Below are 57,671 nucleotides of genomic sequence, written 5' to 3'. Positions count from 1 at the left end.
TGCACACCGGTCAGCAGTCCAGAATCGTGCATCCCGTAGAGCCCGGCTGCCCCGAAGTCCCTCCTGAAAAAGCCGAAGAGGAAAACGTCGGCAGCATCGGAAGGCAGACCGATCCAGGTGGTCGGGTATTCCATAACTTTCAGGGCAAGGGCAAAGATCCCTGTAAGCCTTCCTATCCAGATCAGCACGCTTGCCAGGACAAAGAGGGGCAGGACTTCCAGGAAGTACCAGTGCATCCTTGAGTAGGTCTTCACGGCTATGTTTGAAAGCCGCGGAATCCTCAGGGGAGGCATCTCCAGTATGAAAGTCGGGGCTTCTCCCGGCAGAAGTTTGGCAGCCAGGTATCCTATGAAGACAAACTCAAGCCCTACGACGCCTGCCCAGATAAGCAGCCCGTCCGGGTTTCCGGACAGGATGGAAAGGATGATGCCAAGCTGGGCCGAGCAGGGGATGGCAAGGGCAAGCAGGATGGTCGAAATAAGCCTCTCCCTTTTTGTCTCAAGAGTCCGCGTGACCATAGTAGCCATGGTCGAGCAGCCAAAGCCGAGCACCATCGGAATTACTGCCCTCCCGCTGAGCCCTATTTTTTTGAACATCCCGTCCAGGAGCAGGCCCAGCCTCGGGAGGTATCCCGTATCTTCGATAATCGAGAATACCAGGAAGAAAGCTCCCACTATCGGCAGGATAAGGGCAATTGCGTAGGTTACCGCCTGCGTAAATATCCCGTACTCTCCTACAAAGAGGTCCTGCAGGGCAGGGTAGGGCACAAAGGATGTGAACCACGTGGTTACCAGCGGGTTTATGTGCTCTCCGAATACCGTATTTTCCAGGAAATCAACAAGAGTTCCGGCTGCAAAAACCCCTACGAAACGGTAAAGCCCGAAGTACAGGACAAGGAGGAGCACCGGGATGCCGAGCAATGGATGGGTCAGCACGCTATCGATTTTTTCTGCGAACAGGACCTTTTTCGTTTCCCTTTTTTTCTTTTCTGTTTTTGCTTCCTGCGATGCTTCTTTTTCCTTTCCCTGCACTCCCATTACCTGTTCAACGATTTCGTTTACAAGATCCTGCCTCCTGAGGGTGAACAGGTAGGACAGAGGGATCCCAGCCTTTACTGAAGCTGTTTCTGCAAGTTTCTGAAACTGCTCGTTCTGGAATTGTTCGTTCTGTAACTTCTCATACTCATTTTTACCGCCCTCGCTTTTCTCATTTTTATGCCTGTACGCCTCACCGGAGCTGTATACAAAGTCAAGTGCTGTCCGGTCTCCCTGGAGCAACAGGAGCGCAAGGGCTCTTTTTGATATTCCGGTTTGTTCTGCAGTTTCCAGCAGCCCTTCCATTTCCGAGATGTACGGCTCGATTTCCGGTCCGTAATCGATTTCTTGCGCTCTTTTTTTATGAGTAAATTTTTCATGAGTAAGTCTTTCTTGAGTCAGTTTCTCGTGAGTCAGTTTCTCGTGAGTAAATTTTTCATGAGAAAATTCAATAATTGAAGTTTTGAGTTCTTCGATACCTTTTCCTTCGCTTGAAACCGTGCCTACCACAGGGATCCCGAGGGACCTGCTAAGTCCCTGTATATCAATTTCTATTCCCCTTTCCTCAGCTTCGTCCATCATGTTCAGGACAAGGATAAGTGGGAGCCTGGCCTCAAGGAGCTGGAGTGTGAATGAGAGCATGCGCCTGAGATTCCTCGCATCCACCACGTGCAGGCAGACAAAGGTTTTCTCGTCAAAGAGAAGGCGCTGGGCGACTCTTTCTTCCTCGCTTACGGGGAGCAGGGAATACATTCCGGGAGTGTCGATAATTTCGTATTCTCTATCTCCGATTCTGCCTTTTCCCCGGCTGATCTCAACTGAGGTCCCCGGATAGTTGGAGACTACAGTATAACTTCCGGAAAGTGTGTTAAAAAGGCTGCTTTTACCTACGTTTGGGTTCCCTACAAGTACGATTTTGGGCAATCCCTTCCCTGGTGTGCATTCTTTTTTTCCACGACAGCACTCCTTTTCAGGACAGAGTAGCGGTAGTTTCATGCTTTTTCTCTCATTTTTAGGCATGCCTAACTTTTAATTTTCAGCATATTTAGGCACACCTAATATTTAAGCTTAGTGAAGTACCTCCAGACTTTTATAGAGATGGATTAATTAAAAACAGGGAAATTTTTAATATGTTAACTCATAAAATTTCACTTAAAAATGTATTAACTATGTAAAAACTACTCTAAAATGTATTATTTTTCTGTATATGGTTCAGAAAAACGTTTTATCAATTAAAACCACTTAAATATGCTTTAATTAATCAAAATTTCCTTAAAAATACTTCAATTAACTATAATGTTCTTAAAAATGGTTTTTAATTCTGAAATTTCCAAAAAATAATCTTTAACTGAAATTAAGTTTTTCCGGTAACTTCTCCAACTCTTCTTTTAAAGTTATCTCTCAGGTTCTCTTTTTTCTTTAATTTTTATCTCTCTGCTCATATTCCTTAAGTATTCGAGCAGGTCTCTTCCCCATTCTATTGCTCTGGGTTCGAAGCCGATTACGTACTGACGGTCAAATCTTCCGCTTTCATTAAACAGCCCCAGAATCATTATTTTATCGGAAGATACGACAACTGCGGGGATTTCCACTTCTTTTTTGTCCAAAATAAAGAGGTTTGTGTTCTCCATTCCTAGAAACTCTTCCCCTTCTTTTCTGAAATCCTCTTCAAGCCTTGAGTACACGGATTCTCCCACGATAAGGGAGATTTCAGTGCCTCTTCTGGCAAGCTTCAGGAAGAAGTCAGGGAATTGAGGGTGAAAATAGGAGAAAAACATGAGGATATTATTCGAGGCGGAAGTATATTTCACAAATTCCGGGTTGAGGTCAAAGGTATGGCTCAGGTCCGGTTCTATCAGGTGATAGTCCCCAAGTTCGCTGATTCGTTTCATAAGATGAGAGGGAATGGGTGTGAGTTTTCTGTCAGCCCAGAAATCTTCATTTTTCTCAAAAACCTCCAGGGTATCAAGAAGAGGCTGCATTTTCTCTATAATGATCTCTCCTATCAGGCTGAGGCTATATATTCCTTCTTCGTGGATTACAAGGTTCTGTTCTTTCAGCTTCTTTATCTGGGGGAGGAGAGCGGTTCTTGGAACCTGAAGCCTGTCAAGAATCTCCTGGGTATTCTTTGGTCCTTCCTTCAGGAGCAGGAGAAAAGCTTTTCTCTTCTCTGAAAAGAGGACCAAATCAAGCAAGTTAGGGTTCATTTACGGTCGCCGTCCGGAGGTGGAAGAGGGGTTTTTTCCGGTTTTGGTTCTCTATTATTGTTAATGAATAGCAAGCCGATAATAAAGATGTCGAAATTATTTGGAATTCTTTTTCAAGTTCGGTGTCTGCAAATGCCAGAAGTCCGTGAAAAAAGAATTGATAAGACTGGAAATCATCCGTGCCTGAAATCGGGCTAACCGGGAAACTTTGATATAGATGCTGGTGAGAATGGGTGAAATCATACTCAAAGGGTAAACTGGCTTCAAGGTAGAAGGAATTATTTCATCGATGTTGTGCATTTCTTATCGCATTGATGATGTGAGCTTTTTATATTTGGCAGGCGAGTTTTATCATTAGCGATGTGAGGAAAGGCAATGGAGAAAGAAAAACTATACAGGCTGAAATCCGATGCAAGCAAGATAAGTCCTATTCTTAATATTGGAAAGAATGGGGTCACTGAAACTTTGATCGAAGAACTGAACAAACAGATAAAAGCTAACAGGCTTGTAAAGGTCAAGGTCCTCAAGAGCGCAGAGGAAGGAAAGGATTTGAAAACTATCGCAGACGAGCTTGCCGAAGCTACAAGATCCACACTGATCGACGTACGCGGCAGGACGGTCGTGCTGTACAGGTAATGATTTTGGGGAGTAGGCGTACTTGATTAGAGGTACTTGATTAGAGGTGCTTGATTATAGTGCCACCCGACATAAATACTTAATTTGCGGCACTTGATTACCGGTACTTTATTGGAGCTGTTTAGCTCGATTGGAGCCGTTTAAGTTGAAGTTCTTGAGTAACAGTTATAATTAATCCCCAAGTAGCATAATCGAGAGCACTCAATTATTGAGAGTACTCAAGTAGCCGAAGTATGCCTCCTTTAACCTCCGCCCTGAAATCTCGTTTTCTCGGGTTGTTTTACAGGCGAGCATTTCGCTTCTAGTGACAAAAAGCTTTCTTATCTTTAATAACGAAGAACAAAGTTTTTCTGTAGAAGTGTCTGTAATAGTTAAGGTTCGTAAGTGTGGGCCTGTTTAAGTATGCATTATTATGTGACATTATTATATATTTCCTCAGTATTATGTAATAACTTGTATCGAAAAACAATTAGCTGTAAAAGTTTATTCGTATACAAGCCCGCAGTATCTCACTATTTGAGGTTGATTTTCACCTCTGTATGTAAAAATTAACGAATAAACGTATTAAGATCATCATGTAAGCACTAAAGTGTCTGAAACCCCTGAGACGGTTGAGCTGGGATACTTCTGCTTTCCTTTTATTTTCATATACAGCGGGGCAGATCGCACCCACCATCCGGAGAGATTATTATGCTTGAAGATGAGTATCAACTTGACTTTTTCAAAAACAACGGTTTCGTCCGGAATCAGTGCCAGAAATGTGGCAAATTCTTCTGGACACGTGACCCTGAAAGAAGTACGTGCGGAGATGCGCCCTGTGATCCTTATTCCTTTATCGGAAGCCCTGTCTTTTCCAGGGAATTCAATATTTCAGAGATGCGCGAATACTACCTTTCCTTCTTTGAAGCAAGAGGGCATACAAGGATTGATCGCTATCCTGTGGTAGCCCGCTGGAGAGACGACATTTACCTGACCATTGCTTCAATTGCAGATTTCCAGCCCTTTGTAACTTCAGGGCAGGTTCCTCCTCCTGCAAACCCTCTTACGATTTCCCAGCCCTGCATCAGGTTAAACGACCTGGATTCGGTGGGCAGGAGCGGCCGCCACCTGACAAATTTTGAAATGATGGCGCACCACGCTTTCAACAAAAGGAACAACGAGATTTACTGGAAGGAACACACCCTGGAACTCTGCGACGAGCTCCTGAACTCTCTCAAGGTAGACCCCTTTGCCGTAACCTACAAAGAAGAACCCTGGGCAGGCGGGGGAAATGCCGGCCCCTGTGTTGAGGTCATCGTACACGGGCTTGAGCTTGCAACCCTTGTTTTCATGGACCTGAAGACCGACAAAAAAGGAGATATCATGATCAAGGGCGAGGCCTATTCAAAGATGGACAACTACATCGTGGATACCGGCTATGGTCTTGAGCGTTTTGTCTGGGCTTCAAAAGGTTCTCCTACGATTTATGATGCGCTTTTCCCCGGCATAGTAAACGAGCTCATGGGGCTTGCCGGACTTGAACACGAACTGAATAACACCGAGTATGCAAACATCCTGGCTCAGAACGCCCGGCTTGCAGGGTTTATGGATGTCAGCGAAAAAGCAAACCTGTTAGAACTCAGGAAAAAGGTCGCTTCAAGCATCGGGATGACCGTGGATAAACTCTCGACTATCATGGAACCCGTAGAAAAGGTCTATGCAATCACCGACCACACTCGCTGTCTCACCTTCATGCTCGGGGACGGAATCATTCCTTCCAACGTCAAAGCAGGGTACCTGGCACGCCTTGTCCTGAGAAGGACACTGCGCATGATGAAAGACCTTGATATCAGGATTCCCCTCTCCGAAATCGTGGATATGCACATAAGGAACATGCCCGAGTACCCCGAGTTCAGGGCAAATTTCCGCGTCATTCAGGACATCCTGGAATCCGAAGAGGAAAAGTTCAACGCTACCATGGAGAGGGGGCGCAGAATCATCCAGAAATCGGCGTCCCATTTCAAGAAGACCGGGGAAAAAATTCCTCTGTCCCAGTTAACCGAACTCTACGATTCACACGGAATCCCTCCCGAGATGGCAAAAGAAGTTGCAGCCGAGATCGGGGTAGGGGTGGAGTTCCCTGACAATTTCTATTCCATTATTGGAGAACTGCACAACAAGGCCGAAGAAAAGGAAGAAGAAGTAATTCCTTTTGCAGAAAGGCTCAAACACCTCCCGAAGACCAAACGCCGCTTCTATGACGAGCCCACCCGTCTGGAGTTCGAGGCGGTTGTCCTTGACGTGTTTGACAACCATATTGTGCTGGACAACACCTTCTTCTATGCGGAAGGCGGAGGGCAACCTGCAGATATCGGAACCATTACTGTCGGAGATATTGTTTATAAGGTGGTTGACGTCCAGGTCTATGAAGGTGTAATCATACACACAGTTGACATTCCGGATGGGGAACTTGAGATCACCAAAGGCGATATTATCACCGGAAAGGTCGATGAAAGGCGCAGGATGACCCTTGCAAGGCACCACACAGCAACTCATATTGTAAACGATGCAGCCAGAAAAGTTCTCGGAAAACACATCTGGCAGGCTGGGGCCCAGAAGTTTGAGGACCACTCCAGGCTCGACCTTTCTCACTACAAGCATATCTCCCCTGAAGAGCTGAAGCAGATCGAGCTTCTCGCAAACCTCACGGTTATGGAAAATAAGCGTGTGGTTACGGAATGGATGCCGAGGACTGAAGCCGAGCAGGTATACGGTTTCGGGCTCTATCAGGGTGGAGTGCCCCCAGGAGAGAAGATAAGGATTGTAAAGGTCGGAGACGACGTGGAAGCCTGCGGTGGGACCCACTGCCTGAGCACAGGTGTTATCGGCCCTATCAAAATCCTTAAAACCGAGAGGATTCAGGACGGGGTGGAAAGGATCGAGTTTGCAGCCGGAACCGCAGCCGTGCGTGCCATGCAGAAAATGGAAACTCTCCTTGTTGATTCTGCAAAGACCCTGAGCGTGCCTCCGGAACACCTTCCTGTAAGTGTGGAACGTTTCTTCGGGGAATGGAAAGACCTCAAGAAGGAAAACGAAAGGCTCAAAGAGGAACTTGCCAGGTCCAGGGTTTACAGGATGCTCGGGGATGCTTCTGAGCTTGCAGGCTTCAGGGTTATTTCCGAACAGGTTCCCGGAGCCGACTCCCTTGAACTCCATAAGATAGCTACCGAACTCCTGAAGCAGGAAAACGTAATTGCCCTTCTTGCAAGCGATGTCGAAGGTGTTAAGCTTGTGGCGTCTGCCGGAGAAAAAGCCATAGGATGCGGAATTAATGCCGGAAACCTTGTCCGTGAGATGTCAAAGATTGTAGGTGGAGGCGGAGGCGGAAAGCCAGCCCTTGCAATGGGCGGCGGAACTGACCCCACAAGGATTCAGGACGCTCTTGCCAGAGGGCTTGAGCTCGTAAAAGAGGCATGCGGGGAAGCCTGAGAACTCGCATAAAGTTTGAGAAAATTGCGTAAGGCTGGAAAGCCAAGCAGATCCTCAGGTCGAATGGGTTCGGTTAAGAATGGCTCAACAAAAAGGTTGAGCCTGGAACCAAAACAAAAACCAGCACCGGGTTTTAAGGCCCGGTTCTTTTATCCTTTTTATCTTTTTATGCCTTTTTTTATACCTTAAAGAGCACTTCACAGAGGATTGCCGTTCCATCTTTTACAAAGAGGTGTATGGTTTTCTTTCCTTCAAGTCCTTTTTCGATTTCATTTCGCACTTCCCAGTAGTCCTCGGGGTTTACGCCTGCCCGGAGCACGACACTTCCAACGTTCCTGCCTTTCAGGAATTTGTTAATCTCCTTTGGCTCAAAGGGGCAGACCTTCAGGACCAGGTAGTGATTTTTGATCATGGACTGCTTTATCAGGGCATCAGAGGTCAGTAAAAGCCTCTTTTTGTCAACCCTGAAAAGTTCGAAAGCCCCGACAATCGGGCCTGCCATATGCATCATGGACTCCACAAGTTCAGGCAGCAGCCCTGCTGCAACAACCGAGGGTTCGGGTTCATAGGCGCAGAGTTTCATCTTTCCCGTTTCCCTTATCTGCGGAAGCGGTATATTTTTTGAGACCAGCCCTTCACCTGCGGGAAGAGCCACAGCAAGCCGGTCATACTGCTTTAACCCGCCGAAGTAAAGAGTCAGGCGGTTGAGCTGCCCGTCCAGGGAAATATACTCTTTTTCGCAATCAAAAGGAATCCTTTCCGGCGGCATCTGGGGCGGGGCTTCGAAGGCGAAGTTTTTTGTCTTTTCCCCATAGGCCGAAAGCACATTCGGGATTCCCGGCTCAAGGCTTGAGACATGCCTCTCATCCTCTTCTGCCGGGCGGAAGGGGTCAGAAAAAACCACATCCACTGCCGGGATCTGTTCGATAACTTTCGGGTCAAGGGCGTCTCCGCAGATGAATTTTACATTGTCAAGCCCGTACATCTCGCAGTTCTGTTTTGCATACTCGATTTTCTTCGGGTCGATTTCCACCGCATAAACGAACTCGCACTGCTGTGCAAAAAAAACAGTTTGCCCTCCTATCCCGCAGCTAATATCAGCAAGAGTCTTACATCTCAGGCGCTGTGCTCTGTAGCGGGCAATAGGCTCAGGAGTTGCAAAGCGCACGCTTTCCTTATCCCCATGCAGGGGTTTTTCAAATTGTTTTCTCCGTGCCACGTCGATCAGGGAATTAGTAGGAATTTTATGGGATTTAAAGGCAACTGAAAAAGACGGTCGTATAGCTTCGAGAATCCATACCCTGCTTTAGCGAGCATTGATCTCGAACCCGATAAGCCTGATTTTAACGTTCTATCTTCAACTGACCCGGGGTAGTAAACATCGAATTAAAAATTATAAAGAGGTAAAAATAATTCAAAACTTGTAAAGGTAGTTAGAATAGGTAAATCTCAACTTAAGTCTTCCACTTCTCCATCTGGCCTTCCCGCCATTTCTCGATCGCTTTCCAGATAGGCAGAGGATCGATCCCATGGGTTTTGATGTAATCCTCTCGTGTATATTCGTTCATATTGCCGTCCACGAAGCGCATTTTGGCCTGATCCGCCATCAACCTTACTCCTACCGGTACTGCTGCAGGATTAACGCATACCTCTGCACAGTATCTCCATTCTTCTCCGTCGCCTTCCTGCTCTATCCTGAAAGGTTTTCCACAGTTTGGACAGACCCCTATCATTTCCTGACCCTCTTTACCATCCATACTTTTCCCTCTTGTGGCTGAAAAAATGCCAGCCATTCTAATTATCCCTATGGTATTATATATTCATGTTTATATATCCTTTCTGTCCATATTCCGGATTCTTGTTTTGCCTCAATTCCTGTTCCGGCGGATTTTGCTTGCGAATAGCACCTGTATGGCATCAAAGCTCCGGGTCTCTATACTGGTTCTTCACGGATCGGGGCAGGGGTTGAAATGTACAAATTCTGAAGTCATTTTTCAGGGGATCATATCTCTAATATCTACATAAAACGGGCTGAAAGCTGGAAGGTTCCCTTCGAACGATCTGGCAAACACATTCCAGGTTTCAGTCTGTGGTTTTAGCTTTTTTATTACTGCAAGAAAAGCGTCTTCAGGATCTGTCATGGCCATTAGAAAATCCTGTCTTCTGTCAATTGAGATATTATTCAAATGCTTGAGAAGCGCCAGCATGGCATCAGGCTGCTTCTTATTGAATGCGTAGTCAACAATATAATATACTTTGAAATGCTCCCCTTCAGCTGGAAACTTCGGTACTTTCGTAACATGGCTCAAAGCTTCAAAAACTGATTTCATTACCTTCATTGCTGCCGGCTCTCTCGCATAATATAAATTAGCCAGTTTTGAGCTATCCCACAAACCGGCACAGGCTGCAATTTTATTATTTTTGTCTCGGACTATCCAGAAGTTCTCAGGTCCGTATGAAGGAACTAATTTCAAATGCGACTCAAAAGTTTGGCCCTTAAACGGCATGAAATGAACAAATCCTGAGTTATACTCATTAATAAGGGCGACCGCATCATCAATTTTCTTTGTATCAACAGGTTTTATCGAATATTCTGGAGGCACATCCATTTTCTTATAAGTCGATATCACTGGAAATTTGATACCCCTCATCTCGGAGTATCCCATCTTCTCAAACAAGGCTCGAGAGGCTTTGTTTGGCTCGTATATATAACAGTAAGCGTAGACTGCCTCCGTTTCCTGAGCTTTTTTCTCCGCCTCCTTAATTAGATTCGTTGCAATTCCTGCTCTTTGAAAAGCAGGATCAACCATTACTTCAGTTATGTATGCACACTTTTCTTTCTGTTCTGGTGTTGTTTTTAAAGTCAAACCAATCCAGCCAGCAACTTTCCCGTCCTTTTCTGCCACAAGCACGTTCCAGTTATCGTACATTTTATAACGGGCAATGATATCCTTCTTATCCACGCCCATTGCACAGTTTTCATCCCCTTGCGGACAGAGCCTTTCTATTTCAAGCATTCTTTGATTGTCGCCCTCATTAAAAGGTCTGATCGAAATCATACTCTTTCACACCCTCCCTTGGCTATTTTTCTTCCCCCACCCCACTAATTACGTTTTTTAATTATTAATTGTGAAGTTTATTTACTTTTGTTTCCAACTTTTACTGCTTAGCTGCCCCTGGACTTCTGCATTGTTTCACGCTATTCGCAGGTAAAATCCGTGAAAAAAGAAATTAATTCTAATAATGAAGGAAACCCGATAGAGTTTCCGTCCATTTTTCGCTGAAGCTGCTCCTCTACCGGGTCTTTTTTAGTTGATCAAATTGAAAAAAAGCATGATTCCCCCCGGACAGCGAAGAAACGAACTTCCAGAACTCGGTTTGTGGCCGTACTTTTCGGTTTAAAGAATCTCCACTGTCTGCATCGTCATCAGCTCTTTTCCTACAATTTCCCGCAGCTTCGGAACCAGAGCCCGGATTTTTTCTTCGCTGTCAACCGCCTCCACAACTACCGGGAGGTCATAGCTCAGGTTCAGGATCTTCAGGGTATGGATCTTCCCGTCCTCCCCGTAACCTTCAATTCCTCTGAGCAGTGTTGCACCGCCGATGCCGGAATCGCGCAAAAGTTCAAGGACTGCTTCGTGGACGGATTTGCCGTGGTAGGTTGCGTTTTGTTTCAGGTAGATACGGAGAAGTGCGGATTGCATTGTTTAAACCTCATGTGAATTTTTTGAAAAAATTGATTTTTTATTCTCCGGGGCAGGATATAAATTTGACCGGAACAGGCCCTGAATTCTCAAAAAAGGAACCTGAATGCCAGGCTCTGTTGCGCCAATGGTTTTAAAAGAAAATATAATGGAGGGAGGTTTGAATTATTCTCCCTTTATTATCCTTGCAATATCGTCTCCGACATCGGAGGTGGTATTCTTGCCGCCCATGTCATAGGTTTTGACCTTGCCGTCCAGGATGTTTTTCTGGATTGCATTGACGATGGTGTCGGCAGCTTCCTTTTCTCCAAGCTGTTCTATGAGCATGGCGCCTGCCCAGATTGTGGCAATCGGGTTGACCTTGTTCTGGCCCTTGTATTTCGGGGCTGAACCGTGGATGGGCTCGAACATGCTTGTGCCTTTCGGGTTGATATTTCCGCCGGGGGCAAGGCCGAGGCCGCCCTGGATCATGGCTCCGAGGTCGGTAATAATGTCTCCGAACATGTTCGGGGTTACGACCACATCGAACCATTCGGGGTTTTTCACAAACCACATTGTGATGGCGTCAACGAAGTTGAAGTCCGTGGTAACGTCCGGGTGGGCTGCGGCAACTGCGTTGAACTCTTCTCTCCAGAAGCCGTAGATGTCGGAAAGGACGTTTGCCTTATCAACCGATGAGACGTGTTTCTTCCGGTTTTCGGAAAGGTCAAAGGCGTACTCGATAACCCGCTTTGTGCCTTCTTTGGAGATAAGGCCGATCTGGTAGCCTATTTCTTCGCTGTCGGTCTCGATGTCCAGGCCGAATTTTGCGGAGTAGAGGGTTCTTTTGACTTCGAGCAGGTCTTTGCTCTCTCCTTTCTTTGCCCTGCCGCCGATTCCTATGTAGAAGTCCTCGGTATTTTCCCTGACCACGACAAAGTCGATGTCTTTTGCCGTCTTGTCCTTTATAGGGGTCCAGACTCCTTCGAGGAGTTTTATCGGGCGCAGGTTGATGTACTGGTCAAAGTAAAAGCGTGCAGTTAATAAGATTCCCTTTTCAAGAACCCCGGGGGCAATCCTGGGGTCTCCGATGGAGCCAAGGTAAATGGCAGGGTAGCCTGATAATTCCTTTAAGGTCTCTTCTGAGATCAGCTCCCCCGTTTCCAGGTAGTGATCTGCTCCATGCGGGTATTCAATCCATTCTACATCAAAACCGAATCTCTCGCCTGCGGCATCTATTACTTTTTTGCCTTCGGCGATGATTTCTGGGCCTATCCCGTCACCGGGGAGGACCGGAACCTTATACTGCGTCATGTTAATACTCCTATCAAATTTAGAGGCAAAACTGCCTTCTTACTGCGAGATGTTAAACGTGGATCAGGACTGTCTCCGGACAGTTTTCCTGTTTTTCAGCGTTCAGAGACCAGTTTCCGGGCATACTCTACGAGCCCTCCCTCATCCACGATCTCGCGAACGAAATCCGGGAGGGGGGTTGCCTGATAGGTCTCTCCTTTTGTTATGTTTTGAATGACCCCTGTTGAAAGGTCCACTTCAAGTTCGTCTCCGTCGTCGATCCTGTCCGTGTCCGGGCATTCAAGGACCGGGACCCCGATGTTGATCGCGTTTCTGAAAAAGATCCTTGCGAAAGACTTTGCGATCACACAGGATACCTTTGACCCTTTAAGGGCAAGAGGGGCGTGTTCGCGCGAGGATCCGCAGCCGAAATTGCTTCCTGCGACCACAATGTCATTTTCGTGAACTTTTTTTGCAAAATCAGGGCGTACGCCTTCAAAAGTATACTTAGCAAGCTCACCCGGGGTATTGAAAATAAGGTACCTTCCGGGAATTACTGCATCCGTATCCACGTCATCTCCGAATTTCCAGGCTCTTCCTTTCATGAAATCACCAGTAATTTGCTGTAATTAAATGCTGTTGTATTGTTGATATAATGCTCACAGCCTGTAACTCAGCTAAACTCACAGGGTTGAAGTATCACAGGTAATATTTAAATTATTTTCCTACAGGGGATTTTTTTGCAAAAATACCTTCTGTTTATTAATTTCTAAAACTCACTAAATATTATAAGCAAAAATTGAGAGACAAGATAAACTAAATCGTAGATTTTTTGTCAATTTAAAAATAGTATAATTTTATATTAAAATAGTATATTTTAAATTAAAATAGTATGTTTTATATTAAAATAGTATATTTTAAATTAAAAATAGTATTTTTGGTGGTTAGCAGTTACGACAACGTAAAGAGTGGGTACAAGCTCGTAATACAAATCGAGATGGATGGGTGAAGCGATCATTTTACTTCAACAACTTCCTTAATTTAGTATAAATTCCGGAATCGAACGATTAATTCTTACGCTTTTGTATCATCAAAATTGGAGAAAATATGGAATGAGAAAAAATCTGAGAAATTCTGGCATTGATATTGTTGGGAACGTGCCTTTTGGAACGCACTTCTGCCAGTTCTATCAGACAAAAGAAGATTTGATGGACACGCTTATTCCCTATTTTAAAGCAGGACTGGAAAGTAACGAATTTTGCATGTGGGTTACATCGCAACCTCTAGAAGTAGAAAAGGCAAAAGAAGCACTTAGAAAATCTGTTCCTGATCTTGATATTTATCTGGAGAAAGGGCAAATCGAAATTATTCCCTATACATGCTGGTATTTAAGAGAAGGTGTTTTCGATTCGGGAAGGGTCTTAAACAGCTACGTTGAAAAACTTGATCAGGCCCTGGCAAATGGATACGATGGTTTGAGGTTGAGTGAAAACACTTTTTGGGTGGGAAACAAGGATTGGAATAATTTTGTCAACCATGAGAAAGAAATAGACAGAATCATCAGCAACTATCATATGATAGCTCTCTCCACTTACCCCCTTGACAGGTGCAGCGCAACTGAGATTGTTGAAGTAGTCTCCAGCCATCAATTTTCTTTGATCAAAAAGGAAGGAAAATGGGAAAGGGAAGATAATTTTGGGAGGAAGAAAGCTGAAGAAGCAGCTGTTCGAGCTGCAGGGGATTGGGAACAAACTTTTGATTCCATACCAGACCTGATAGCTATACTTGATACCGAATATCAAATTGTTCGTGCAAACAGAGCTATGGCGGTAAAATTAGGAGTGACGCCAGAAGAGTGCATTGGACAGACTTGCTATCGGATTATTCATGGGAAGAGCAAACCTCCCACTTCCTGCCCTCACCGGCAGTTGCTTAAGGACGGGGTTGAACATACCGCAGAGGTTTGCGAGGATTGTCTTGGTGGTTATTTCATAGTGAGCGTCTCGCCACTATATGATTCTAAAGGAAAACTCACCGGGAGTATTCATGTAGCCCGTGACATCAATGAACGCAAACAAGAAGAGCATCGAATACACAGATATAACCGTGTCCTTGGGGAAATTAACAGAATCTTCAGCAATGTGGTGCAGGCAAAAACAGAAAAAGAATTGGGAAATGCATGTCTGTCTGTAGCCCTGGAAATGACCGGCAGCCAGATTGGTTTCATTGGTGAACTAGGCACCGACGGGATATTGCACGATATTGCAACCAGCGAATCGGGATGGGATCAGTGCCTTATGTACGACAAGACAGGACATCGCTACCGCCCGGGCGATCTTGTTGTACATGGCTTGTACGGCAGTGTCGTCAACAGTGGAAAAAGCTTTTTTACCAACGATCCTCCCTCACATTTCGATAGTATCGGCGTGCCGAAAGGTCATCCACCGCTTGTGTCATTTCTCGGCGTGCCCCTTGTCCAGGACGGGAAAACGATAGGCGTGCTTGCAGTCGCAAACCGTGAAGGAGGTTACAGCTGCGAGCAGCAGGAAGATCTGGAAGCTATTGCACCTGCGGTGACGCAGGCTCTGCAGAGAAAAAAGGCGGAACAGGAGCGAAAGCGGGCTGAAGAAGCGTTGATCAGGAGAGAAAATGAGTTTAGAACATTGGCTGAAAATTCCCCTGACATGATTGCCCGCTTTGATAGACAAAATCGCCATATATATGTTAATCCGGCAGCTGCGGAGGTTTACGGTCTTTCTCAAGAAGAAATTATCGGGAAAACTCATAGTGAACTGGGAAGAAACCCAAAGCATGTAAAGTTCTGGGAAAAACATAATGAGAAAGTTTTTGACACAGGAAACCCCGAAACAATGGAATTCCATTATACGTCGTCTCAAGGAAAAGAATACCACTTTAATACACGAATAGTACCCGAGTTCATTAATGGCAAAGTGACTTCCGTTCTTGCTATTTCCCGTGACATAACCGATATTAAGGAAGCAGAAGCTAAGTTGAAAGAAACACTCGATAATTTAGAAAACCTGATTAAAGAACGGACAACACAGCTCGAGAAAGCTTATAATTTGTTGAAGGAAAACGAAAAAGGTCTTGCTGAAGCTCAAAGAATGGCACACCTGGGAAATTGGGACTGGAATCTTGTGACTGGCGAAATACACTGTTCCGATGAATTATATCGTATTTTTGGACTTAATCCTCAAGAATTCAGCGCAACCTACAGTGAAGCTTTAAGTTACATACATCAGGATGATCGAAACTCTGTAAACAGTGCCGTTAAAAAAGCCTTAGATGGAAAGCCCTGTAGCATTGATTTTAGAATAATTTTAGCTGACGAAACAGAGCGTATAGTCCATACACAAGGTGAAGTTGTTTGTGATGAGAAAAATGCCCCTGTTCGAATAAAGGGAATAGTTCAGGATATTACGGAACGTAAAAGAGCAGAAGAGAAAATTCAGATACTTGCAAATGCTGTAGAGTCATCGGACGATGCAATTATAACCAAGTCTCTCGATGGTATTATTACTAGTTGGAATAAGGGCGCAGAGAAGGTTTATGGTTATTCGGCTGAAGAAGTTCTGGGTAAGCCTATTTCTATTCTGGAGCCACCCCTTTTTGGCGGAGAAATGAAAAAATTAACTGAGATGGTTATACAGGGAGAAAGGGTCTACCATCATGAGACTGTGCGGTTAAGAAAGGACGGTACGAGAATATCTGTTTCAATGACCCTTTCCCCGGTTTTTGACATTCATGGAAACTTGACTGCTATCTCGGCTATTACCAGAGATATAACCGAAAGCAAAAGAGCAGAAGATAAACTTCGGGAAAGTGAGGAAAAATACCGCAACATCGTAGAGACAGCCAACGAAGGTGTACTAATAATTGATGATAAGGCCGTGATCACCTACGCTAATAAAAAAATGACTGATATGTCCGGATATAGTCTGGGAGAAGGTATTGGAAGACCCATATGGGACTTCATCAGTGAAGGAAGTAAGGCTATCGCCAAAATGAATCTGGAAAAGAGGCGGCAGGGTGCCAATGGAAGCTATGAATTGAAATTAATAAGTGGGGATGGCTCACCCTTATGGGTACTTATAAACGCTAAATCCCTTTTTGATAAGGATGGCAAGTTTGCAGGCTCTCTGAGCATGCTTACTGACGTCACCAAGCGAAAAGAAGCTGAAGAGACTCTTGCAAATCTCGAGATTGCCCGCAAAAAGGAAATCCACCACAGAATTAAGAATAACCTGCAGGTAATTTCTTCCCTGCTGGATCTGCAGGCTGAAAAGTTCAATAACAGAGAGGATATTAAGGATTCAGAAGTTCTGGAAGCCTTCAGGGAAAGTCAGGACAGAGTAATATCTATGGCTCTTATCCATGAGGAACTGTACAAAGGTGGAGAGTTCGATACACTTGACTTTTCGTCTTACATTGAGGAACTCACTGAGACTCTTTTCCTGACATACAGGCTTGGAAATACCGACATCAGCTTAAACATGGATCTGGAAGAAAACATTTTCTTTGATATGGATACTGCAGTCCCGTTAGGGATAATCATTAGTGAACTTGTTTCCAATTCCTTCAAGTATGCATTTCAAGGGAGAAATAGAGGAGAAATCCGAATCAAACTCCATAGAGCAGAAAAAGGAAAGTGTATAGACAGTGGAGAAAAAAGCAAAAATGAAGATTGTAAGAGTAACAATTTTACTCTAACCGTTTCAGATAATGGCGTGGGCATTCCTGAAAACTTTGATATTGAAGACCTTGATACTCTTGGGTTTCAGTTAATAACTTCCCTTATAGATCAGTTAGATGGGACACTTGAACTGAAAAGGAACAATGGGACAGAGTTTACTGTAAGGTTCAAAGTAAGAGATATAAATGAATAAGCATCGGCGACAGACCAATAAAATTAGCTTAATATACCTCATTTATATTTGATTCAGATAAGATTTGTAAGAAACCCATTTTTTTGATCCGGTTTATCCTGAATAATGTGAAAAAGTTATTTTGATCGTTGAACTGTCATTTCTTCCTTTTTTCTCTCTTCAGGGTTCAAGAGCGCTAGGCTCTCCTCCCCCGTGCCAGCTCCTTCTCGGACGGACGCGCACAATATGGACAGATTCGGAGTGATCGTCCACTATCAATGCAGCTCCCTTTTCGCTCCCCATTTTCTTAAGGTATGTCCTGAGGCTTTCCTGCATATAAAGGGGCCTGGAGCTTTCAAGGGCAAGGATATCGTCACTTGAGGTGAGGCGGTGGCAGATCAGCAGGTCACTCTGCGAGACAACATCAGGGTGAAGGCTTGCAGGCCGCTGGGTTGCCAGTACCATGGAGATCCCGGGCTGCCTGCCCTGCCTGAGGCAGCGATTGATGAGTACCTCCGAAGCCAGGCTTTCTTTCCCCGCAGGCACGAAGATATGAGCCTCATCGATGAAAAGCCAGGCCATAGGGAACTCTTCTCCTTCCGGCTTTTCTCCCATCTGCTTTTTTTCGTAGACTCTTCTTGCCTCAAGCCTCTCTGCATAAAGCCTGCCCGCAAGAATCGATACTGCCGCAGCACAAACGTTTTCGTTTTCAAGGGGGCTCACATCAAGGACTGTTGTCCTACCTCCTGATATCAGTTCTGATAGCTGTGTCCCTTCCTTTGAGAACAGCCCCCAGGCTTTCACAGCCCTGAAATAGTTTTCCGCAGCCCCTTTAGTTATCGGGTCCGAACGTGTGTCCCGGAAGATCTCGCTGATAATGTCTTCAAAAGAATATGGGTCGCCTTTTTCCCGGAGGGATTCAATAGTCCTTACGAGCAGAATTCCAAGAGGAGAAACCTCTTCAATCCTGAGAACCCTGCACCACTGGCTTCCGGATAGGTCCCGGATCGAAATCGAAAAGGGCTTTACCTCTATATTTCGTTTCTTATAGGCTTCCACCTTTCCTGCTGGCACGAAAACCTCGATTTCGAGGCCCTTGGGGGCAAGGTCCCAGCTTTTCAGTCTTCCTGCTTCGGAAGCATTCGGGTAGCTCATTGTCCAGAAAATTCCCATTGTATCAATGATAAGGAAGGCAAGTTTGCTCTTGATGGCAGGAGGGAGAAAGGCAAGTTCTTCCAGCATACACCCCATCGTATAGGACTTTCCGTATCCTCTTTTTCCGCAGATCAAAACAGCATGGGGTTTAAGGGCATCCAGATAAACGGCAGCTCCCCTCGAATGGTCAAGTGCCATATAGTTTCCAAGAAACAGGAGTCCTTTTCCATTATTTTCTTCGTTCCCAAGCACTCGCAGTGTCCCACTGAATTTTCCCCCGAAAGCGGGTCTGCACTCTTTATTCTTTTCTTCAGGCATCCTGATAATATCGGATCGAACACTATTTAAAATAATTTACTTATTTTTAAATTAAATAAAAGTATTGAAACCGAGTAATCTGAATCTGAGTTTTAATTTCATCCGGGTTTCAACCAGGAAAGAAACTATTTTATCTTAACAAGAGCCTGAATTAAATTGTGGTAGGCAGTGCATTCAAAGGACTAACTCTCATATCAATCTATAAAAGTAGGGTTATCCGGGCCTCAGGGATATAGATCCCAGGGCTGTTATTGACTTGCAATGTCAGTAGGCATATCTATCCGCGAAAGAGGTAGAATTCGATGAATATACTGGTAGTTCTTGGGCATCCAAATAAAGGCAGTTTTAATCATGCAATTGCAAATACGGTTGTAGAAACCCTGTTAAATAACGGACATGAAGTATTTTTCCATGATCTGCATGAAGAAAACTTTGATCCGATAATTACAAGTCAGGAAATTCCCAAAGGTGCCTCTTTAGAAAGAGTAATAGAAGAACATTGTAATGAAATTAGTAAGGCAGAAGGAATTGTTATAGTTCATCCCAACTGGTGGGGGCAGCCACCTGCAGTTTTAAAAGGATGGGTAGATCGGGTACTGCGTCCGGGAGTAGCATACGAATTTAAGGAAGGAGACAATGGAGAAGGAATACCGGTAGGACTATTAAAAGCAGAAACAGTTTTAATTTTCAATACATCAAATACCCCGACAGAAAGAGAACTGCAAGTATTTGGTGATCCGCTTGAAATACTCTGGAAAAACTGTATTTTCGATTTTTGTGGAGTAAAAAACTTTTACAGAAGAATGTTTGGAGTTATAGTTACCAGCAAGCTTGAAGAACGGCAAGCCTGGTTAACAGAAGTGGGAAAAATAGTAAACACATATTTCCCTGCATGAATCTTCATATAAAATGTTTAACACGCCAACATAATTCTTTTAATATCTTATTTTTCAGGAAATGCTCAGGTCTTAAAGAAAAATCCTATGCATGTTTTGTCTGAATAGAAATATTTATCTGTCAGAAAAATAACAATAAGTCTTACAGGCTTTATACTTGAGTCTGCGCCAGTATCAAACTGGTAATTTTGTCAGAATCTTTAAGTCGGCTCCAAGAATATGCGGGAGAAAGCTTGCAGTCTGACAGATTTTACTTAAGGGGAGTCATAGATTCATAGATTCATAGATTCATAGATTCATAGATTCATAGTTCATAGATTCATAGATTCATAGATTCATAGATTCATAGATTCATAGATTCATAGATTCATAGATTCATAGATTCATAGTTCATAGATTCATAGTTCATAGATTCATAGATTCATAGTTCATAGATTCATAGTTCATAGATTCATAGTTCATAGATTCATAGTTCATAGATTCATAGTTCATAGATTCATAGTTCATAACATAAAACGCTACATCCGGTCCCGGGCAAAGGCTCTGAAAACGGGTTTACTGCCTTGAGACGAATCAGTCTGACGTCTATGCCAGTCTGATGTCTATGTAATAGTCGTATGTTTGTTATAATCTGGTGGTGGGTAGTGTGGATTCTCTTCAGAAAGCTACGCTAATAGACTTGCTTTTGAGGTCGGATAAACGAAGAAAAATTCTGCTTTTTCTCAGGGAAGGATCAAAAAATATTGAAGAAATCACAGGGTTTCTGTGCTCTTCCTGTATCGCAGTTCTACCTCAGATTAAAAGACTCACAGAAAAGGGGCTGGTTGAGCAGGAAGATAAAAATTACAAACTTTCCACGGTTGGATTGATAATCACTGAAAAGATGGCTTCTCTTACGGGAACTTTCGAGGTCTTCGAAAACAACCTTGATTACTGGGGGCAAAAAGACCTGACCGGGATTCCTTCCTTTTTGCGTTTGAAACTCGGAAAGTTAGCCCGGTCCAGGGTGATAGAGCCCCCGCTTAACAGGATGTTTGAGCCACCGGAAGAATTCGTAGATTCTCTCAAAAAATCTGCCGAAATCATGTATTTTTCTTCGTTTCTCCAGCCATCTTTTTCAGGTTTTGACCCGGATTTTTTGAAGAGAAAAACAGATTCTACTTTCGTTTTCACAAAAAACTTTTTCGAAAGAATTCTCAGTCTTCCCTCCGGGGAAACCATTGATTTAATGCTGGCGGACAATTCAAACCTCTTTCTATACGGAGGGACTTCGTCCGTAGTCTCACTTACCGTAACCGAGAGGTTCATGGCCTTAATGCTTCCCAATAAAAAAGGGATACTTGACCGAAACTTCCTGATAAGTTTCGACAGTGAGGCAATAGAATGGGGGAAAGAACTTTTCACGTACTATAGGGATCTTTCTAGAAAAGTCTCAGGAGATGAAGTTAATTCCCTGATCTCAGAAAGAATCCCGGTATGTAAGAAATCCTGATCCACAGAAACCTTCCGATAGTGAAAAGAATGTTTTTACAGACCAGGACTATTGGGAAAGAAAGATAAATTTGGGGAAAACGGAAAAAATCAGGGCTTGAAAGCCTATTTCAAGCCTGAAAGTAGGACAAAAAATATGAGTTTTGAAAGCTTCTGAAGATTTCAATGTTTCCAGAATACTTCAGTAGCTCCAGAATATTTCGGTAGCTTCAGGATATTATTTTGTCCAGCTGGTTTGTCCTGGCTGCTTCTTTGATTTCCTGAGCTATTCTCCGTCCGGTCGAGAGGTCTTCCTGAATCAGGTCCGCATAGGGAGAGCCTGAAATATAAAGATTTGTCCCTGCCACGATCCGGGCGGAAATCTCAAAAACCTTGATTTCAAGGGAGTCCGTGAAAACAGTTTCAAGGCAGAAGGCTCCTATCATCCCGCCAAAAAGCCCGAGGGACTCTTCAACCACTCTTTCTCCAAGAGAGAAGATCAGGGGCAGGAGGGATTCTCTTGCGACAAGAGGGACGTTTCCTGTAACTACATATGTCGGGCGGATCCCGGCTTCTATGAGTTCTCTGGGAGAGCCGAGTCTGAAGATTTCGTCGGCATTGGATTCTACCCTGCGGTCCATGCTGAGAAGCTCAAGGCTTCCTTCACTTAAGGTATATCCTTCGTTCCGGATAGGGGAGTAGAAGTAATGCAGGTAATAGCGAGTTCCTGTAATGAACTCCTGGATGGTGTACTTCTGAGTGCGATCAACGAGTTCGTCGAATTCTTCGTAGGTTTTTGCAACGAAGAAGCCTTTTCCTCCTTTTGCCCCGTCATACTTAACCATCACAGGCCCGTTAATATCATGAGGATCATCTATTTTCCCGGGCATGTGAATGCCTGCTCCAAGCAACCATTCCCGTTCTTTGTCCCTGTCCGATTCCCACTCCAGTACAGCCCGGTTCCCGAAGGTAGGCACGGTCATCTCTGCAAAGTTCTCAGTGCCGAGGTAAGCAACAAATGAACCGTGAGGGATAATAATTACATTTTTCTTTCTGAGTTCCTCAGCCTTATTCATGATGTCGGAATAACTGTTGACAATGAGGTACTCATCGGGTTTCGCTTTGGGAAATGCCTCGTAGAATTTGGGTGGTTTGCCAACGCAGATCCCCAGAGTTCTGAAACCTTCTTTTCGAGCTCCATCAAAAATTTGAAGGCTTGAGTGAGAACAGACTGTTGCAATAGTAATATTTTCTAAATCGTAATTTTTCAGAAATTCAAGAACCTGCTGTTTTGTGATCATGATTGCTACCAGCGGAAAATTTAGATTAGAATACACAATGTTATATTTAAGGTTAAGGGCAGGCTTCTATATATAAATATAGTAGCCGATCTATAATAAACCTCAAAAATAAAACTTTATATTAAGATCGGTGTAAAGTACAGTACAGAGCATAACTTCATAAATACTGATAAGAAGGTTTTTAACTCAGGAAATACGCATGAACGGGCTTGAAGATAGAGACGGTTTATCCGAAACCGGCGGGACTCCTCTGGGGCCTGGACCCGGGGAGCAGGATAATAAGGTGCTTGTTCTCCCTGTAAACGGGGACTCAAGAAAAATTACCCAGATACTCTCCAACGAAACCTCATTGAAGATCCTTGAACTTCTCGGGAAGAAAAGCATGTCTGCAACCAATATTGCAGAAGAGTTGAATCTGCCCCTTACCACAGTCAAATATAACCTGGACTCTCTGGTCGAATCCGACCTGATTAAGGTCAAACAGATAAAATGGAGCCAGAAGGGGCGGCAGGTCAAGATCTACGAATCAGTCGAAAAACTGATTGTCCTTGTCCCTTCCAGAAGCACAATGGATAAACTCTCCATTATAAACCTGCTGCAGAAATATATCGGAGTAATAGGAGCAGCCGTCTTTGCAGCAGCAGGGATAGAGTACCTCTCAGCTTATCTGCGGGCAAAAAAGATTATCGATGCCACGGCTCCTTTGAGGATGGGGATAACTGGACCGGCAAATGAGACTTATCCGGAAGCAACAATTATGGAGACCGTTGAAACCGAAAACTTGAGCCCGGAAGCAGATAGTTATAATTCGGATTTTGACAAGGTAGTGCCGGAAGAGGAGGTAATGGAAGAGGAAGTAATGGTAGAGGAGGCAATGGATGAGACTCCCGAAACCTTTGCCGGGCAGCAGGTAGCAGACGGCGGAGGTGCGGAAAATCTGTCTTCGGGAGCGGACACTTTCCAGGGAGAAGAGGCTGGGGAAGTCCCTGCCACGGAGACTCTGGACTCAACCTCCGAACTGCCTTTGGTTCCTTCCGAAGGGTTCTCACACTTCGGAGGGCTCCATGGGCTTTATGATACCCTTTCTCTTCATCCGGGAGTCTGGTTCCTTTTCGGGTGCATCTTTGTAATATTTTTGATAATTGTAAGAGAAGTCTATTATAAGAAAAAAACCAAGTAATCAGGGATTGTATGAGAGTCGCTTTAAAACTTGCATACATAGGCACCGAGTTTCATGGGTCCCAGATTCAGCCGAATGTTGAGACCGTGGAGAAAGAACTCTTCAAGGCTCTTCGGAACCTCAGGATTATAGAAAGCCCCAAATCTGCGAGCTATACCTGTGCGGGCAGGACTGATGCAGGAGTTCACGCCCTCGGACAGGTTGTCGCTTTTGATACGGAAAAACCGAACCTGGCAATTCCCAGGGTTGTCAACTCCGAACTTCCTCCGGCCATATGGGCATGGGCTCATGCGGAAGTCCCCTACTACTTCGATGCCAGGAGAAGTGCGGTTTCCAGGCACTACCGCTACGTAATGAGCGGCAAAGATTACGACATTTCAAAGATGAGGGAAGCTTCAAAACTGTTGCTCGGAACCCATGATTTTGAAAATTTTTCCAGGTCAAACGGGGAAAAAAGTACCGTTCGTACTCTGGAAAGGATCAACGTCCGTGTAGACGGGGAACTGACAAAAATTGATGTAGTTGGCAACAGTTTTCTCTGGAACATGGTAAGAAAAATAGTGACCGCCCTCTCAATGATCGGAAATGGGGTGCGTGATAATGACTGGTTGCTCCAGATGCTGAATCCTGAGATTTATGAAGAAGGAATCGAACCGGCTCCTTCCTACGGACTAACCCTTATGGGAGTAAATTATGGAGAAAATATAGAATGGATTGAAGACGATTACTCGATCAGGCGGGCAGGTGAGCAGAACCGCAAACGCATTCTCAGGCACAGGGTAATGGCTGAGGTGCTGGAAGAGCTGATTTTCAATGAGTGAGAAATACCTTTAAAGGTGAAAAATCACCTTCCTATCTTACTCCCCCTTTTTAAACCCCTTTTACTTTACTTTATCCTTTTTCCTTCTCCAAGTTTCTACCTTTACCGTCTTTTCCTTCCTCAAGTTTCCATCTTTATTGTTCTTTCCTTTTTGCTGTTTTTTCCTTTTTGCTGTTTTTTCCTTTTTACTGTTCTTTCCTTTTTACTGTTCTTTACTCTTTCAGTTCTATGCGAAATTTTAATCCATATCCTTCTGGAAAATAGTTATTATCCGTGTGAGGCTCCTGTGTACTCTCTGCACATAAATCTCAAGAACCTTAAGTCCTGCCTTCTCCCCGTACTCAAATGCGGCCTTGTCCGAGACAACAACCGCGATGCCCCCGGGTTTCAGGACCCGGTGGATCTCTTCCAGGGCGCCGGAATATAGCTCTTCTAAGGATCCGGCAAGGATTGCTGCCGACCTTCCGTAAGGGGGGTCGGTGACAACGGCATCGATTGTAGAATCCTTTAGCGGGACCCTGCAGGCATCCCCTTCCATCAGGAGGTAGTCCAGTTCATAGGCTTCAAGGTTCATGTGAGCCCCGAGGACAAGTTTTTCCTGGGCATCGATTCCTATAACCCTTGCCCCCACAAGCCCGGCTTCTACAAGTATCCCGGCCGTGCCGCAGAAGGGGTCCAGAAAAAGCTCTTCAGGTTTTATCCCGGAAAGGTTCGTAAGGGTGCGGGCGATCCTTGGCATCAGGACACCAGGATGGAAAAATGGCTTGTTCTGGGGATTTCTGGCTTCATATGCACTCCGGTCAACCGAGGACAGAAGAGTCCCAAGTACAGCCTTTTCACTCAGGATGAGCCGGAATTCCACATCAGGGTTCCTCAGGTTTGCCCTGAACCCCGTCCTGTAGATGCAGCCTCCAATTTTCTGTTCCAGGTACTCGCACGGAAAGTCAACGTGATGTTTGATCCGTTTTGCCCTGACAACAAAACTCTCTCCTTCTTTTATGTATCCTTCAGGTTCAAAGGCTTCCGCAAGCTTCAGGACTGCATCAGGGTTGTTTTCGGTAATTCCCACAACTTTCAGGATATGGTGAGTCATTGCCAGCCTTTCGGTTATAGGGCCAGCAAGGGTTTTTTCAACATCCTCTACTCTGCCTGTGATATCCATTACAAGGCACTGGTCGACTCTTGCACGGGGCCGGAAATCAAGCCCCTCAATTTTGAGACAGGCAAGGACTTCGGCAGCTGGCAGTTCTTCGTGTTCTCCGGAGAGTTCAAAAGCGTATAGCATTGATGATCGGAAATAAGTTGATTAATATAGTTCAAAATGATCTTCGGGCAGTTCAAAATAACTCGATTTCGGGTCCTGTGCAGAATATTGAGGTCTAAATAAGGTCCAAATCGAAGTCAAAAACGGGTTACAGGTAAGAGAAAAACTGTCTTAAACGGAAGCAGCCTGTAAGAGCTCGATATATGATAATATGATATATCCGTTTGTAAGAGCTCGGTTTATGACAGGTTCGGATGTAAGAGTTCACATTTAAGATGTTTCCGAAGAGAGCTGCCTGTGAAGCAGGTATCTTTTCAAAACATCTTTTCCAGGGCTTCCCTGCCAGTCATTCCTATCTCAATTCCAAGTTCTCCGGCAAACTTCGTTAGCTCGACAACAGGGGCTTTGAGCATATCTTCGAAACTTTGCACACCTTTCACTTTTGCTGCCGTATCCCCGAGGGTCTCTGCGGCACTGACATTGAGATAGCCGCACATCAGAAAACCTTTCTCTGCCCTTATTACCAGCAGAGGATACTTCTGCATTTCAAATCGGAGGCCAAGTGCGCATCCGTTTTCAAGTGGGATCTGTTCTATGAGCATGTTTTTCTGAATAAGCTTCAAACCAGATTAACTTTTGGGCTCAGGTCAGGCTCGGTTAATTTCTTTAAGGATATTGTTGAAAAACCCTGTTCTCTGGCTGGCTTCAGCCTTTTCCCCGGACGCTTGGGTTGCGTTTTCTTCACTCCCGTTTTCCGCACTTTTGTCTTTATTCATTTCCATGCTCTGCAGTTCAGCTTTAAAAGTTTCATTTTCCGAAAGCCATATGGTAATGTTTTTTTCAGAACCGAAATTCCCTTTCAGTAAGGTCCGGTTATTTTTAAACTCGAGGCTTTTGTTGTCAAACCCTTCCGTTAATTCTACATCAAGGCCCTGCGGAAGAGTAATTGTAACGCTTGAGTTCGGAGTGCCCATCAGCCATATATCTGTTCCGGGGCCTGCCTCTTCTTTGAAACTGTAGGTTACACTGGCGCTGTTTGTAATTGCCGATTTTTTTTCAGTTCTTCCGAGGGCGTCTTTCGAGATCCGGAATTCAACGTTCTTTAATTCAACAGGATCAGAAGTCGAGTTGAGCTTTACATCAGGTTCTTCTTCTATGGATTCCTCCATTTTGCCGCTTAAAAGAACTTCCATTTTCAGGATTTCCCAGGCATTCACAAAACCGTCACTGTCGCCTGTTTCGACATCGATGAGATTCCTGAAAAAAACAGCTTCGTTATCCGTAATTTTTTCGTCGTAATTCCACGTCATCCCATCTCTTTCCACTGTGATATTGTTACCAGGAATAAAGGCAGCAGAGCAGGGTTCTGCAAGAAAGGTCGGAATGAGGAAAGTTGCCAGTAAAAGACTGGCTGAGAGGAGGGGACACAGTTTCAAGGCTGTCAACTCTTTTTTTATTCTTTCTTCATCTGATTCGTTTTTCTGTTTTTTCCGGGCTTATTTTGTTGTAACTTCACACCCGTCCCTGGTTATTATCACAGTATGTTCTGCCTGGGACACAAGCCCCCCGGCACTTTCAACAAGTACGGGATAGGAGTGGAGAATTCCGGCTTTCTCAAGCTGGATCAATGAAAACTCAAGTTTGTCCGATTCGAGCCAGCGCTTTGCAAAGGGGAGTTCCCTGTACTCTTCTACCTGTTTCAGGACATTTCTGACTGCTGGCAGACGGACAGGCTTTTTCTTTATCAGGCTGTAGATCTCTGCCCAGCTTCCGTCATGTACAAGGCCTGTTCCGTTAGTTGCAAAGGGCTCGATTGCAAGCACATCTCCTTCCTTCAGGATAACTCCGCCTTCTACGTGTTTGTTGGGCACCGGAGGGTTATCATGGGCCTCATAGCGGGAAAGCCCGTGACCTGTGAGGTTCGTAATGGGATTTAAGCCGTAGCTGCGGATCCTCTCTTCTATTGCAGCCCCGACCTTTCCTGTACTGATCCCTGGCTTCATGATATCAATAGCTGCTGCAAGGGCTTCTTCGGAGGCTTTTACGATATCGGAATTGCCTGAAAGATCCACAGTTACTGCCGAATCTGCTATGTACCCGTCGATATGGACTCCGAGATCCAGTTTCACCATATCGTTTCCGAAGACACCCTGATCCCCTGCTTTAGGAGTCGCGTGGGCAGCTTCCTGGTTTCTTGAGATATTGCAGGGAAAGGCAGGCCTGCCCCCGAGTTCTATGGTTTTCTTTTCTACAAATTCAGCAACCTCAAGCAGGCTGTTTCCGACTCTTATCATGTCTGCGGCTTCAGTCCTGACAATCTTCAGGATCCTGCCCGCTTCTCTGTACTTTTCAATGATATCTTCTTTGTTGTACACATTATCTGTCATGTTAACCCCACCTTGATAATTCGAGTTAATTCTTCCTGACTGTACCTATTTGTAAGCTTTATTAAGTTATATTTTGCCAGCAACCACAGTTATGGATTTCTATTCCTGAATTCAGGGCATATTATCTTTTTTAATCCTTTCCTGGAACTTGTAATGCATTTTCAGGTTTTTAAAGTTAAATTCTGATTACAATCTGTTACTTAATTATAAAAAAGATTTTAATACAAATTTCTTTTCCAGTCCTGTAAGGTTCTCATACCCTGTTTTGGTAACCAGTACCATATCCTCAAGCCGGATGCCCCCGATTTCCGGATAATACAGCCCGGGCTCGATGGTTATCACGTTACCTGCCTCCAGAATAACCCCGTTTTCTCCTACGCCGGGAAGTTCATGAATATCAAGTCCTACTCCATGGCCTGTAGAATGAGTAAATCCGGCTTTTGACCCGCTTCTGTAGGTGTGATAGCCCCGTGCTTCAAAAAGGTCACAAACAGCACTGTGTATTTCAGATGACTGGACTCCTGGCTTGACCATTTCCAGCGCTTTTTGCTGGGCTGCAAGTACAGTTTCATACATTGCTTTTAGTTTTTCCGAAGCCTCGCCTTTGAGTACGGTCCGCGTCATGTCCGCAAAATAGCGCTTCTTTTTGCTCTTCGGGAATATGTCCAGGATGATCGGAACATTTGCCCTGAGAGTCCCTTCCGTAGTTCCGTGAGGGTTTGAAGTATCTTCCCCGCAGGAAACAATTGTTTCTTCGGCTTCACACCCGAAATCCAGCAGAGTATGGTCAATGACCGAATTTACTTTAGCCCCGGTAAGGATCTGCCCTTCAAAATAGAGAATACCGTCCCTTTCCTCTGCGCCTGCTATCAGGGCAATTGCTGCCTCCATAGCCTTTTCTCCTGCCATCTGGGCATGTTTTATGGCTTCAAGCTCTTCCGGTCCCTTCAAGCTCCTCATTTTCCTGAAAGGGCTTTTTACAGGCACTATGGTAAAACCTGCTTCTGTAAGATAGTTTGAATAAAAAACCGGAAAATCGTAGGCAACTGCAATTTTCTTTACTTTTTCTTCAAGGAGCAGCTCGGATATGCAGGCTGCATAGGCAATAGATACATCCTTTTTCTCCTTGATTTTTTCGCGGTAGCCAAAGTCCTGAGTTGTTTTTATATTCGAAACCCTCGACTCGATTTCAGCTCTTCCCCGTTCCATTTCCGAAATAAAAAGAACTTCTTTCCCGCTTTCTGTTTGCAGGTAAACGAACTCGTCCGATGCCAGGAAGCGAGTTGCATAGTAAATATCGGCACTGTGAATATTCCCTGTCATCAGGTAAGCATCTGTCCCTGCTTCCTCAAGGGCCTTTTTTATGCTGAAGTCTGGCTCTGTCATGCAAGTTAATTCTGATGTTTGTAGATAAAGTTGTTATCGTCGGCTTGCAGGCAGGCCTGTGTATGGATCCTGATCCGGTGGAATTTTACTTTTTCATCTCCCTTTTCATCTTTCCTTTTCTTTTTTCTTCTTTTCTATCTCCTTCATCTCTTTCCCAAGAATTAAAAGTTCCTCCAGCATCGTGAAATAGCGGTCAAGGGAAGCTGTCATCTCGTCCGAAAACCTGAGAATGCATATATATTTTCGTCTCCCCCGCTCTTTTACCCATATCCTATCTCCAGGGGCTTCATCTTTCAGGTCGGCGAAAATTTCTGCCGCGCAGCCCATGATCATCCGGATGCTTGATGTCAGTCCCCTCTTCATTCTATCTTTTTTAAACTCCAGGTAGTCGCGGGAGACGTCTGCCTGGAGCAGCTGGTTCCTGTGGACCCAGTACTCATCCCGGTTGAGGTTCTCTTCAACAATATGCGGGATCCTGGAATTCATTTCCTTCAGGCGTTCCGATTCAGTCTGTTTCTTTTTGTCGGTTTCTTCAGTCCCGGCATAAGTTTCGTTTTCCAGAGGAGGTGCGTTTATTCCCAGTTCCCTTTGAATCCATTCCAGGGAGAAACTTTTGGCGGTCCCGATAAAAATGAGAGTTTCCTCTTCCATTTTTTCTCTGGTACTCTCCATCTTCTTGCAGAGCTCTCTAACTCTATCGGCTCCTGTTTCGGAACAATCCGGAGTATGGGACTCAATCCGTATTTTGTAACCTCCTGCTTCAGTCTTATTCCTTTATGCTTTTCTCTTTAACATGTTTTTTATGGGAAAAGTTTCCGGAGTTTCGAGATTATGGTTCTGATCTGAAATGTTGGGGTTAAAAGGGCAGAGAAATAAGGACGGCAGGGAAGGAGGGTAATGGGAAGAGAATGGGAATAAATGGTAGAGTAGAGAAGTAACGAGTAGAAGCAAGGTACTCAGGGTCAGAAATTTCAGGATCGGGGTTGATTTAAATATGAATGAATAAAACCGACAAAAAACCCTTATTATATAAATACAGGCTCATGATGCAAGTGTATAATAAACTTTATAAAGTTGTCAAATTGAAAAAAAAGAAGCGCCCGGACCGGGATTCGAACCCGAGTCGGAGCCTCGACAGGGCTCCATGATAGGCCTCTACACTATCCGGACACTTCGGTCTTTTTAGCTGCTGTTTTGCCCGCGTTGCGAGCAAACCTTAAATGTCTTTCCGATATATAAATGTTCCCGTTAACTGATTTCGATTCTGGTGGAAGTTTCAGGTCCCGCCTCCCAGACTCGAACCGGGGACATCGCGGTGCCTGCGCAGAGATGTACGGGAGGTTACCCGCACGAGCCGAACTACAGCCGCGCACTCTACCACTGAGTTAAGGCGGGACAATGGTACTGATCCAGTGCTGCACGGGGCTACACTGCTTCAGTGCACCATCTCCATATATGGTGATTGTATTTATGTTTTTCGCTGGATGCAGGGGGTAATCGCTGACATTTATGACATTTTCCATATTTATCAAAAATACTTTTGTATATTACAGGGAACATAAAGCATAATTACAGTAAGAAAACGGACAGATCTCACAAATAGAAAGGGTAAGGAATATGGTCGCCCAAATTTTTACGAACGCAAATTGTTTCGATACGGTCAGCGTCAACCTTGGAGATACCTTTGTGATAAAACTCAGGGATGAGCCTGGAGAGCATCTGTACAGTAAGGAAGAGCCTGTTGCCGAGACTGTATGGAAGCTGGAGGCTGAAGAGGGTCTCAAATTGCTCCGGGAACAATTCACTCCGGATATTCCGGACACAAAGACTATTCCAGGAGTTCATGAATGGGAATACGAGGCTGTAAAACCAGGTACCTGGGATATTGAAGGCACTTACACCATTTTCCGTTTTGGAGGCGAGAGGAAGTTCAAACTAACTGTTAATGTTGTCTGAAAACTTTCTGAGTTCAAATTTGTCTAAAAACTTTTTGAATCCAAATATTTTTTTTCTTTTTCCGAGGCTTCTTAATGGATTAAAAATTTGCCTCACATAGCTAAAATATCAGTATGGTCACCGGAACTGCCTATACTATTTTTACGCTTGAGTTTGGAAAGTACCTGAAAGGTTGAAAAATTCCCTGGTTATAATATTTCTCTCTAAACTATAAGTCCCATTTTAAAACTCCATTTTAAGATCCTGAACTACTAACGGACTGGCTTTTAAGAAAGGTACAGTGAAAAGAAAGGTACAGTAAAAAGAAAGGTACAGTAAAAAGAAAGGTACAGTAAAAAGAAAGGTACAGTAAAAAGAAAGGTACAGTAAAAAGAAAGGTACAGTAAAAAAGATGTGAAAAGAACCCGATGGTTCCTTTCGATATTTTCCAGGCTCGGAAATTTTTGGTTTTATCAGAAGGTGTTCAGTTCTCCCCTGATAACCATTTCCGTGATTTTTGTCACATTGGAGAGCCAGTCGTCAATTACAACTTCAGCTTCCGATTTGACCTTTGAAAAGGAGGTGCCTTCCTTTGGAATGATCTGGGCGCTTGCCACAAGCGGCTGGTCAATGGGCTTTGCTATCTGGGAGAGCAGCCTGATATAGACATCCTGTACCTCCGGGACCTGCTTTACGATATCCCGGGCCATCTGTGTTGAGAGGAGGTTGTAGATTTTTCCGATGTGGTTAATCGGGTTCTTCCCGCTGGTTGCCTCCATACTCATAGGCCTGTTAGGTGTGATCAAACCATTACAGCGGTTTCCGCGCCCTACCGAGCCATCATCTCCCATTTCGGCTGAGGTTCCGGTGACTGTGAGGAAGATGCAGCTTGTTTTCAGGTTATCGCCTGTGTTAATGTAGACATTTACGTCCCGCTCAGTATATTGAGTTGCAAGCTCCTCCACATAGGTCTTCATTTCCTGAGTCATGTTTATGTAGCTGTCCAGGTCGTCAACATACCGTCCTATCATGCCGCTGCATATTGTAAGGGTTATATCTTCCCCGTCCCTCAGCCCCATGACTTTCATGTCTTCTCCTATTCCAGGCATGCGGGACTTCAGATCGGTAAGGAGCTGCCTCTCGGTATTGTAGACTATATTTTCAAGCTCAGAAAAAGGGGCATGCCCGACTCCAAAAGAGGTATCGTTTGCGACCGGGACCCTGTCTCTCTTGAACACATCTCTGAGGTCTGAAGATCCCGTTCCGAGTTTGCAGTCCATAATCACATCTCTTTCGAGATCCATATTCACCATCGTCTTCCTCAGGTAATTCCGGGCAGCCTGGAGGGCTACGGACTCGGTGGCAAGCTCGACGCCTTCGAACTCTTTAGTGGCCCTGCCAACGAGGAGCATATAAATTGGCTGCAGTACCTCTCCTCCCCCGAATTTCGGGCTGGATCTTCCGGCTACTATCTGGGTTTCATCAGTGTTGTGGTGGAGTACAGTTCCACATTTGGTTATGTATTCCCTGCATAGCGCTCGGCTTACGGCTTCGGCAAGTCCGTCCGATATGCTGTCAGGGTGCCCTATCCCTTTGCGTTCCACAAGCTCTATACGCTGTTTTTCGATAGGAGTTTGCAAGAGCTCTTCCACTTTTATATTTCGGGCCATTTGGATCCTCTTTTTTCAAAATTATTGGTAATTTTATTGCTGATCAAAATTATTGGTACTTCTATTGCTGATCAAAATTATTGGTACTTCTATTGCTGATCAAAATTATTGATATTTTTATTGCTAGATGTTAATATTGCTGCTTTATTAATCTTTACTCTGTTGCCGTAATCTACTTTCTCGGGGATAATTCTTAAACTAATGGTGGATGTTACCGTAACATTAATAATATTATTTATATGACTCGATAGTCTGTTCCTATTAAATTACTTCGGCTATATAATGCTTCCCATATATTCATTACTGGAGGTTATACTCATTTTAAAACAGCCGCTTTTTAGCTTCAGATCCTAAAAATTAGCCCATTTCCTTTGTGTAAAAATTTTCTAATTTTGGGCCGAATTCTCCTCATCAATGGGGGTTTCGGGAAAAAGGTTTACACTGAGCCTTACCGTGAAGTCTATATTATACAAGAGTATTCTGGATAAATGTTTTATACGGAACGAGCATACCCGGGGTAAGTTTCCCGACAGATCACTCATTAGAGGACATAGCAGATGATTCGCATTGCAATACCCAATAAAGGGCGCCTTCACGAACCCACAATGTCTCTTTTTAAAGATGCAGGGCTTCCCATTAGCGGAGGAGCCGAAAGCCGAATACTCTTTGCAAAAACTACGGACCCGGATATTCATATTCTCTTTGCCAGGGCTGCTGATATACCTGAGTATGTGCAGGACGGAGCTGCGGATGTAGGTATTACGGGCATGGATCTTATTACGGAAAGAGGGGCAGACGTTGAGGCCCTTCTGGACCTTAAATTCGGGAAAGCAAGCCTTGTTCTGGCTGTCCCCGAGGACTCTGTTTTCCAGAGCGCCCGGGACCTTGAAGGCAAAAAAGTGGCAACCGAGTTTCCGGAGATCACGCGCCAGTACTTCAAAAACCTTGGAATCAACGTCGAAGTTATAACGGTCAGCGGAGCCTGCGAGATGACTCCTCATGTGGGAATTGCAGATGCCATTGTAGATATCTCGAGTTCAGGGACCACTCTCCTGATAAACCACCTGAAAGCTATCGACACAGTCTTTTCTTCCACTGTCCATCTGATAGCGAACAAAAAAAGCCTCAGGGAAAAGGAGAAAATCCTGGACATAAAAACCGCACTCGAAAGTGTGCTTAATGCAAAGAAAAAGCGCTATTTGATGATGAACGTTCCCGAAGCATCCCTTCAAGCAGTAAAAGAGATCCTCCCTGGAATGTCCGGGCCGACAGTAATGAAGGTTGAGTCCAGCAGGTCGTCTGAAGAATCCTTCCTTGCCGTTCATTCCGTTGTGGACGCAGACCTGATCTTTACCATCGTGAACAAACTCAGGAATGTCGGTGCAAGGGATATTCTTGTCGTTCCCATCGAAAGGATCATGCCCTGAAAGGAAACAGCCCTTAAAGGAAATAGCCCTTAAAATAGCCCTTAAAGGAAACAGCCTTGAAAATAGTGAAGGCTTAAAATTGATAGAAAAGATGTTTTTTGCAGATATCCGAGGATGTGGCTTTCTATGGCTTTTGAAGTAATTCCTGCAGTGGACATGAGGGGAGGAAAATGCGTTCAGCTGGTGCAGGGTGTACCTGGCAGTGAGATCGTGTCCCTTGACGACCCTCTCGCAGTTGCCCTCGACTGGGTCGGAAAAGGAGCGAAGACCCTTCATCTGGTAGACCTTGACGGAGCAATTGAGGGGAAACGAAAAAACGCCCCTATTATTGAAAAGATAGTCCGGGCCTGCAGGGAGAAAGGTGTGGACATCCAGGTTGGAGGAGGAATCCGGAGCTTTGAAGATGCGGCTTCCCTGCTTGAGCTTGGAGTTTCAAGGGTAATTCTCGGGACCGCTGCCCTTCAGAACCCCGAACTTGTAAAACAGCTTTCCAGTGCCTTTGGAAGCTCATGTGTAAACGTTGCGCTGGATGCAAAGAACGGGAAAATCTCGATCAAAGGCTGGACTGAGGAGTGCGCGCAAACCCCTGTCGAAATGGGCAGAAAGTTTGAAGAGCTTGGAGCCGGAAGCCTTCTTTTCACGAATATCGACACCGAAGGACTAATGCAGGGGGTAAACCCTGTCCCTACAAGGGAACTTGTGGAATCTGTTAGTATCCCTGTGATTGCATCTGGAGGGGTAAGTTCTCTCGAAGACCTGAAGGTTTTAAAGCAGACCGGAGCCTCAGGAGTTGTGGTAGGCAGTGCCCTCTACACAGGCAGGTTCACCCTTGAAGATGCTATCAAAACTATCTTAAATGATTGATTTTTAGATGATTGACTTACAGGTAATTCGGGACAAAGTATTTAAGAAATTTAAAAAGAATGTGATGGTGTATGAGAACCGGCAGAATCTCCCGCAAGACAAAGGAAACCGACATCCAGCTTGAATTGAACCTTGATGGTAAAGGCATTGCAGACATCAGCACCGGGTTGGGTTTTTTTGACCACATGCTCGCTTCTTTTTCAAAGCATTCGGGTTTTGACCTTAAGGTGCGTGCCGAAGGCGACCTCTATGTTGATGAACATCACATGGTAGAAGACGTCGGAATAGTCCTCGGAAAGGCTCTTGCCGAAGCTCTTGGAGACATGGCCGGTATCGCCCGTTTCGGGGAAGCCAGAATCCCTATGGACGAAGCCCTTGCCGAAGTTGCGCTGGACGTCGGAGGGCGCAACTATCTTGTCCTTAAAGCTGAGTTTTCAAGTCCTCAGGTAGGACAGTTCAGTACCCAGCTGGTGCGGCACTTCTTCGAAACCCTTGCCTCAAATGCAAAAATTACCATACATGCAAGTGTCTATGGGGATAATGACCACCATAAGATCGAAGCTCTCTTCAAGGCTTTTGCCTATGCAATGAAAAGGGCTGTAAAAATCGAAGGCAAAGAAATAAAAAGTACGAAAGGCACTCTATAACACCCGAATTGCGCCTCGGGATCACATGAAATAGGAGATTTCATGGGAGTTGCGATGTAATCGCAACAGTACGCTGTCCTTTTCACTCGCTCCGCTCGCTCAAGAGGACTAACTTATGGATAAGTTTGGCGGCAATTCTTGAGTTTAAATCTTTAAGCTCTTTATTTTGTTGTTTTGATCCGCCACTCGCCTGCAAAGACCAGCATTGCTTCCGGTCTGAGCTGCCCAACGAGGCACATATTTGCCTTTTTTGCAGCCTTCACTCCGGAGTCAAAGGGCATGGCTTTGGTGGCAACAAGGGGGATTCCTGCACGAGCCGCTTTTGTCACCATGTAGGCAGGCTGCCTGCCTGTGGAAAGCATGTAGTGCTGTGAGAGGTCTATCTCCCGGAGGAATGCAGCCCCCACTGCTTTGTCTACGGCGTTGTGTCTGCCTATATCAACAATCTGGACTGCTAGTTTTCCTTTTCTGTCTATAAGGGCGGCAAGATGGGTGCCTCTGGTAAGTTTGTAAGTCTCAGATTCAAGGTGCCCTGTGCCTGCAAAAATGGCTTCCGGGTCAAAAATAGTATCCGATTCTACGAAAATCTGCGTCGAAGACGCCTCATCTCTGGGGGGACGGCTTTCCTTTTGAGTCAGGATACGGACTTCATCGCCTTCAACTTCAATTCCTGCAATATTTCCGTAACTGATAGCTCCTTCCGTAATTAGATGCCCTACTGCAAGTTCTTTCAGCTCAAAAGGAGAGGAAAAAAGAGTCGTAAACGGTTTCCCATCCAGAAAAAGTTTAACAGGGTATTCCCTTGCAAGCAGTACTTCCGTGTCTTCTGCCCTGCCGTCGGAATGGATTCTTCTGGCAGGGTAAGGTGTGGTGTATCTTTCAGGCATTTTCGGTCTGAATCCCGATACGTTTTCCAGACTTATTATTTCATTGATAGCGGTTCATTGTTTATCGCCTGCTTAGCCTTTGAATGTCCCTGCAATCTCTTCTTTCGACTGTTAACTGTTTATAATTTCATAGTCTGCACTGCAGTCGATGTAGGTACTTCCTGAGTTAAAATCGATTCTTAAGAACTCATTATTGGTAGGTGACGGTCCTATGTTGTATAGATTGACTGCAGAGTCATTTTCTGGCCACCATCCATCGATCAGGATGTTTCCATCAACCTGTAATTGAGTACCGGATAAATAAGATGGAAGTTTGTATGTTAAAGTTGATTCATAGTCCGAATAATTGTCTATCCATATTCCAGTAACTTCTCCCTGGCCCTTTAATTCGCCATCAATATACATTTTGACCTTAAAATTAAAGTCTGATATATCATTTGCGTTCATATCTGCAGTCCCAGAAGTCTGGTCTCCATCTATTACAAGTTTTACAATTTGGCCTTTCCCAAGATTTTTCTTTTTGTTGTCTATTTTTATATAGTCCCATTGTCCATTGTTTTTGAATTGAATGTAAGTATCCGAAGAAATAACTCCTCCAAATCCATTTTTGTTTAATATTACTCTATTTCCATGCCCTGACCTTCCGTCTTCTTCTGCGGTTTCTGTTCCGCCTTCAGCTCCCTAACTGGTATAATTGAAATTGCTCCCAGCCCCGAATTCTGCACAAAGTACGGTTTTATTGACGTAGATGTTATAGGTATTATTGCCGGGGAGGAAAGAGAGACACACATGATCATCCGTGGAGTTAATGGTGTAATCAATTTCGTACTTGAGCTCTACTTCTTTTGCCGTATTGTTGAGGTAAGTGGCCCAAGCATCAGTATAGCGGGTGAAAATGGTCAGGTTAAAAGAGTCTACGCTTTCGTTCAGGTAGTCATCGCTGTTGAGAACCGGGTCTATTGAGCATCCTGTAAGACGCAGGGCAGTGAAGGTGCTGGATGATATGGATTCAGGTTCTCCTGTAAGGTTGACGGCATTAATGGTAACTGTATAATTACCGCTAGTACCATTTTCCTGTATATTGAATGAAGGGTTGCGCCTCATCCGGGAGTTTTCTCCCTGAGCAAGGATAAGGGCTCCGTTCTCGTACCTGAATGCCTGATCGGGGTATTGCCTGTTTTCTGAATAATAGGTGACACCTCCGCAGGCAACTGTGCGAGGATCATCAGGGTGCTTGGCAAGAGTTATACTCATTACACAATCTTCGTTGTTTACTGCAAGCTTACCGTTAGATTTAGAGGGTTCGAACACTGGGACTTCTCCTCCTCCCATGCGTAAAGGAACAGTTGCTGAAAGCCCATACTCCGAATAATTGCTATCCGAAGCCATGAATTGAGCGAATATGTCTGCCCTGGTTTTCACATCCTCCATACTGCTCCATGCATCATAACTATAGTCTCTTTCCGCATCAATTTTCCATTCCGGGGCATAATTTAGTTTGACTATGGAGACTATAGTGAATGCAAGCCCCAAAAGCAGCACAGCTGCAATTGCGATTGAGGCGGCGGACTCCGATTTGAACAAGCTTTTCCGATCCATTTCTTTTTCCCCCGTTTCTGGTTTATGATCTCAGCTTAGATGCCTATTCCCGGCTCTACTTTTACTATTGTCTTACTCACATAGAGCCTGTTCAGATCCTTTCCGCCTGATCCGGAGGGGAAGGTTAAACTTACATTGTTTTCGTTTTGGGTTAGTGTGGTGTAATCAGTTATCCCGGCATCTGCTATTGTTTCCTGGAGGTACAGGTGCCATGCATCAGGATAACTGGTATTAACCGTTAAAGTGAAGGAATCTATATTACCTGAACTGTCCTTCTCGCTGTCATAAAGGGGCTCAAACTCTTTGCCAGTGAGGCGGAGAGAACATCCTGTATTTGAAGATATGATGTCGGCAGGGGCATACACATTTTTATCGATCTCCACAACGTGTAGCGAAACATTATATTCATTTGCCGGTGTTCTGGAGAAACGAATCGAAGGGTAAAGCATCATAGAAGACCGTTCCCCCTGGGAAAGGACCAAAGCCCCTCCTTCGTAAATAAAGTTCTGATCCACGTAATACCTGTTTTGTGAAGTGTAGCTTACAGCACCACAGGTGATTGTTTTGTTCCAATTCCCGTCGGAATCTGTAACTATGTTTATTTCACACTCGTTCTTGTTTACCGAAAGAGTCCCGCTGGACTTTATGGTTCCGATAAGTGGAAGATCTCCTCCTCCCATATGGAAAGGTACGCTCATAGTAATTTCAGTATCCGGGGAATCTGGTTCTGATGCCAGGGCTATGGTCATCAAGTCGATTTTTGATTTGAGGTCTGCCATGTCCTCCCAGACATCATTCATGTGGGAATATTCCGCATCGTTCTTCCACTCCGGAATGTAGCCAATTCTTACCACCGAAAATACGCTAACAATGATCGCAAGTAGCAAAACTGCTCCTACAACCGTTGATGATGCAGATTCCGAACGGAGAAAAAAGGGCTTGCTTGTCTGTGAATTTTTTGAAATGTTCTCTCTCATATGCTTCTGACCCCTTATCTGGATGCCCTTCTTCATAAGTTAATACTCCAGGTGGATACCTACAAAATCCACCCAGAAAGTTTTTCCACTGTTATCGCTCGCATGCCCATCAGCGGATATCCTGACTTCGAGATTTTTTAGTTCTGTGGTGTTTTTCACATATTCTGTTATGTCGAGTTCTGTTACCACATAGTCATTTGAACCGTGAAAGGAGATGGGAGCAAACGAGGTCCATTGGGATCCATTATATATTTCCGGTATCATCTTCTTCGCACTGTTGTCGTGTCGTGTAGAGACGATTTTCAGGATAACTTTGGTAAATGATGTGCTTTCTGGAATGCCCATCTCCCCCGTATCTATGCCAAAAGTGAAGTTTTCGTATATCACTCCGTCTTGTGGTATGAAGCTGCTTGTGGATTCCTCGTCGATTTCATTGACTAACTCCGTATCCAGCCAATTCTCCGTGTAACTATCATATGCTGTTCCATCAGGAAATGTATGAGGAGTTATCCAGTCCGGAAAGTCCCTGACCTCTTTCCAAAGCGTTGTCTTCTGAATCACCTGTCTGGACTCCGTGTGCACAAAATAGAAATTGACGGCATCTCCGCGTGTAATATTAATTTTACTTCTGGGGTCGATTACTATGTAATCCCCGAGCGTAAATACCTCATCAGAAGGCAGGTTGTTGCCTTTGGGATCAAAAACTGTGACAGCAGGGTCAGACATATTGAATTCTGCCTGCTCTCCGTCAACTTCGAGTATTATCTTGATGTATTTGAGGTCAATTTTCTCTCCTCCGCTATGGAAGATCTGCACGGTGTCTTCTGAAGTGTTAATGTTTTCCCGTAGATTGGTATGTGGGGTATGTGTAGGGTCCATTTCTCCTCCTTCTGAAAACACTGTAAGAGCAACTGCAGAAAGGGCCAGCACGACAATAGATATCATGAGCACATACCCTACTACTTCTGAGACTGCCTGGCATTCTTGGGCAAGTCCTATGTGATTTTTGTTATCTCTCACGATAAAAGTCACCCTCTATAAAACCGCATCTTACTTATTTGATTATCTGACACTGTGTATTGACCGGTTTAATATACTTTTCTATTATAAATAGCAAGAAATCTTTAACAATTCCCTCTCTTCAGAGTATTGCTTTTTTAATCACCTGTCTGGATTCCGTGTGCACTAAGTAGAGATAAGTGGCATTTTCATCTGTGATATCAATTTTACTGCTGGAGTTGATTATAATGCAATCTCCGAGAATGAAAACGTCTTCAGAGGGCAGCTGGTTGCCTTTAGGATCAAAGACTCTGACAGTCGGGTCAGACATATTGAACTCTGCTTGTTTCCCGTCAACGTTGATTATTATCTTGATCTTTTTAAGATCAATAGCTTCCCCTCCACTATGAATGATCTGCACAATACCAGTGTCCGTGTCAATGTTTTCCTGTAAATCGGTACGAGGAACATGCGGAGGATTCATTGCTCCCCCATCTGAAAACACTGTAAGTGCGATTGAAGAAAAAGCCAGCACGACTATGCCTATCATGAGCACCTGTCCTATTACTTCTGAAACTGCCTGGCAGTCCTGACCAAGTGCCCTGTATTTTTTACCCTCCACGATAAAAGTCACCTTCTACAAATTTCTTGCCTAACTTCCTATAATGTTATTAATTGAATATTAATCTGACTATTTAAAAAACTGTCTTTTCTTCCTTCAGATCCTCGGGAAACTCTTATAATAAATAAGGAGTATAATTACTAAATAATCTATAAAAGTATCAGCAAAAATTTATATATGAATGAAGAATATCTTTGAATGCAGTTATAAAAAGTAGTAATTGTAAATATGTGTATTCAAGTGTTAAAATTCCGACAGGTTGTCCTGTCTGGGGGTTTTAGCTCAGGAGGGAGAAACATATGGATCTCAAAAAAATATTTAATGATAATAAAGCAGTGTCCCCGGTTATCGGTGTCGTGCTGATGGTTGCAATCACTGTCATCCTCGCCGCCGCAATCGGCTCGTCCGTCTTCGGCCAGGGACCTTCCGAATCCGCACCGCAGTCAAACATTGACATAATCGTGCTTAATCAGACCGCTATAAAGTTAGAACACCTTGGTGGAGATACTATTCTCTTAAACGATTCCGCATCTACACAGATCATACTTACACGCGCAGACGGGACTAGTATCGATATTAATACAGGTAAAAGTAATTGTGTAGATACTTTCGATGTTGGGAGAACGCAGGTTCTTCTTATTATGGATGCTGCTGCTTCTACTCCCACAACTATGACTCAAGGAGAATTCGCAACCGTTAAGATCGTTGACATCAAGACCAAGCAGCTTATCGCTGACAAGGAATTGAGATTCTAATCCTAAATAAAGAGCACCTTAATGGTGCTTTTCTTTTTCTTTTTTAAATTTCTTCTTCCCCTTTATTCTTGTATTTGTTTATATTCTTTATACTCAGTTTTGGACTACACGTCCCTTCTTGAGGGTTCGATTCTCATGGCATAGAAACCAGATTTTTCGAAAATAGAGGTATGTTTTTGGGAACCCCTCTGCGAGAATTATAAATTGGATTTTTATATGTCAGGGCGCTCAAAATGAAGTACAAATATATTAGTTTTTTGAAACGGTATTTCTTCATTAATATTATTTATTACGCTAAACTCTTCTCTTTTTCCTTTCCTTATTTTTATTTTCCAAAAGTATGTTGGATAACTATTCTTACTCAGTAATTTCTTTACTTTGAATAATTTTGACAAAATTATGCTACAAAAAATTCTATGTCTTTTTAAGCTTAAAAATATCCACGTATTTATTGCATTAAAAAAAAGTTAATTTGAAAGAATCATTTTTTTAAGTGAGTAAGGCCTCTTACTGAAGCCCTGTTTCTATTTTTATTACACTTCTATAGACTGTAGCGTAAAGGTCTTCTCCGGCGGGGAAGAGTGAAAAAGTTACTGTGTAGGTACTGTTGTCGAGGCTGTAGTCCGTGCCTTCGTGCAGATTAATCTCGGAAGCTGAATCTCTGAAGTAGTCCTCCCAGGCTTCCTTATTTTCAGTGTAGACCGTAACGTCTACAGATGTAATATTATAATAGCTTTCAAGGCCTGTCAGGTCGAAGAGGGGGTCGAAGGACTGAGAAGTCAGCCTTATATCCTCTACCGTATTACTGGATAGAACCCCACGCGGGCCGTCAAGGACTACGGCTCGAACCGAAAAATTCACTGAACCGGTGTCTCTTTCCAGCACGATTCCGGGGGCAAGCTTCATTACTGACCTGCCTTCCTGGGAGACGATAAGAGCTCCGTTTTCATAGCAATACATCTCGTCTACATAATGGAGGTTTGCAGGGCGGTAAGAAACTGTACCTGTGTAGAAAAGGCTTGTGCCGCTGTCAAATTCGGTGGACATATTATCGGTATTCACTATCATCGACATGCCGGAAATGTCATTGTTGATTGCAAGGCTCCCTCCGGTGGTAGTGCTTCTTATGAAAGGGACTTCACTTCCACCAACCTGGACGGGGCTGTTGAGCATGATCTTGGCATTGGGGTTGATTTCAAGCCCTGCGGTTATGATGTCCACATTTGACTTAAACCTGGACATGTCCTGCCAGACGTCGGACATATGGTCATATTCTGCATCTTCTTTCCAGACGGGCATATAATTAATCTGGACAGTCGTCATAAAAATAACTACGATGCCGATCAACAGGGCTGCAGCAACTGCAGTTGATACCCCGGACTCGGACCTGCAAAAAGTGTTAATTGCTTTAAAGCCCCTTTTCCCCATGCCTATCCTCCTCTCTTCATTTGAATATTTTTTAATTTGCATATATTGCCATATAATCAACGTTAAGCCTTTTATCAGCAGACACAGCCGAGTTTTCTACTGCTACCAGCTGGACCTTGATCTTTGCGAGGTCTTCTGTATTATTTATGTAAGGATACAGGTTAATTGACTTTTCTGCAAATTCGGTTTGTACCGGAATGTTCTCTTCATGCCAGTTACCTATCGGAGAGCCGTCGTATATCTTCAGTTTTATATCTTTACAGGAGTTAGCCTCCACACGGTAAACAATCTTGAGCGTTACATCTGTGACATTGTCTCCGGGAAAAAGTCCCCATAAAGCAGGAGTTCCTCCAAAACTAAACTCTTCAAACTTACTCGGGTCACTGCTGCCTGGTGCATGGTAACTGGTACTGATGCCGTCACCTTCCATATAGACATCGAGGGGAGTTGCAGTACCTCCTGAAGTATCTCTTGCACTACTGGGAGTAATCCAGCCGGAAATTGCTCCCTCTCCGGAAGAAACTGTAAGGTACTGGATTATCTGCTTTGAAGGGGAATCGACAAGGAACACTTGGATTTCATCATCGCTCTCAATGTCTATCCCCCATTCCCTGCTGGTATTGATTGTGATTCTGTCTCCAAGCTGCCAGTTACTATTGTTATTTATGTTTGAGTAAACTCTGGCTCGCGGGTAAACATATCTTTGTCCGTTGATGTTTATCACAATCTCAAGGTTTTCTACTTCGAGAAATTCCCCCCCACTGTGCTCAAGATAAACGGTATCCGACCCTGTGTTCATCCATTCCCTCACCTGAGTATGGGGTACATCGGTGGCCCCGTCATAGGTGGAGATGAATATCCCAATAGAGCTCACAAGAAGAACCGCTATACTCGTCAGAAGTACCTCACCAACAACTTCCGAAACGGCTTTTCGGTTTTCCATGAGTTTTTTTACATTGGGCATTCGATTCCTCCTGACTCTCAAATTTATTGCCTCATTTTTATTTGTCAGCTTTTTTAAATTTCACTCTATCCATAAAGCCAGATAATCTATGTTTATCTCCTTATTTCCGGAAGCTGCATTTGTTACGCCTTCGATCCTTACTTTGAAGTTGGCAAGATCTTCTGTAGTATTGACGTAATCTGTCAGGTTCATGTACACAACCCCGAAGTCATTGTACTCAGGTAGTAGTGTTTCATATGTGACCCACTTCGAAGGATCATGTACGTCGTAGAATTTCAGCTGCGTCTTAAGGTGGGAGTTATCGTTTCCCCTATAGACTATTTTGAGAGTTACGTTTGAGAGGCTGTCTCCTGGTCTGTATCCGTAAAGACACGGATTAATCCCAAAATTAAACTCCTGGTATATCGTCGGGTCAGTTTCTGTCCCGGCTTTTTGAGGTGGGATATATTTGGTACAGTTTACTCCGTCCTTTTCTTCTTCCATTACGTCACTCGTATTTGCTGAACCGCCCGAGGTATCAATTGATTTTCCTTTCGGAGTAATCCATCCGGTTACATAAGGTGCTTTTCTGAAATCTGTAGTAAGTCTGTTTTTCTGGATCAGGTCTTTTGTGGGAGTATCGATGAGGTAGAGGTCTACTTCATCGTAATCTTTAATGTCAAGACCCCATTCACTTTTCGTATCAATCTCAAACACCTCTCCAAGTTCCCAGTAGCCGTTATTCCCTGTCCCCGTAGCAGCGCTGGATGAGTTGCAGACATACCTGTTGCCGTTGATGTTGGCTACGATTTCCAGCTCTTCTATTTTTATCGCTTCTCCTGTGCAGTGTTTTAGGTAAATTTTGTCTTCCGAAGTATCCATCCATTCCTGAAGGCTTGCATGAGGGAGGTCGTTCGGTCCGCCTCTGGCAAATATGAAGGCTCCCTCGAAACTGATCATTATTACCACTATCCCGATCATGAGCGCCACCCCCATAATTTCGGATACTGCGTTTTCTTTTTTAATGAGGTCTTTTTCCCCGGACTCCAAACCTCTCATACTTTTCCACTCCCTTTAGTCTTAAATTCAAACTCAAACAAACATCGTAAAGACCATGTAGGTTATTATCATCATGCTGACGCTGTACTTCAGGCCCATATACACCGAACCCTGCCCCATCTTTCCGGCAACGAGCCCGGAGGTAAAAGCCTGGACAAGGGCTGAGTGGTACATGAGCATCGAGTACTCCTCTATGTTGAAGTAACTGTTTCCGATTCCTCCGTATCCTATCCCCTGGGAAGAGCTTTTAAATGAGGCACTTTCGGGGAAGAAGTATACGGCAAGGATGTAAACTATGAAAAGGAAGACAAAAAAAGCAACGTAGATTGTGACGACGTAGACGACCATCTCGGAAGAACGTTCTTCTTTTAACCTTTCTTCGCTTTTGACCTGTTGTGCGGTAATGGAAAGCACATTCTTAAGGTCGCTTGTGGATTCGTTTGCTTTTATGAGAGTATGGAGAATCCGGCTTGATGAAGCGGTCCTTATGTTATTTTCCAGTTTCATCAGGGCTCTTGAAGTTGAATTTCCCCATGAGAGGTCTTCTTTTAGCTTTTTGAGTTCTTTACTGAGGATTCCCATTTTGGATTCTGCCATTATTTTTAAGGAATTAGAGAGCAGGATCCCTGAATCGTTCATACTTGACAGGTTTCTCAGAAGGTCAGGCATTCTTTCATCAATCTTTCGCATCCTCCATGCCCTGATCTCGTAAAATACGATGAAGGGAATAAGTGCGATTATGATGAAAATGACAAGGTAATCGTCAACAGAGCTGATTAACTGGACACTGCTGTCACTGATATGAGCAAAGTTCGGGTTCCAGTGGAAACTAAAATTGAGACTTTCTTTAAGAGTATTCGGAAGATGGGTAAGATAGTAAAGCCCTAGAGGGATTCCGAAAAAGAAGGTATATCTGGGTTCGTCGCGAATGGTCCTGTACGGGTTAAAAACCAGGTCTCTGATATTGTAAAACTGTCTGTACAGCTTTAACCTTTTGTCCCTCTTTTCCTCCTCTCCTGCACTCAGCTCCGAGCTGAGCTCCGGGATATCGTAAAGGTTTATGGGATACTCGGGAACACTGCCCTTTTCCGGACTCATGGAGAGTTCTCCCACCGTATCGAGAAGCACGATGAAGAGCAGCGTCGCAAGGGGTATTATGACATAAATTAGCATGTAAAGGATCTGGGCTGAAGCCGGTCTGAAAAACTGCAGCACTACGAGGGTTGTCATTATAAATAACGGGCCTGCGACAAGCGCGGTCACATAGACTTCTGCAAGGACGTCCAGTCTCTTTAACAGGTTGCGGTTTGCAAGATCCGCCATCTCCTGGTACTGTTCAGATTTATTTCTAATGTACTCGATTACGGTCCCACCGCTTGAAACAAGGATCAAGCCATCAACAAAATCCTTGAAACGTTCCGAAGGGGTGCGTTCCTTTGCTTCTTTAAGGGCCGTTATAAAGTCCTTTCCCAGGTAGTCCATATCCCGCACAATATAGGAGATTTCTTCCGCACTTGTGCCAAAGATATGGGTATAACTGCTCAGAGACCTGAAAACATCATAAATTGACATGCCTCCCCTGGTCAGGGCATACATGTAAGTTACCGCCGGAAGCATGGACTTATCTATACAGGCGTTCCGGATATCTGCCTGGAAATAAGGGTAAATGTATATCATTCCAAAGACGACAAGAAAACTTATAATGAATAACAAAAGGGCGACTAATATCGCAAGCAAATAAAGGTATTCTTCTGCAAAGCCTGCCCTTGTGGAATCCACAAAAAGGCTGAGGCGAGAGATCGGGTCTCCGAAAGTCTTCAGTCCCAGCCATAACCCGAAAATACCCCCTATTATGCCTGCGAAGAGCGAGTACATGAAGGCTGATGCAAGATACTGGTCCACTGACATTGGAATATGGGAGTGGCGTATCTTTACTTTGAGCTCCTTGAAACTTTCTTTATTTTTATAAAAAAAATCTCCGAAAGTCCTGTATGCCAGTTCGTCCGCGGAAGTGTAAGTCATGCTCCCCTCTCTTAAGCGACCATGTCCTGTATCATACTTTGCAGGGTGTCGTTTTCTATAGCTTCCAGAACCATTTTCGGATAACTCTGATATGCCTGCACTACAAGAGACACCTGGATGTAGCTCCTCATATTCTTCTCATAGAGGTAAGTGAGGATCTTTCTCCGGTTTTCGATTTCACTTCTCAACTGGACTGTATCCCATCCTCTGACATGCATGATCTCCTGCATGAGATAGGAGTCCCCAACTTTCAGGAAACTGTCTCCAAAAGGCTCCCAGTTGAAAAGCTCGTTTATGCCAAGGTCTCCTGTTTCAGGGTCAACGTTAAGAACTTCTACAAGGCTCCTCGTCCTCCTTACCCTTTTCTCTTCTATGTACACCTGTTCCTGGATACAGAGTACGTCAAGCGACTGAAGCATAAGATGAGGCACATTTATGGGTTCGTGGGTAAGCCTGTTTATAACAGTCTGTACATCTCCTGCATGCATTGTCGAGCTCGTTGCATGTCCTGTTGACATTGCCTGGAAAAGCGTAAGAGCTTCACTGCCTCTTACTTCACCCACAATGATGAAATCAGGACGCTGTCTCAGGGCTGCCCTTAAAAGGTCAAACATGGAAACTTCTCCGGTAGCATCCGAGGCAAAGCTTTCCCTTGCAATACCCGAGACCCAGTTGTTATGGTAGAGTAAGAGTTCCCTCGTATCCTCTATAGAGACGATCTTGGCTGTGGAAGGCATGAAAAGGGACGTGGCGTTAAGCATCGAGGTTTTTCCTGAAGCCGTCCCTCCTGCAAAAAGCATATTGTAGCCGTTTTCAATGACCAGCCAGAGGTATACCAGCATTTCCATATCGCACGTCTTAAAGCCTAGCAAATCGATAGGTGTTATCGGATCTTTTCTGAACTTACGGATGGTAAACGAACTGCCGCGAGGAGTGATTTCTCTTCCTAACATAGCTTGAAGCCTTGACCCATCCTGGATTGTTGCGTCAACGATTGGCTGGCTGACAGAGATATGTTTGTTATTCAGCTGGCACATCTTGATTACGAGGGAGTCGAGTTCTTCCTCTTCAAAAGAAATATTACTTTCAATGTTGAGATACCTCGTATGATAAATATAGAGCGGAATTCCGACACCATCGCATGATATGTCTTCAATATAAGGATCATAAAGAAGAGGATTGATTTTTTCATAACCAAGCAGGTTCCTTCTCAGGTAATACATTATCCTGTGAACGGCTGAGGACGAAACTTCAGCTTTATAACGTTCAAGAAGTAAAAGGGTTTTGTCCACAAGGAGCGAGTCTTTTTCTATTTTAGATGTTGTAGAATTCAAAATCAGGATGTCCTGAAAATCCTCATAAATTCTTTCAAGCAATTCCTTCTCAAATTTTGTAAGGGCAGGTTCAATAAGCTTGTAGTACCTTGTTCTGCGGTCTTCGAGGATGGACACAAGAGCATAAGGCTCCTGGAGCCAGTACCTTTCTATTTCCTTCATTCCTTCAGGTACTTCAAACTCCACAAGCGGTCCATCTTCTTCCGGGTCGTATGCCGGCATGCTCCTCAAAGGCTTATCAAAATAACTCTTAGCCCTTTTCAGTATATCTGAAATGGAGTTACTATCGCCTGTTTTCCCGAATAACCCCGAAATAAAACTTTTCTTTTCCGAGATTTCTGTTACTTCATCCATACTCTCGCCTTCAGATTTCTCCTTAAGCTATATACCCTCAACATCTTATAAAATCTTTCTATCATATATTAATATCTTTATAAATTTTATTATTTATTTTCCCTTCAAAAAAACGTTTAATTTTTCTTTTAATTCGTTTTTTCCGATTATCTGGATTATCTACAGATTAATTTATTTATTATGTAACTAATTTATTTTTTTATACAGATCTCCGATTTTAACTTAAATAAGACTTTTGGAATAAGTTTAAAAATTATGTACTCTCAGAGCCACTATTAGACCTCGAAATAATTCTAAATTAGATCCTGCAGACCTGTAAAACCTGATACAAACTCATAAATGCGCCATAATTTTTTTAATGGCCAAAAATTCGAGAAAAAATTTTAGTGAGGAAAATTTTTCGGCTCCTATTATCTCTAACTTTTAAATTGGGCCTTAAACTGGTTTTCGAAACCTTATGCGCCTCTTATTCCTGAAGGAGTAAGTTCAAAGAAGAGCTTTTTTTCCGGAATCGCCATTCTCTCATTTTTGTAACAGAAAGCACATGTAATATTTTTCCTTTTGCGATATCTGGTAGCTTTTCAGAACAAACCATTTTTCAGGATACCGATAGTTTCGGAATACAGGTAGTTTCGGAATACAGGTAGTTTCGGAATACAGGTAGTTTCGGAATACAGGTAGTTTCGGAATACAGGTAGTTTCGGAATACAGGTAGTTTCAGGGTAAAGGGTAAGTTCGGGTGCAGGAATTTCAGGATTCGAGATACTGACAGTTTTCAGGATACAAGAGCTTTGAGCGCGTTGACAGCATTTACAAGTATCTCTACTTCTTCTTCGGTGTTGTAGAGTGCAAAAGATGCTCTGACAGTGCTTTCCACTTCCAGGAAGCGAGTAACAGGAATTGCACAGTGGTGTCCGCTGCGAACGCAAATTTTTCTTGTCTGGTCAAGAATCAGGGCGACATCATGAGCATGAAGCCCTTTCACGTTAAAAGGTACGATTCCTGCCCGGTTTTCAGGCCCGTAAACCTCCACGTGCTCGAGTTCGGAGAGCCTCTTTGCGGCTTCCCCGGAGAGTTTCGCTTCGTGCTTCTCAATCTCGGAAACCCCTATTTTTTCCACATACTCCACTGCTTTCCCAAGCCCGATAACCCCGGGGATGTTCGGAGTGCCGGCTTCAAAACAGGCAGGAGAAGGTTCGAGCGTGTATGAAAGCCCGCTGACGTCCGAAACCGTGCCCCCTCCTACTGAGGCGCTTTCAAGCACTTCAGGGTTTCTGATGTAGAGTACTCCAGTACCCTGCGGGCCGAGCAGCCCTTTGTGTCCGGCAGTTGCAAAAAAGTCACATCCGAGTGCTTTCAGGTCCACTGAAATATGGCCTGCAGATTGGGCGCCGTCAATCAGGATTTTTACTCCGTTTCTGTGGACAAGTTTCGTAATCCTGCTGACATCCTGGACAGAGCCGAAAACGTTTGATATGTGCGTTACGGCAATGAGTTTTGTCCTGTCGGTGAGGGCATTTTCTATCATCTGAGGATCAATTATGCCTCTACGGTCCGGGTTTACAACTGTCACGTTTACCCCTTTCTCCTGCAGGCGCAGCCAGGGCAGGAGGTTTGAATGGTGCTCGAGCATGGTTGTAACAATTTGGTCGCCTGCTTCCCAGGGATAGCTGTTTGCAACAAGATTGATCCCTTCGGTCGTATTTTTCGTAAACACTGTTTTTGAAGGCTCTGAATTAAGGAAGCGGGCAACAGTTTCCCGCGCATCTTCATAGCGGTTTGTGGTCTCCCTTGCAAGGCGGTGCGCTCCTCTCCCGTGGTTACCGGCGTACTTATAAAAATATTCTACCATGGCTTCAACAGCCGGAACCGGGGTCTGGGTGGTTGCCGTGCTGTCAAGGTACACGACTTCTTTTAGAACAGGAAAATCTTCACGGACCGCATATACATCGTACATGCTTCCCTTCTAGGAATGAGAAATAAAAAAAGCTTATGCAGGTTATTTACCCTGCACACCGCCTATCATAAAGCGGTAAAGGTCTAATTCATCTGAGTCGAGGCTGTCTGTACAGCCTTTTACAACGGTGTGGTAGCCGTTTTTACGATTTTTGTATCTATATTCACTTCTTTTTCTTTCTTCGTGATTCAGCTCACTCATAAGTTTTCCTCCTGTCTCTTCAATGCTTGCGCTTGCTTCAGGGCTGGAATTTTGTTCTTTCCGGATGCAAGCCTCCAGATTAAGGTAGATCTTCCAATACTCCAGAATAATAAATTCCTCCAGAATGTATCTGATTTCCTCGCTTCTGAATGTCAGCCCTTTAAATGCAGGCTGGAATTCCAGTTCTCCCGGCTCCAGGCCCGCGGCAGCGCAGCAGGTGTCGTTCTTACCCACAACAAGTATTAATTGTAATTCGCAATATATATCCATTCCGGAATTTTTTTTAAATTGCCTTAAAATTTTTTGGATCATTTTAATTTAAGGTCTGCTGCTCCGGTATCCATTTTGTCTTCAGAGCTCATGAATTTCAAGCTCAACGCTCATTTCTTTGTTTCCAGATTTTCCATGAGCCCTGAGAGATGGGCAGGTATAGCCCCGATTGCAGTGCACGTCTCAAGGGAAAGCCCCTTCGAGGTAATATCAAGATGGTATTTCCCTCTTTCAAAAAGTTCTTTTGGAAGTCCTTTGTGCCCGAGGCCTACAAGAAATAGAAATGAACGGTTGCGTAATGCTTCTTCAGCTATTTTCACAGGCAGGACCTTCCTTTTCGGGTCTGGCTTTGAAGTGGTGATTACGATCTCTCCGAAGTGAGAAGGAAAGCCTTTCTTTGGAAGGTCGGCAACTGAAAGGTGGTTTTTTTCGTAAAGGATCTTGAGATAACTTCCCGATTCTCCTATGGTGGTTTTCTCCATTACGAACTCGACCAACTCTTCTGCGGTCATTTTGAAAGGGAAGTCATAAAGGGCAAGGTGGAACCCAAAAGCATGGCAGATTGGAGCGGCTCTGGCAATTGCACGGTAATGCGCATCGAGAACTTTGATCTTGTCGTAGGTATTGACGATTCCGAGAGTGAGCATAAGCTGCTTCATATGTTTTTTTGTAAAATAAGGTTTCGTTAACCTTAATCGGGGCTGTTCTCTCAGGAAACTCTGTTCTCTCAGGAAACTCTGTTCTCTCAGGAAACTCTGTTCTCTCAGGAAACTCTGTTCTCTCAGGAAACCCTGTTCTCTCAGGAAACCCTGTTCTCTCAGGAAACTCGAAAATACCTCATGGAATGCTGTGCACACTTCTCAAAATGCTCGCACTTTCTGCAGTCCTCCCAGAAAAGCAATTTTTCAGAGTCCTGCATTCTTATAAAACCGAGTTTTTCAAAAAAGCCCGGAGCAGTCGTCCGTACATATAATTCAAGTGCAGGGGTCCCAGGGGTCTCAGGTTCTTCAACTGTGTTTATAAGGTACTCCATAAGCCTTGCCCCAATCCCTTTTCCCCGAAGGTTTGGATGCACGGCAATGGAGTGGAGTTCCAGGTAGTTCTTCTCATCTGCCGTGTTTCGGATAAGGGCAGCACATCCTACCACTTTTCCTTCTCTTTCGGCAAGCACAAAGTCCTCGGGCTCAAGTTCTTCTATGTCCAGAAAATAAGTTGAGAGGAGCCTCTGGATTGCAGGAAGATCTTCTTTTTCAGCTTTTCGGATTAAAATTTCTGTCATATTTCTTCGGTAGCAGCTTTTTTATGGTTGATCAGGCTCATACGGACATCCTATTATTCGATATCTTATTCTTTTGAGCTCATCCTTCTTCCGTTTCTTCTGCTTCCTCAGCCATTTTCCGCAGGTGGGGTTCATCCATACTCCCTGAGCGGAAACCCTCAAGGTCGAGGGTTACATAGTCAAAGCCGAGGCTCTTAAGGTGCCTGGATATTTTTTCTTTTTTGCGGATTGCGTCTTCAAACTCCTCGTCGGTAACCTCTATTCTGGCAAGATTGGAATGCATCCTTACCCTGAATTGCGTAAAACCCAGAGCTAAAAGATAGTCTTCGGCTTTTTCTATTTTCTCGAGAGCTTCAGTGGTGATAGGCTGTCCATAAGCAATACGGGTTGCAAGGCAGGCTGCCGATGGTCTGCTGGCTACTGAAAGGGCTCGATTCGAGGCAATCTCCCGGATCTCTTCTTTTGTAACATTGAACTCCACAAACGGGGAAAATATCCTGTCCCCGGCTTCCTCAATTGCTCTGTACCCGGGGCGGTTTTCCCCTTTTATTTCCGAAGCATTTGTTCCTTCAAGCACGACATTGTATCCTATTTTCTCCGCGAACTCTACCAGGGTTTCAAGAAGGGCTTTTTTGCAGAAGTAGCATCGATTAATCGTATTTGCGGAAAAATAGGGCACGCTGGTTAGGGAGAACGGAAGGATCTTATGCTGAACTCCTATTTCACAGGCTGTTTGGGCAGCAGTTTCGAGCTGCTGCCTGGGAAAAAGGGGAGAATCTATAGTTACGGCAAGGGCTTTTTCCCCGAGCTCCTCAAATGCGAGGGCTGCAAGAGTTGAACTGTCCACTCCCCCTGAAAATGCAATGATTGCACTTTCTCTGGCTTTTATAGCCTCTCTTATCATCCTGATCTTCGCGATATCCATTAATTACGAATTTCAGCTAATAAGATATATGTATTTTCCAGTCCTATAGTCAGAAGGTGCCTTGCGGCAGCCACAATTGGGACATACGGGTGTACTTTAATCGGTATTTTTCCTGACATTATAAAGTTCTCGAAACAACACCATTTCAAACGATGCTCAACTTCAAATATACTTTAATCTTTCATACTTTAATCTCCCTGTACCGAAGCTTTGTTTTCCTATCAGGGCTCTGGTTTCAAGAATAAATCTAATTAGAACCTAATTTCCTTATAATAGTATAATTTTGATGCAAATGAAGAAATGGAGATCTTAGATGGAATTATTCGGAACTAACGGTGTGCGCGGTATTGCCAATGAATATGTAAGTCCTGAACTGGCAGTCAATTTAGCCAAAAGCCTCGGCACATATATGGGATCAAAGGGCACGGTTGCAATAGGATGCGATACCCGGATTTCTGGCCAGATGCTGAAGTCTGCAGCAATTGCCGGAGCTCTCGCAACAGGCCTGAGTGTGATTGATGTTGGGACCGTCCCTACTCCCTCCATTCAGTACTATGTGCGCGACTATGCTGATGCCGGGATCGTTATTACGGCATCTCACAATCCCAGGGAGTACAATGGAATTAAGTTTATTGCAGGAGACGGTTCAGAGTTCCCGAGGGATGGGGAAAGGGACATTGAAAAAATTTATTTTTCAGGCAAATTTTCGACGGTTTCATGGGAAAAAACAGGAAGTTTCAGGATTGATCCGTCAGTTAATGATTATTATATTAAAAACATAATCCGCGCAGTAGATTCCAGAGCCATACGCAGCCGAAAATTTAAGGTCGTTGTGGATACGGGCTGCGGAGCAGGTTCCCTTACTCTTCCTTTCCTGCTCAGGGAACTTGGCTGTGAGGTACTGACTCTCGGGGCTCAACCTGACGGGACATTTCCGTGGAGAAACCCGGAACCCACGCCTGAAGTCCTGACCGAGCTTTCGGATCTTGTTAAAAAGACCGGGGCAGCCTTCGGGGCAGCGCATGACGGGGATGCGGACAGAATAGTCTTTATGGACGAAAAAGGGGAATTTGTGAATGAAGAAGTCCTGCTTGCCATGATGGCGAAATATATACTTGAGCGTGAAAAAGGACCGATAGTTACTCCGGTAAGTTCTTCCCAGCGCATGGCTGACGTCGCAAAGGAAGAAGGGGTTGAACTTCACTGGACTGCAGTCGGTTCGATCAATGTTGCCCGAAAGATGATGGAAACAGGTGCCGTTTTCGGAGGCGAGGGCAATGGAGGCCTTATTTTCCCCAAACACCAGTACTGCCGGGACGGAGCAATGGCATGCGCCAAAATCCTTGAGATCCTTGCCGGAGGAAAAAAGCTTTCCGAAATAACCAAAAGCGTACCCGTGTACTTCAATGCAAAGACCAAAACGCCTTCCGGGGATGTTACGGGCACTATGGGAAAAATCCGGGATGAGACTTCAAGCCTTGGGCTCAAAACAGATACAATCGACGGGGTCAAGATCTGGTATGACGATGGGTGGGTCCTTATACGCCCTTCGGGTACGGAACCTATTTTCCGGATCTTTGCCGAGGCAAAAAAGCAGGAGAGGGCAGAAGAATTAATGCATGAAGGTCTGGGAATGGTCTTAAAGGCGGAAAAAGCCTGAAAAGTAATTTTAGCCAGCAGTATCTTTCCGGAATGCAGGTTCTCAACACAACCCGAAGTAGAGCTTCAGAGTAGTGAAGTCGCCGGGTAGTGATGAAGGTACCTACAGGGAAACGAATCTACAGGACTGAAAAAATTCATGTGAGGTTCAAGTTAATTTGAACCTTATCTTTCCTTTCTTAACTTGAGCTTTAATCTTCCTTTCTTAATTTGACCATGTCGACCTGAAGTCGGAAACCGGAGCCAAAAAAGATGAATTTGCTCTGAGTTCCTGATCTGATTTTAGCTTTTCATTTTAAGTGATCATTAAGTGATCATTAAGTGATCATTAAGTGATCATTAAGTGATCATTAAGTAATCATTAAGTGATCACTAATTGGTTTCTGTGCTTTTGTATAAGCTTTAGTTTTGCAAACTGCTCTTTCTGGATGTTTTTCTTCTACAAATTTTATTTTATAATCTCTATTTGTTTGATTATTATTTATTATGCGTTAATCTAAAATAAGTAACAACAAATTATAAATAGATTGAAGTATTTCTTACCTATGGGAATTAAAACGGATACATTTTTTCCTGCGGATAAGTGTCAGTATGAGAGCCTCCTTATCTGAAAAACATACACCTCCTAAATAGTAGAAAGAGAAGGTTCGAAGTCACCTGCTAAGAAGAATAGAACGAACAGTAAAGGATCGAGAAGTATATCTCAAAACGAGAAATGAATACGGGATCAACACACATCCTTTAAAATATACGAGCTATCAGACCTGAGAAATCGGTGAACATAATTTAAAAATAGGCATAGATCAAACCTGCAAAAATAAAGAGTTCTTAAAACGGATTTTTAAAACGGGTTCTTGAAAAGAATTCTTAAAACGGGTTCTTGAAAAGAATTCTTAAAAATTAAATACAGATCGGAGATTTGATTCAGATTAGCAGAATTGCCATCAGAGTAAAGTTACAGAATCAAAAAAACAGATGTCTCCTTGTGCGGTAAAATTCAAAAACGGATTTAAAGCAAGCGCAGGATTGGGGTTTAAATGCCGGTGAAGGAGTCGCATCGGCTTTCCTCAATCCTCCTCTCCTTCCTTTTTTATACCTTTCTGTGCTTTTCCCAGTAGCCTGTCAGTTTTCCCCCAAGGGCAAGTTTTCCAAGCTCCCGCCTTACCCTGTCGCTGACCTCCGAAGGAACGGCTGATGCATATGAAGTGCCTGGGAGCGGGGTCATGTAGTGGGCCCGGACAGTTCCGCCTTTTTTGCAGATCCAGCGGACAAGCTCAAGGCTTTTTTCCTGGTCCTCTTCGGTTTCGGTGGGAAGCCCGAAGATGAAATCAACTGCCGGAATAATCTCATGTTCCAGGCAGCACTCAACAGCTGAAATGCTGTCCTCAACCATATGCCCTCTCCTTATTTCTTTAAGGATGCGGTCACTTCCTGACTGGGCTCCGAGGCTAAGGCTGTCGTTTGCACAGTATTTTCTCACAAGTTCGGCAGACTCCTCGGTTACGAACTCAGGGCGCACCTCGGAGGGGAAAGTCCCGAAAAAGATCTTTTTATCGGGCAGTTCGTGGAGGGCAGAGAGCAGTTTTTCCACCTTATCGAACCTCGGGTGAATTCCATCACTTCCGTATGCGAAAGCATTTGAAGCTATGAAACGGAGGTCGTCATAGTACTGTGCATTCTTCAGGATGGATTCGATGCTCCTGTGCCTGACCTCTCTCCCAAAAAGCCTGGGTGTCTGGCAGTACTTACATCCCCAGGGGCATCCACGGCTGATTTCGATGGGAGCCCGGAGTTTCTTCGGGTCAAAACAGGGATATGTGTCCAGGTTCACATGCGGCCTTTCAGGGGTTTTGATTATCCTGCCAGTATCTGACTTATAAGCGGTTCCCTTTACCTCTCCCGGGTCTCCCCCTTCCTTCAGGACCTTCACAAGTTCCGGAAGGGTTTCTTCTCCTTCGCCAATCACCACGTAATCAAAATACTCAAGTGTCTCTTCGGGGGACCCGGAAGGATGCGGCCCTCCTGCAATGAAGATCGAGTCTGTCCCTGCATTTTCAATCTCCCTGAACATTTTCGCCGCCTGTCGTGTAGTAAAACTGTAGATCATGATTCCATTCAGGGGTTTGTCCGTAAATCCGGCTTCAGGAAGTAAAGGGGAAAGAACCGCAAAGCTGTAAGAATTCTTTTTGCTATACCGAAAATTCACGTCCATTTTTTCTCCTCTTTTCGGTCCTTTTTTCGATTTTCTTCAGGTTTCCCCGGTTCTTCTCTCAGGTTATGGGCTTAAAAGGAATGAGGGTAAAGCAGAGAAGCCCAAGGATAAAGGTAAAGATTCCTATAAGGATACGTTTTCTGTCCAGCTTCATTTTATCATGAAGGGGAGTCGGATGCCCGGCTGCTGCAAAAGCCCAGAGAAAGAGCGCCCAGAATATCCAGATAAATCCGTCTCCTTTTAGCCAGTAAACCACATAAAA

General features: G+C 44.3%; 48 protein-coding genes and 2 tRNA genes (2 of these 50 only partly in view). 13 read left to right on the top strand and 37 right to left on the bottom strand.

Annotation, left to right across the window (positions count from 1 at the left end; all coding sequences use genetic code 11):
- Positions 1-2,030 carry the 5' portion of a ferrous iron transport protein B gene (gene feoB / locus ACSAZL_RS19575; RefSeq protein WP_440946243.1) on the bottom strand. 181 nt of this gene lie to the left of the window's left edge, so only the first 2,030 of its 2,211 coding nucleotides appear in the window; the start codon lies at positions 2,028-2,030; its stop codon lies beyond the left edge, outside the window.
- 398 nt (positions 2,031-2,428) lie between these two features.
- Complete coding sequence (locus tag ACSAZL_RS19570; protein ID WP_440946242.1) at positions 2,429-3,241, bottom strand: helix-turn-helix transcriptional regulator; 813 nt, start codon at positions 3,239-3,241, stop codon at positions 2,429-2,431.
- 375 nt (positions 3,242-3,616) lie between these two features.
- On the opposite strand from ACSAZL_RS19570, the gene ACSAZL_RS19565 reads away from it, so the two are divergent.
- Positions 3,617-3,877 (top strand): YhbY family RNA-binding protein, encoded by a 261-nt coding sequence (locus ACSAZL_RS19565; RefSeq protein ID WP_440946241.1) that lies wholly within the window; start codon positions 3,617-3,619, stop codon positions 3,875-3,877.
- Positions 3,878-4,567: 690 nt separating this feature from the next.
- Positions 4,568-7,345: an alanine--tRNA ligase gene (gene alaS, locus ACSAZL_RS19560; protein WP_440946240.1), complete on the top strand. Its 2,778-nt coding sequence runs from the start codon at positions 4,568-4,570 to the stop codon at positions 7,343-7,345.
- Positions 7,346-7,523: 178 nt separating this feature from the next.
- Here the strand turns inward: alaS and ACSAZL_RS19555 are convergent, their stop codons facing one another.
- The 6 genes from ACSAZL_RS19555 to ACSAZL_RS19530 all read right to left on the bottom strand — a co-directional run bounded on the left by ACSAZL_RS19555 (position 7,524) and on the right by ACSAZL_RS19530 (position 12,926).
- Complete coding sequence (locus ACSAZL_RS19555) at positions 7,524-8,564, bottom strand: class I SAM-dependent methyltransferase (RefSeq protein ID WP_440946239.1); 1,041 nt, start codon at positions 8,562-8,564, stop codon at positions 7,524-7,526.
- 235 nt (positions 8,565-8,799) lie between these two features.
- Positions 8,800-9,102, bottom strand: a complete 303-nt coding sequence (locus ACSAZL_RS19550; RefSeq protein ID WP_440946238.1) for a hypothetical protein — start codon at positions 9,100-9,102, stop codon at positions 8,800-8,802.
- A gap of 237 nt (positions 9,103-9,339) precedes the next feature.
- Complete coding sequence (locus tag ACSAZL_RS19545; protein ID WP_440946237.1) at positions 9,340-10,404, bottom strand: GNAT family N-acetyltransferase; 1,065 nt, start codon at positions 10,402-10,404, stop codon at positions 9,340-9,342.
- A gap of 339 nt (positions 10,405-10,743) precedes the next feature.
- On the bottom strand, positions 10,744-11,049 hold the full coding sequence (locus tag ACSAZL_RS19540) for a DUF190 domain-containing protein (RefSeq protein ID WP_440946236.1): 306 nt from the start codon (positions 11,047-11,049) through the stop codon (positions 10,744-10,746).
- A 165-nt stretch (positions 11,050-11,214) separates the two neighbouring features.
- Positions 11,215-12,342 carry an isocitrate/isopropylmalate dehydrogenase family protein gene (locus ACSAZL_RS19535; RefSeq protein WP_440946235.1) on the bottom strand — a complete coding sequence of 376 codons (1,128 nt, stop codon included), beginning with the start codon at positions 12,340-12,342 and terminating at the stop codon, positions 11,215-11,217.
- Positions 12,343-12,437: 95 nt separating this feature from the next.
- On the bottom strand, positions 12,438-12,926 hold the full coding sequence (locus ACSAZL_RS19530; protein WP_440946234.1) for a 3-isopropylmalate dehydratase small subunit: 489 nt from the start codon (positions 12,924-12,926) through the stop codon (positions 12,438-12,440).
- A gap of 507 nt (positions 12,927-13,433) precedes the next feature.
- On the opposite strand from ACSAZL_RS19530, the gene ACSAZL_RS19525 reads away from it, so the two are divergent.
- The gene (locus tag ACSAZL_RS19525) at positions 13,434-17,228 is read left to right on the top strand and encodes a PAS domain S-box protein (RefSeq protein WP_440946233.1); all 3,795 of its coding nucleotides are present in this window, start codon (positions 13,434-13,436) and stop codon (positions 17,226-17,228) included.
- Positions 17,229-17,387: 159 nt separating this feature from the next.
- Here the strand turns inward: ACSAZL_RS19525 and ACSAZL_RS19520 are convergent, their stop codons facing one another.
- On the bottom strand, positions 17,388-18,680 hold the full coding sequence (locus ACSAZL_RS19520; RefSeq protein WP_440946232.1) for an ATP-binding protein: 1,293 nt from the start codon (positions 18,678-18,680) through the stop codon (positions 17,388-17,390).
- A gap of 302 nt (positions 18,681-18,982) precedes the next feature.
- Here ACSAZL_RS19520 and ACSAZL_RS19515 point away from each other — a divergent pair, with 302 nt between their 5' ends.
- Both ACSAZL_RS19515 and ACSAZL_RS19510 read left to right on the top strand, forming a co-directional pair.
- Positions 18,983-19,576, top strand: a complete 594-nt coding sequence (locus tag ACSAZL_RS19515) for an NAD(P)H-dependent oxidoreductase (protein ID WP_440946231.1) — start codon at positions 18,983-18,985, stop codon at positions 19,574-19,576.
- 646 nt (positions 19,577-20,222) lie between these two features.
- Positions 20,223-21,068 carry a helix-turn-helix transcriptional regulator gene (locus ACSAZL_RS19510; protein WP_440946230.1) on the top strand — a complete coding sequence of 282 codons (846 nt, stop codon included), beginning with the start codon at positions 20,223-20,225 and terminating at the stop codon, positions 21,066-21,068.
- A gap of 208 nt (positions 21,069-21,276) precedes the next feature.
- Here ACSAZL_RS19510 and ACSAZL_RS19505 read toward each other — a convergent pair whose 3' ends face one another.
- A complete protein-coding gene (locus ACSAZL_RS19505; RefSeq protein WP_440946229.1) occupies positions 21,277-22,347 on the bottom strand; it encodes a formate--phosphoribosylaminoimidazolecarboxamide ligase in 1,071 nt (356 codons plus the stop codon).
- 199 nt (positions 22,348-22,546) lie between these two features.
- Between ACSAZL_RS19505 and ACSAZL_RS19500 the strand changes: the two genes are divergently transcribed.
- Together ACSAZL_RS19500 and truA are read left to right on the top strand one after the other, a co-directional pair.
- The gene (locus tag ACSAZL_RS19500) at positions 22,547-23,527 is read left to right on the top strand and encodes an ArsR/SmtB family transcription factor (protein WP_440946228.1); all 981 of its coding nucleotides are present in this window, start codon (positions 22,547-22,549) and stop codon (positions 23,525-23,527) included.
- A gap of 11 nt (positions 23,528-23,538) precedes the next feature.
- Complete coding sequence (gene truA / locus ACSAZL_RS19495) at positions 23,539-24,348, top strand: tRNA pseudouridine(38-40) synthase TruA (protein WP_440946227.1); 810 nt, start codon at positions 23,539-23,541, stop codon at positions 24,346-24,348.
- Between the two features lie 237 nt (positions 24,349-24,585).
- Here truA and ACSAZL_RS19490 read toward each other — a convergent pair whose 3' ends face one another.
- The 8 genes from ACSAZL_RS19490 to ACSAZL_RS19455 form a co-directional block, all read right to left on the bottom strand.
- Positions 24,586-25,632 (bottom strand): methyltransferase domain-containing protein, encoded by a 1,047-nt coding sequence (locus tag ACSAZL_RS19490; RefSeq protein ID WP_440946226.1) that lies wholly within the window; start codon positions 25,630-25,632, stop codon positions 24,586-24,588.
- Between the two features lie 293 nt (positions 25,633-25,925).
- Positions 25,926-26,213: a YunC family protein gene (locus ACSAZL_RS19485; protein ID WP_440946225.1), complete on the bottom strand. Its 288-nt coding sequence runs from the start codon at positions 26,211-26,213 to the stop codon at positions 25,926-25,928.
- A gap of 45 nt (positions 26,214-26,258) precedes the next feature.
- On the bottom strand, positions 26,259-27,056 hold the full coding sequence (locus tag ACSAZL_RS19480; protein ID WP_440946224.1) for a hypothetical protein: 798 nt from the start codon (positions 27,054-27,056) through the stop codon (positions 26,259-26,261).
- Positions 27,057-27,107: 51 nt separating this feature from the next.
- Complete coding sequence (map, locus tag ACSAZL_RS19475; RefSeq protein WP_440946223.1) at positions 27,108-27,998, bottom strand: type II methionyl aminopeptidase; 891 nt, start codon at positions 27,996-27,998, stop codon at positions 27,108-27,110.
- 204 nt (positions 27,999-28,202) lie between these two features.
- A complete protein-coding gene (locus ACSAZL_RS19470; protein WP_440946222.1) occupies positions 28,203-29,384 on the bottom strand; it encodes a M24 family metallopeptidase in 1,182 nt (393 codons plus the stop codon).
- Positions 29,385-29,489: 105 nt separating this feature from the next.
- Positions 29,490-30,035, bottom strand: coding sequence for a hypothetical protein (locus tag ACSAZL_RS19465; protein WP_440946221.1), 546 nt, complete (start codon positions 30,033-30,035; stop codon positions 29,490-29,492).
- A 446-nt stretch (positions 30,036-30,481) separates the two neighbouring features.
- A tRNA-Asp gene (locus ACSAZL_RS19460) sits at positions 30,482-30,554 on the bottom strand.
- Positions 30,555-30,665: 111 nt separating this feature from the next.
- A tRNA-Tyr gene (locus ACSAZL_RS19455) sits at positions 30,666-30,779 on the bottom strand.
- 222 nt (positions 30,780-31,001) lie between these two features.
- Between ACSAZL_RS19455 and ACSAZL_RS19450 the strand changes: the two genes are divergently transcribed.
- A complete protein-coding gene (locus tag ACSAZL_RS19450) occupies positions 31,002-31,340 on the top strand; it encodes a protease inhibitor I42 family protein (protein ID WP_440946220.1) in 339 nt (112 codons plus the stop codon).
- Between the two features lie 452 nt (positions 31,341-31,792).
- On the opposite strand, the gene ACSAZL_RS19445 is transcribed toward ACSAZL_RS19450, so the two are convergent.
- Positions 31,793-32,989 (bottom strand): methionine adenosyltransferase, encoded by a 1,197-nt coding sequence (locus ACSAZL_RS19445; RefSeq protein WP_440946219.1) that lies wholly within the window; start codon positions 32,987-32,989, stop codon positions 31,793-31,795.
- A 557-nt stretch (positions 32,990-33,546) separates the two neighbouring features.
- On the opposite strand from ACSAZL_RS19445, the gene hisG reads away from it, so the two are divergent.
- From hisG to hisB, 3 genes are all read left to right on the top strand, one after another.
- Positions 33,547-34,416 carry an ATP phosphoribosyltransferase gene (gene hisG, locus ACSAZL_RS19440; RefSeq protein ID WP_440946218.1) on the top strand — a complete coding sequence of 290 codons (870 nt, stop codon included), beginning with the start codon at positions 33,547-33,549 and terminating at the stop codon, positions 34,414-34,416.
- A gap of 126 nt (positions 34,417-34,542) precedes the next feature.
- Positions 34,543-35,280 (top strand): 1-(5-phosphoribosyl)-5-[(5-phosphoribosylamino)methylideneamino]imidazole-4-carboxamide isomerase, encoded by a 738-nt coding sequence (gene hisA / locus ACSAZL_RS19435; protein WP_440946217.1) that lies wholly within the window; start codon positions 34,543-34,545, stop codon positions 35,278-35,280.
- A gap of 71 nt (positions 35,281-35,351) precedes the next feature.
- On the top strand, positions 35,352-35,927 hold the full coding sequence (gene hisB / locus ACSAZL_RS19430; RefSeq protein WP_440946216.1) for an imidazoleglycerol-phosphate dehydratase HisB: 576 nt from the start codon (positions 35,352-35,354) through the stop codon (positions 35,925-35,927).
- A 161-nt stretch (positions 35,928-36,088) separates the two neighbouring features.
- On the opposite strand, the gene ACSAZL_RS19425 is transcribed toward hisB, so the two are convergent.
- The 6 genes from ACSAZL_RS19425 to ACSAZL_RS19400 all read right to left on the bottom strand — a co-directional run bounded on the left by ACSAZL_RS19425 (position 36,089) and on the right by ACSAZL_RS19400 (position 41,011).
- Positions 36,089-36,814 carry a formate dehydrogenase accessory sulfurtransferase FdhD gene (locus ACSAZL_RS19425; protein WP_440946215.1) on the bottom strand — a complete coding sequence of 242 codons (726 nt, stop codon included), beginning with the start codon at positions 36,812-36,814 and terminating at the stop codon, positions 36,089-36,091.
- 111 nt (positions 36,815-36,925) lie between these two features.
- Positions 36,926-37,261 (bottom strand): hypothetical protein, encoded by a 336-nt coding sequence (locus ACSAZL_RS19420; RefSeq protein WP_440946214.1) that lies wholly within the window; start codon positions 37,259-37,261, stop codon positions 36,926-36,928.
- A gap of 234 nt (positions 37,262-37,495) precedes the next feature.
- Entirely contained in the window at positions 37,496-38,413 is a 918-nt protein-coding gene (locus tag ACSAZL_RS19415; protein WP_440946213.1) for a DUF7289 family protein, read from the bottom strand.
- A gap of 35 nt (positions 38,414-38,448) precedes the next feature.
- Entirely contained in the window at positions 38,449-39,426 is a 978-nt protein-coding gene (locus tag ACSAZL_RS19410; protein WP_440946212.1) for a DUF7289 family protein, read from the bottom strand.
- Positions 39,427-39,429: 3 nt separating this feature from the next.
- A complete protein-coding gene (locus ACSAZL_RS19405) occupies positions 39,430-40,410 on the bottom strand; it encodes a type IV pilin N-terminal domain-containing protein (protein WP_440946211.1) in 981 nt (326 codons plus the stop codon).
- A 121-nt stretch (positions 40,411-40,531) separates the two neighbouring features.
- Positions 40,532-41,011, bottom strand: a complete 480-nt coding sequence (locus tag ACSAZL_RS19400; RefSeq protein WP_440946210.1) for a type IV pilin N-terminal domain-containing protein — start codon at positions 41,009-41,011, stop codon at positions 40,532-40,534.
- A 299-nt stretch (positions 41,012-41,310) separates the two neighbouring features.
- Between ACSAZL_RS19400 and ACSAZL_RS19395 the strand changes: the two genes are divergently transcribed.
- A complete protein-coding gene (locus ACSAZL_RS19395; RefSeq protein WP_440946209.1) occupies positions 41,311-41,766 on the top strand; it encodes a type IV pilin in 456 nt (151 codons plus the stop codon).
- 507 nt (positions 41,767-42,273) lie between these two features.
- Here the strand turns inward: ACSAZL_RS19395 and ACSAZL_RS19390 are convergent.
- From ACSAZL_RS19390 to larE, 10 genes are all read right to left on the bottom strand, one after another.
- On the bottom strand, positions 42,274-43,194 hold the full coding sequence (locus ACSAZL_RS19390) for a DUF7289 family protein (RefSeq protein WP_440946208.1): 921 nt from the start codon (positions 43,192-43,194) through the stop codon (positions 42,274-42,276).
- A 31-nt stretch (positions 43,195-43,225) separates the two neighbouring features.
- On the bottom strand, positions 43,226-44,158 hold the full coding sequence (locus ACSAZL_RS19385; protein WP_440946207.1) for a type IV pilin N-terminal domain-containing protein: 933 nt from the start codon (positions 44,156-44,158) through the stop codon (positions 43,226-43,228).
- Between the two features lie 60 nt (positions 44,159-44,218).
- Positions 44,219-45,196 (bottom strand): type IV pilin N-terminal domain-containing protein, encoded by a 978-nt coding sequence (locus ACSAZL_RS19380; RefSeq protein WP_440946206.1) that lies wholly within the window; start codon positions 45,194-45,196, stop codon positions 44,219-44,221.
- Between the two features lie 33 nt (positions 45,197-45,229).
- Complete coding sequence (locus ACSAZL_RS19375) at positions 45,230-47,218, bottom strand: type II secretion system F family protein (RefSeq protein WP_440946205.1); 1,989 nt, start codon at positions 47,216-47,218, stop codon at positions 45,230-45,232.
- A gap of 11 nt (positions 47,219-47,229) precedes the next feature.
- Positions 47,230-48,906: a type II/IV secretion system ATPase subunit gene (locus ACSAZL_RS19370; protein ID WP_440946204.1), complete on the bottom strand. Its 1,677-nt coding sequence runs from the start codon at positions 48,904-48,906 to the stop codon at positions 47,230-47,232.
- 775 nt (positions 48,907-49,681) lie between these two features.
- Positions 49,682-50,863, bottom strand: a complete 1,182-nt coding sequence (locus tag ACSAZL_RS19365) for a cysteine desulfurase (RefSeq protein WP_440946203.1) — start codon at positions 50,861-50,863, stop codon at positions 49,682-49,684.
- Positions 50,864-50,905: 42 nt separating this feature from the next.
- On the bottom strand, positions 50,906-51,334 hold the full coding sequence (locus ACSAZL_RS19360) for a hypothetical protein (protein ID WP_440946202.1): 429 nt from the start codon (positions 51,332-51,334) through the stop codon (positions 50,906-50,908).
- A 110-nt stretch (positions 51,335-51,444) separates the two neighbouring features.
- Complete coding sequence (locus ACSAZL_RS19355) at positions 51,445-52,191, bottom strand: DUF531 domain-containing protein (protein ID WP_440946201.1); 747 nt, start codon at positions 52,189-52,191, stop codon at positions 51,445-51,447.
- On the bottom strand, positions 52,152-52,613 hold the full coding sequence (locus tag ACSAZL_RS19350; RefSeq protein ID WP_440946200.1) for a GNAT family N-acetyltransferase: 462 nt from the start codon (positions 52,611-52,613) through the stop codon (positions 52,152-52,154). The genes ACSAZL_RS19355 and ACSAZL_RS19350 overlap by 40 nt, the downstream gene beginning before the upstream one ends.
- A 79-nt stretch (positions 52,614-52,692) precedes the next feature.
- Positions 52,693-53,538, bottom strand: coding sequence for an ATP-dependent sacrificial sulfur transferase LarE (gene larE / locus ACSAZL_RS19345; RefSeq protein WP_440946199.1), 846 nt, complete (start codon positions 53,536-53,538; stop codon positions 52,693-52,695).
- 313 nt (positions 53,539-53,851) lie between these two features.
- Between larE and glmM the strand changes: the two genes are divergently transcribed.
- A complete protein-coding gene (gene glmM, locus ACSAZL_RS19340; protein ID WP_440946198.1) occupies positions 53,852-55,198 on the top strand; it encodes a phosphoglucosamine mutase in 1,347 nt (448 codons plus the stop codon).
- 1,089 nt (positions 55,199-56,287) lie between these two features.
- Here the strand turns inward: glmM and ACSAZL_RS19335 are convergent.
- Both ACSAZL_RS19335 and ACSAZL_RS19330 read right to left on the bottom strand, forming a co-directional pair.
- On the bottom strand, positions 56,288-57,409 hold the full coding sequence (locus ACSAZL_RS19335) for a TIGR04013 family B12-binding domain/radical SAM domain-containing protein (protein WP_440946197.1): 1,122 nt from the start codon (positions 57,407-57,409) through the stop codon (positions 56,288-56,290).
- A gap of 58 nt (positions 57,410-57,467) precedes the next feature.
- A protein-coding gene (locus ACSAZL_RS19330) for a site-2 protease family protein (RefSeq protein WP_440946196.1) crosses the window boundary here: on the bottom strand, positions 57,468-57,671 show its 3' portion. Its footprint extends 903 nt past the window's final position; only the last 204 of its 1,107 coding nucleotides appear in the window; the start codon falls outside the window, past its right edge; the stop codon is at positions 57,468-57,470.

This window comes from Methanosarcina mangrovi (assembly GCF_052057765.1).
In the GTDB taxonomy this organism is placed as follows: domain Archaea; phylum Halobacteriota; class Methanosarcinia; order Methanosarcinales; family Methanosarcinaceae; genus Methanosarcina.
This window is presented reverse-complemented; position numbering and strand designations above follow the sequence as displayed.

Coding starts and splice junctions, on each gene's coding strand:
- ACSAZL_RS19415 (WP_440946213.1), bottom strand. CDS start 38,413: ATGGATCGGAAAAGCTTGTTCAAATCGGAGTCCGCCGCCTCAATCGCA.
- hisA (WP_440946217.1), top strand. CDS start 34,543: ATGGCTTTTGAAGTAATTCCTGCAGTGGACATGAGGGGAGGAAAATGC.
- ACSAZL_RS19470 (WP_440946222.1), bottom strand. CDS start 29,384: ATGACAGAGCCAGACTTCAGCATAAAAAAGGCCCTTGAGGAAGCAGGG.
- ACSAZL_RS19540 (WP_440946236.1), bottom strand. CDS start 11,049: ATGCAATCCGCACTTCTCCGTATCTACCTGAAACAAAACGCAACCTAC.
- ACSAZL_RS19370 (WP_440946204.1), bottom strand. CDS start 48,906: ATGGATGAAGTAACAGAAATCTCGGAAAAGAAAAGTTTTATTTCGGGG.
- ACSAZL_RS19450 (WP_440946220.1), top strand. CDS start 31,002: ATGGTCGCCCAAATTTTTACGAACGCAAATTGTTTCGATACGGTCAGC.
- map (WP_440946223.1), bottom strand. CDS start 27,998: ATGACAGATAATGTGTACAACAAAGAAGATATCATTGAAAAGTACAGA.
- ACSAZL_RS19565 (WP_440946241.1), top strand. CDS start 3,617: ATGGAGAAAGAAAAACTATACAGGCTGAAATCCGATGCAAGCAAGATA.
- ACSAZL_RS19420 (WP_440946214.1), bottom strand. CDS start 37,261: ATGAACGCAAATGATATATCAGACTTTAATTTTAAGGTCAAAATGTAT.
- ACSAZL_RS19375 (WP_440946205.1), bottom strand. CDS start 47,218: ATGACTTACACTTCCGCGGACGAACTGGCATACAGGACTTTCGGAGAT.
- ACSAZL_RS19520 (WP_440946232.1), bottom strand. CDS start 18,680: ATGCCTGAAGAAAAGAATAAAGAGTGCAGACCCGCTTTCGGGGGAAAA.
- glmM (WP_440946198.1), top strand. CDS start 53,852: ATGGAATTATTCGGAACTAACGGTGTGCGCGGTATTGCCAATGAATAT.
- ACSAZL_RS19360 (WP_440946202.1), bottom strand. CDS start 51,334: ATGGATATATATTGCGAATTACAATTAATACTTGTTGTGGGTAAGAAC.
- ACSAZL_RS19350 (WP_440946200.1), bottom strand. CDS start 52,613: ATGACAGAAATTTTAATCCGAAAAGCTGAAAAAGAAGATCTTCCTGCA.
- ACSAZL_RS19490 (WP_440946226.1), bottom strand. CDS start 25,632: ATGCTATACGCTTTTGAACTCTCCGGAGAACACGAAGAACTGCCAGCT.
- ACSAZL_RS19465 (WP_440946221.1), bottom strand. CDS start 30,035: ATGGAAGAGGAAACTCTCATTTTTATCGGGACCGCCAAAAGTTTCTCC.
- ACSAZL_RS19525 (WP_440946233.1), top strand. CDS start 13,434: ATGAGAAAAAATCTGAGAAATTCTGGCATTGATATTGTTGGGAACGTG.
- ACSAZL_RS19515 (WP_440946231.1), top strand. CDS start 18,983: ATGAATATACTGGTAGTTCTTGGGCATCCAAATAAAGGCAGTTTTAAT.
- ACSAZL_RS19335 (WP_440946197.1), bottom strand. CDS start 57,409: ATGGACGTGAATTTTCGGTATAGCAAAAAGAATTCTTACAGCTTTGCG.
- ACSAZL_RS19385 (WP_440946207.1), bottom strand. CDS start 44,158: ATGCCCAATGTAAAAAAACTCATGGAAAACCGAAAAGCCGTTTCGGAA.
- ACSAZL_RS19550 (WP_440946238.1), bottom strand. CDS start 9,102: ATGGATGGTAAAGAGGGTCAGGAAATGATAGGGGTCTGTCCAAACTGT.
- ACSAZL_RS19445 (WP_440946219.1), bottom strand. CDS start 32,989: ATGGCCCGAAATATAAAAGTGGAAGAGCTCTTGCAAACTCCTATCGAA.
- truA (WP_440946227.1), top strand. CDS start 23,539: ATGAGAGTCGCTTTAAAACTTGCATACATAGGCACCGAGTTTCATGGG.
- ACSAZL_RS19505 (WP_440946229.1), bottom strand. CDS start 22,347: ATGATCACAAAACAGCAGGTTCTTGAATTTCTGAAAAATTACGATTTA.
- ACSAZL_RS19535 (WP_440946235.1), bottom strand. CDS start 12,342: ATGACGCAGTATAAGGTTCCGGTCCTCCCCGGTGACGGGATAGGCCCA.
- alaS (WP_440946240.1), top strand. CDS start 4,568: ATGCTTGAAGATGAGTATCAACTTGACTTTTTCAAAAACAACGGTTTC.
- ACSAZL_RS19365 (WP_440946203.1), bottom strand. CDS start 50,863: ATGTACGATGTATATGCGGTCCGTGAAGATTTTCCTGTTCTAAAAGAA.
- ACSAZL_RS19395 (WP_440946209.1), top strand. CDS start 41,311: ATGGATCTCAAAAAAATATTTAATGATAATAAAGCAGTGTCCCCGGTT.
- hisG (WP_440946218.1), top strand. CDS start 33,547: ATGATTCGCATTGCAATACCCAATAAAGGGCGCCTTCACGAACCCACA.
- ACSAZL_RS19485 (WP_440946225.1), bottom strand. CDS start 26,213: ATGCTCATAGAACAGATCCCACTTGAAAACGGATGCGCACTTGGCCTC.
- ACSAZL_RS19380 (WP_440946206.1), bottom strand. CDS start 45,196: ATGAGAGGTTTGGAGTCCGGGGAAAAAGACCTCATTAAAAAAGAAAAC.
- ACSAZL_RS19410 (WP_440946212.1), bottom strand. CDS start 39,426: ATGAAGAAGGGCATCCAGATAAGGGGTCAGAAGCATATGAGAGAGAAC.
- larE (WP_440946199.1), bottom strand. CDS start 53,538: ATGGATATCGCGAAGATCAGGATGATAAGAGAGGCTATAAAAGCCAGA.
- ACSAZL_RS19545 (WP_440946237.1), bottom strand. CDS start 10,404: ATGATTTCGATCAGACCTTTTAATGAGGGCGACAATCAAAGAATGCTT.
- ACSAZL_RS19390 (WP_440946208.1), bottom strand. CDS start 43,194: ATGGGGAAAAGGGGCTTTAAAGCAATTAACACTTTTTGCAGGTCCGAG.
- ACSAZL_RS19425 (WP_440946215.1), bottom strand. CDS start 36,814: ATGCCTGAAAGATACACCACACCTTACCCTGCCAGAAGAATCCATTCC.
- ACSAZL_RS19530 (WP_440946234.1), bottom strand. CDS start 12,926: ATGAAAGGAAGAGCCTGGAAATTCGGAGATGACGTGGATACGGATGCA.
- ACSAZL_RS19570 (WP_440946242.1), bottom strand. CDS start 3,241: ATGAACCCTAACTTGCTTGATTTGGTCCTCTTTTCAGAGAAGAGAAAA.
- hisB (WP_440946216.1), top strand. CDS start 35,352: ATGAGAACCGGCAGAATCTCCCGCAAGACAAAGGAAACCGACATCCAG.
- ACSAZL_RS19500 (WP_440946228.1), top strand. CDS start 22,547: ATGAACGGGCTTGAAGATAGAGACGGTTTATCCGAAACCGGCGGGACT.